Raw genomic sequence first — 55,097 nt, 5'->3', positions numbered from 1 at the left:
CGCCAAACAGTGGGACCACCGCCCGCTGCTCGCCGGCGTGAACCTGCGCGTGGCCGCCGGTGAGACGGTGGCCTTGCTCGGCGCGTCTGGCAGCGGCAAGAGCACCTTGCTGAAAATCGTGGCCGGGCTGGAAGCACCGGAGGCGGGTAGCGTGTGGTTCGAAGGCCAGGACATCACCGACCTGCCGCCCGAGCGGCGTGGCTTTGCGCTCATGTTTCAAGACTTCGCCCTGTTTCCCCACCTGAATGTGCGGGACAACGTGGCCTTTGGCCTGATTGAGCAGGGAGTGCCTCGGCGCACCGCGCGGGAACAGGCGACGGTGATGCTGGAGCGCCTGGGCCTGGGGCAGCACACCGAAGCGCGTGTGTGGACGCTCTCGGGCGGTGAGCAGCAGCGCGTGGCGCTGGCGCGCGCCCTCATCACCCGGCCGCGCGCACTGCTGCTGGACGAGCCGTTTTCTGCGCTGGACGCGGCCTTGCGCGAGCAGTTGCGATCCGAGTTTCGCGATCGCATCCAGGCCGCCGGCATGGCGGCGATCCTCGTCACCCACGATGAGCAGGAAGCTCGCGCCATGGCGCAGCACGCCTGGGGCCTGCAAGGCACCCGGCTGGTGTCGCTCTGGTGAGGTGGCGGGCGCGCGTTGCCCGCTGGCACAATGGATCCGCCTCGATCTGACGGCGCATCGCCATCATGGGAGTTGTCACATGGGCTGGTTTTCCAAAAGCACCGACGGGTTTTTCCTCAGCACCACCACGCCGGCTGGCATCGAGCTGAGCCAGTATCTGGGCGTGGTCAACGGCGAGGCCATCATCGGCGCCAACATCTTTCGCGACATGTTCTCTTCGGTCCGCGATGTGGTCGGTGGCCGCGCTGGCGGCTATGAACGTGCGCTATCGGGTGCTCGTGATGCAGCGCTTGAGGACCTGATCGAAACGGCCAAGGGGCTGGGCGCCAACGGCGTGATTGGCATCGACTTCGACTACGAGGTGCTGGGGGAAACCAACGGCATGATGATGGTCGCAGTGAGCGGCACGGCGATCAAAATCGGCTGATCCCGCACGCATTCCTACCTGCTTTTTTTTCCCTTCCATGGACGCCTACATCCTCATTGGCAACGCCAACACCCGCAAGACCTCTGTCGTGCGCAGCCTCACCGGCTGCTTCAATCGCAGCGTGCGCGACATCCAGCTGCAGTCCGACAAGCGACCCGTGCGCTTTTACGCCCGCGTCGGCGCGCTGCAAAACACGCGCACCACGCTGGACGAATTTGTGCAAGAGGTGGTGCGCGCTCGTTGTGATGCGGTGCTGTTCTGCCTGTCACCCAACGCCAACGCTACCGACCTGGTCGAATATCCCGATGCGCAAACCTATGTGAACGGTTTGCGCGAACGTGGCTGGCGCATCAAGGCGGTGGCAGTGCTGGGCCAGGATGGCGGTGGCGTGCGCGCCACCAACCTGCGCCAGCACACCCAGGCCCCGACGGCGCCGATCAACGCAACGGCACGGGATGTGCGCGCGCAGTTTGGTTGGGTCTGAGGGCCAGCGCAGCCGCTCAGCCGCTCACCAGTTGCTGGCCCAGCAAGGCTAGACCAAAGCCGCACACCGCACCCAAGGGCGGGAACCAGTGGTTGCGCATGTGGGACATGGGCGCGATGTCCTGAAAGATTAGGTAGAGGATGGCGCCCGCCGCGGCGATCATGATCGCGCCCAGCACCTCGGTCTGTGCCGACAGGAAATGCCAGCCGAGTGCCGCTAGTGCCGGTCCGAGTGCGACGAGCAGCAGCATCTGCAACAGCACCGTGCGGGGCTTGTGCTCACCAGACGTCACCCGCTCCAGATAGGCGTTGAAACCCTCGGGCAGGTTCTGCAGGCCAATGAGCACGGCCAGCAGCGGCGCGGAGGCCGCACCCGCTGCAAACATACCGCCCAGCGCCAGCGACTCGGGCACGTAGTCGAGCAAGGTCGCCGCTAGCTGAGGAGACTCGCGGCGGCTGGCGCCCAAGTGGCGCTCCAGCGCAAAGCAGGCTGCGCCACCGGCCACAAAAAGTGCAGCAACCGTCAGCGGCTCCTGCACACGTTGCATGCCCTCGGGCAGCAGCACCAGCGAGACCGCGGCGATCAGGATGCCGCCGCCCAAGGCCACCACGAAGTGACGCACCTCCCCGTTCAACCATTTCCTGCGCCGGTGAGCCAGCAGCGCCAGCAAGCCCCCGAAGGGGATGCAAGCCGCTGCTGCAGCAGTCGCCAGCAAGGCCTGGGTCAGCGGATTCATTACCATGCGGTGGTCAGCCGCCGCTGCGCAGTGACTTGAGCAGCTTCAGACCCCCGCGGCCATTGACCTCCTGCCCCAGCTTCTGTTGCTCGACGCGGATCGCGGCACGGCTGCGCTCGCCCAGCATGCCGTCGACCTCGCCGATGTCGTGGCCGCGCAGGATCAACAGGCCCTGCAGCTCTCGGCGTTCGGCGCGCGAAATGCCGGGGTCGTCGGTCGGCCAGGGGGTGACAAACGGGCCGCCACCGCGCAGGCGGTCGCTGAGGTGGGCGATGGCCAGTCCGTAGCTCTCAGCTGCGTTGTAGCTGTAGAGCGCGTCAAAATTTCGAAAGACCAGGAAGGCCGGTCCTGTGGCGCCCGCGGGCGTGAGCAGGCCCGCGGAGCCGGCGTCGGCTGGCAGGGCTGAGCCGTCCACCTGCTTCAAGCCTCGCGCGTTCCATTCGCTGATGGCGCGTTTGCTGCGCCGGCCTTCACCGCTGGTGTTGAACCCTTCAGGCAGCTTCACCTCCACGCCCCAGGCCTGTCCTGTTCGCCAGCCGGCCTTGGCCAGGAAGTTGGCGGTGGACGCCAATGCGTCGGTGGCGTTGTCCATCAGGTCGGCGCGGCCGTCACCGTCAAAATCCACCGCCAGCCGCTCGAAGGTGCTGGGCATGAACTGTGTGTGGCCAAATGCGCCGGCCCAGGAGCCAACCAAGCGCTCGGGCGCGATGTCGCCCTTTTGCAGGATGCGCATGGCCGCAAACAGCTCACCCCGGAAATAGGCCTGGCGGCGCCCGAAGCACGACAGCGTGCCCAGAGCCTGCATCAGCGGGTACTTGCCAAAGGTCTGACCAAAGTTACTCTCCACGCCCCAGACCGCGACCACTGTGGCCGGATCCACGCCAAAGCGCTGCTCCACTCGCTGGAGCGTGTCGGCGTGTCGGGCCAGCAAGGCCTGGCCTTCCTGCACACGCTCCTCGTCTACCAGGCCGGCGAGGTAGTCCCAGATGGCGGTGCGGAACTCGGGCTGAAAATTGAGCTTTTCGATCACGCTCATGTCGGGCGCCAGATCCTGGGTGAGGCGTTCGTAGGTGGCCGTCGAAACGCCCGCACTGCGCGCAGCGCCCTGAAGACCCGCGATGCATTGGGTGAATTCGGGGGATTCGGGCGCAGTGGTCTGCGCAAAGGCAGGCAGACAAGCAAGGGCGGCGGTCAGGAAGAGAGTGTGTTTTGACATCGGCATCGGAAAAAATCGATCAAGGTCGCGACGCGGCTGATGCCTGAGCGCGTGATTGAACCCAGCACACACCATGGAGCTGGCTTGGCCAGGCCCCAGGTGCTTCCCATATGGGGCGAGGACGTGAAGCGGCGCAGGGGGATCAAACCTTCCATGTGCTTCCATGCTCTGGCACCAGTGCCTGCCAGTGCAACTCGTGCTCGATGCGGTACCGCAGGCGGTCAGCCGCTTCCAGGTCACCATGCGTCACGAACACGCGGTGCGGCGCAGATGGCATGGCCTGCAGCCAGGCCATGAGCTGGTTGCTGTCTGCGTGAGCCGAGGCTGAGGTCAGTTGCACGACCTCAGCACGCACTGGCACGTCCTGCCCAAAAATGCGCAACTGCGTGGCCCCGCCCGCCAGCGACGCGCCACGCGTGCCGGGCGCCTGGTAGCCCGTCAGCACGATCAGGTTGCGGTGGTCGCCGAGATATTGAATCAGGTGGTGCAAGATGCGCCCGCCCGTGGCCATGCCGCTGGCTGAAAGGATGACCTTGGGGCCGTGCTGCAAGGCGATGGCCTTGGATTCGTCGACCGTGCGGGTCATCTTCGCCACGCTGTCCATGGCATGGCATTGCGAAGCATTGAGGCGGTGCTCGCCCATGTGTTTCAGATACAGCTCAGTGGTGTTGATGGCCATGGGGCTGTCCAGATACACGGGCAAGTCGCGCGGCAGGTCGCCATGTGACTTGAGCTCCGCAATGGCATGCAGCAATGCCTGAGCACGGCCGACCGCAAACGCCGGCACCACAGCGGCACCGCCACGTGCGGCGCAGGCTTTGAGCGCCGGGCCGAGTTCGGCGAAGACATCCTCATCCGGATGCACACGATCACCGTACGTGGATTCGCAAATCACAGCATCCGCCGCCGGCGGTGCGTCGGGGGCTTTCATCACGGCGTCGTCTGGTCTGCCGAGGTCGCCTGAGAACAGGATGCGCCGTCCACCCACTTCCAGCAGCAGGCTGGCCGCACCCAGGATGTGACCTGCGCCACTGAAATGCGCGATCCAGCCAGGAATGGGCTCGAAGGCCTGACCGATGTCGGCGGTGCGAAACAGCTTGAGGCTCTTCACCGCATCGGCCTCGGTGTAGAGCGGCAGCGCCGGCGCATGTTTGGAGGAGCCGTGGCGGTTGGCGAAATCGGCGTCGGCCTCCTGGATGTGCCCGCTGTCGGGCAGGAGGATCTGCGCCAGGTCGCGCGTGGCCGGTGTGGCCCAGACCTTGCCCCGGAAGCCTTCCTTGGCCAACAGGGGCAGGTAGCCACTGTGGTCGAGGTGGGCGTGCGTCAGGAGCACGGCGTGAATCTGTTTCGGTATGACTGGCAGGGGGTCGCGGTTGCGCAAGCGCAGCTGCTTGTAGCCCTGGAACAGCCCGCAGTCGACCAGCAGGCTGTGGCCGTCGTGTTCGACCAGGTACTTGGAGCCGGTGACGGTGCCCGCAGCACCGAGGAAACGAAGGGTGACACTCATACAATTTATCTTACTCGCGACCTCTGCCTCGGAAGCTGATATGCCGCAAGGTGTGTGCTAGCCTCCGGAACGCAGCAGCAGCGCCGGATTGAGCTGCATCTGGCGCAGCAGGTAGCGCGCCCCCAGGCCCAGGCTGATCGCGCTGACCAGCAGCGCGGTGAGTGCGCCGCTCCAGTACAGACCGATCGGGTCCATTTCCAGGCGCCAGCGCAGCAGGCCGGTGGCCAATGCGCTGCCGGCCACAATGGCAAACAGCGAAGTCACCGCCGCGAGCAGCGCGTATTCCCAAACCAGCACCCGCTGCAACAGCGAGTGGCGCGCGCCCAGCGCGTGCATCACGGTGGCGTCGAACACCTGGCGGCTGCGGCTGGCGGCCACCACGCTGCCCAGCACCAGCAAGCTGGCCGCCAGACAGACCAGTGCCACGACCGCCAGCCCGCTGCTGGCGCGCGTCATCAAGGCGCGTGTTTCGCGCAGCAGCGACTCGGTGCGCACGGTGGCGATATTGGGTGCCACCGCCGCCAGCCGGTCTTGCGCCGCGAGTGTCTCGGCTGCGGGAAGGTAGGCCGCACCCACGTGGCGGGTGATGAAGGGCTCCAGCACACCTTCGCTGAAGATGGCCTCCAGCCACAGGCGCGACTGCATGCGGCGCTGGCTGTAGATGGCGGCGAGCGTGGCTTCCACTGGCGTGCCCAAAATGTCGAATCGCAGGCGATCGCCCACCTGTAGGCCAAGCTGGTCGGCTTCGCGGTCTTCCATCGCCACCAGCGGCTCGCCGCTGTAGTTTTCGGGCCACCAGGCACCGCGGTCGATGATCACGTCGTCAAAATTGCCGGCCCGGTTGCTCAGCTTGTGCTCGTCGCGGGCTTCGCGCGCACGCTCACCATCCCCGCTTTCGCGCAGCGCCTCGCCATTCACCGCCGCCAGGCGACCCAGCACCAGCGGCGCGGTGCGCACCTGCTGCAAGCCGGGCGAGGCGGCCAGGGTGTCTTTCAGCAGCGTGATCTGCTCGGTCTGCACGTCGTAGAACACCAGCGCTGGCGCATTGGCGGGCACGGTGTCGTTGACCGTGCGCAGCAAGGTCGTCACCACCAGCGTGCACGCCACCAGCAGGGTCAGCGCCGAGCCCAGCGAGAGCAGGGCCGGGCGCAGCGGCGATGCGGGTTGCTGCAGATTGGCCAGCGCGAGTTGCAGCGCCAGCGGTGGCGACCAGCTGTTGCCCGCTTGCAGCCGCCGCGCCAACAAACGCAGGCCGCGCGTGACGAGGTCGAGCAGACCCAGCAGCAGCGCGGTGGCGAGCACAAAGGCGAGGCCGAAGCGCGGATCGGGCAGCGTGATCACCAGCAGGCTCACCACAAGTCCTGCCACCGCCGCGGTGAGCCACCAGGCGCGACGCGGTATGTGCAGCGCCTCGGCATCCACACCACGAAACAGCGCGGCCGGGGTGACCGACAGCGCCCGCCCCAGCGCGGGCAGGGCAAACGCCACGGCGGTCAGCACGCCAAAGGCCAGGGCGACCAGCGATGACTGCCACAGCCCGCTTAGCAGCAGGCCGATGGGCAGGCGTTCCGCGGTGGCCAGTGCGCCAGCAAGGGCCAGCGCGTTGCCCAGCAACACCCCAGCGCCGCTGGCCAGCAGCGCCAGCATCACGATTTGCAGCAGCACCATGGCGGCCAGCCGGCGGTCTCGCATGCCCAGCGCGCGCAAGGTGGCCAGCGAGGTCAGCTTGCCTTGCAGGTAGGCCTGCACGCTGTTGAACACACCCAGCCCACCAATGAACAAGGCCGAGAAACCGATCAGCAGCAGACCCGAGCCGATCTGCCCCAGCACCTCGGCCATGCGCTCACTGCGCTCGTCAAAGGTGTCGACCTCGGTATCCAGCGCGGGAAAGGCGGCGGTGAACGCGTCGCGCCAGGCGCTCGCAGGCTGGTCGGTGCGCACCCGGTAGCGGTAGTCGATGCGGCTCAGCGGCTGCACCAGGCCGGTGGCCATCAGCGCACCCTCGGCCACCAGCACCGGGGCACCGCCCCAGTCGGCGCGCAGGCTGCGGTCGGGTTGCCGGGTGATGAGGGCGCGCACGGTCAGGCTCAGGTCGCCCACGTCCACCACGTCGTTCACGGCGATGCCCATGCGCTCGGCCAGGGTCGCGTCCAGCGCGACGCCCCAGGTGTCGTCTTGCAGGGCCAGCATGGTGTCCAGCGAGCCCGCTGGCGCCAGCGTGACCTCGCCATAAAGCGGGTAGGCCGCATCGGTGCTTTGCAGCTCGATGAGCTGGGCGCGACCGTCTGCACTGCGCAACATGGTGCGCAGCTCGATCAGCCGCGAGACGGTGGCGGCGCCCTGGTCTGGCGCCTGCATCCAGGCCAGCACCCCGGGCGCCAGCGGCTGCGCGGACTCCACCTCCACATCACCACCAAACAGCAGTCGCGCGTCGGCCCGTAACGCGTCGGCCACCTGACGGTAGAGGCCGCCGCCAGCGGCGACCAGCGACACGCCCAGCACCAGGCAGGCAACAAAAATCCACAGGTGGCGGCCGCTGGCGCGCAGATCGCGCCAGGCCAGGCTAAGCAGGAAGCGCATCGCGGGTCACCGTTGCAGGCGTTGCGGGCGTTTCGTGCAGTTGTCCGTCGTGCAGGCGCAGCACGCGGTCGCAGCGGGCGGCGAAGTCAAGGTCGTGCGTGACCAGCACCAAGGTGGTGCCGAGCTCGCGGTTGAGTTCAAACAACAGCTCGCGCACCGACTCGGCTGTGTGGTCGTCGAGGTTGCCGGTGGGCTCGTCGGCCAGCAGCAGGCGCGGCCGGTGCACCAGCGCGCGCGCAATGGCCACCCGCTGTTGCTCGCCGCCGGAGAGCTGGCTGGGCAGGTGATCGAGCCGCCCCCCCAAGCCCACGCGATCCAGCATGGCGGTGGCCAGCGTGCGCGCATCGCGCCGCCCCGCCATCTGCAGCGGCAAGGCCGCGTTGTCCAGCGCACTCAGCGAGGGCAGCAGGTGAAAGCTCTGAAACACGATGCCGATACGCTCGCGACGAAGATCGGCCAGGCCATCGGCATCCAGCTTGCCCAGGTCCACGCCATCCACCAGCACCTGGCCGCTGCTCGGCCGCTCCAGGCCGGAGAGCAACAACAGCAACGAGGTCTTGCCAGAGCCCGATGGGCCGGCGATGGCCACGCGCGTGCCGGCGGCGATGGTGATGTTCACCTCGCGCAGCACCTCCACCCGGCTGTTCGCCAGGGGGTAGGACATGCTGAGCTGGCGGGTTTCGATGAAGTTGGAAGCTGCTGGGGGCATCGGGTGGGGAGGGGAGAGGTGAAAGGACTCGGATGTCGGAGGGCTGACGGGCGTCAAGGTTCCCATCATGTCGGGAGTGTCCATACACGGCCACCGCCCACGGCGTGCAGCGACTGCCCGGCGCGTGGCGTCACCACGTGGCCGCCGGTGAACGCACCGAAGGCGGGTAGGGTGGCCTGCTGGCCATCGTTCACGAAGCAGGGCAGCCTCAGCCGGTCGCGCCCCGGGCCGCTCACGTGCACCACGGGATGGTCATGGCCGGCGAGTACGAAGTGTGTCGGGTGGGCCTGCGGGTGGTGGCAGCAGGCGAACGGGCCGAGCAACCAGGGTTGGTCGACCACCTCGATGCAGGCTTCGGCTGGCGGGTCACCTGCTCGGTCATCGTGGTTGCCGCGCACCAGGGTCATGGCGACTTGGGCGTGGTGTGCGCGCCAGGCTGTGACCGCGTGCAGCAGGTGTGATGTGCGGCCTGAGGCGGCGTGCAGAAAATCACCAAGTAACACGATGTGTTTCGCCTGGTGCCGCGCAATCAGGTCGGTGAGGCGCGAGAGGTTGTCTTGTGTGCTGCCGCTGGGGACGGGCTGACCCAAGGCGCGGTAGCTGGCGGCTTTGCCGAGGTGCAGGTCGGCGATGAAGAGGGTCTCTTCTGCCGGCCACCAGAGCGCTGGGTCTGGGAGGAGATGCAGGGTTTGCTTGGCCCATTCGGCTACTGCGTGAGTCTTGGTTGGTTGGTCCATGCGATTGGAGCTTAGTTTTTTTGCTTTGGCCTTGTGGGTTTGGTGTTGTCGCCCGCCGGGGCGAGACCCGACCTGCCCAGCAAGAGCAGCCCCAACGTCAAAGAAATCAAAGCCGCGGCAAGGGCCGAGCACCCCGCTGCCTGCGACGCGAACCAGACCCATCCGCCAACGCACCCCTTCCGTGCCCCAAGGTGAGCCGAACGCCCTCAGCATCCATAGCATCAGACGCGCCACCACCCGCCGCCTTCTCCAACTGCGCCAGCATGCGCGCAATGCGATCCGCCACCTGTTCGTTGCTGAGCTTCTCGCGCAGCCGCTCGATCATGAGCGGAAATGCAAACGGGGTGGGGCGCACCAGGGGCTTGAGCACCATGGTCTGCGCAGCCATGCGCGCCAGGCTTTGCCGCAGGCGGCCGATTTCGAGCTCTTGTGACAGCAGCTCGGCCTTGGCCTGCAGCAGCAGGCGATTGGCAGGGTCGTACTGGCGAAACACTTCCCAATAGAGCGACGACGAAGCCTGCAGTTGTTTGCTGCTGCGTTGCTCACCCGGGTGACTTTGGAAGATGAGGCCGGCCACGCGCGCGATTTCGCGAAAGCGCCGCTGCGCGAGTTCGCTGGCGTTGAGGCTGTCCAGCACCTCCTGCAGCAGCGTGGCTTCGTCGGACGCGGGCGCGAGAACCGTCTGCAACAAGTTGGGCCAGTCGACGGCGTCGGCGCACAGCAGCTCAAAGCCGTAGTCGTTGACCGCCATGGAAAAGGTCTTGGGTGAATGTCGCGCCACGCGCCAGGCCAGCAGGCTGGCCAGGCCCAGGTGCACATGGCGGCCGGCGAAGGGGTAAAGAAACAGATGCGTGCCCTCGCGCGAGCTCAGCAACTCGGCCACCAGGGTCTGGGTGGAGGGCAGAGACGACCATTCGCGTTGCACATTTAGTATGGCTTGCGCCGCCTGCAGCTCCGGGCTGCTGGTGTCGCCCAGGGCCGCGCGCTCGAGCTGCATGACCACGGCGTCGGCCAGCGTGGTGGACAGCGGCATGCGGCCGCCGTTCCAGCGCGGGACCGCCGGGCGCCGGCCGCTGGCGCGCTTGACCCACGCCGTCATGTCCTGCACGCGCACCAGTTCCAGCAAGCGCCCGCCAAACAGGAAACAGTCTTTCGGCTTGAGCCGCGCGGCAAAACTTTCTTCCACCGTGCCCAGTTTGGCGCCGCCCAGGTATTGCACGATCATGCTGGCGTCGCTCACGATGGTGCCGATGTTGGCGCGGTGGCGCCTCGCCAGCCGCACATCGGGCACGCGCCAGACGCCTTGCTCATCGGGGCGCACGCGGTGGTAGTCGGGGTAGGCGGTGAGCGAACTGCCACCGTGCGACACAAAGTCCAGGCACCACTGCCAGGCTTCAGTGGACAGACCGGCGTAGGCGGCGGTGCTGCGTACCTCTTGGTACAGCTCGTCGGGCACAAAGCCACCGCCGAGCGCCACCGTCACCAGGTGTTGCACCAGCACATCCAGCGGTTGATCGGGTACTTCGCGCGCTTCGATCTGACCCGCCTGTACGGCAGCGCGCGCGGCGGCACCCTCGATCAACTCCAGGCTGTGCGTGGGCACGATGCTCACGCGCGAGGGTCGGCCCGGCGCATGGCCAGACCGCCCGGCGCGCTGCAACAGACGCGCCACGCCTTTGGGCGATCCGATCTGCAGCACCCGCTCGACCGGTAAAAAGTCAACACCCAGGTCCAAGCTGCTGGTGCAGACCACCGCGCGCAGGGCGCCCCCCTTCAGGCTGGTCTCCACCCATTCCCGCGCTGCGCGGTCCAGCGAGCCGTGGTGCAGCGCGATCTCGCCGGCCCAGTCGGGACGCGCGTCCAGCAGCGCCTGGTACCAGAGCTCGGCCTGTGCGCGCGTGTTGGTGAAGACCAGAGTGCTGCCGCTGCGGGCCAGCTCGTCGACCACCTGCGGCAGCATCGCCAGGCCCAGGTGACCGGCCCAGGGAAAGCGCTCGGCGCGTGGCGGCAGCAGGGTGTCGATCACCAGCTGCTTCTCCGTTTTGCCTTGCACGAGCTCACCCGCGTTGCCAGGGCCGAGCAGCGTGTGCAGGGCCTGGTCCAGGTTACCGAGCGTGGCCGACATACCCCAGACCACGAGGTTCGGATTCCAGCGCTTCAGGCGCGCCACCGCGAGCTGCACCTGCACGCCGCGCTTGTTACCCATGAGCTCGTGCCACTCGTCCACCACCACCAGAGCGACGCGCCCCAGCGTTGCGGGCGAGTCGGCGCGCGAGAGCAGCAGACTCAGGCTCTCGGGCGTGGTCACCAGCACGCTGGGCAGGCGCCGGGTTTGCGCCGCGCGCTCGCTGCTGCTGGTGTCGCCGCTGCGAGCGCCAGCCGTCCAGCTGGGCGCCAGATCCGGCAAGGGCTCTTGGAGCGCCCGCAAGGTGTCGGCGGCAAGCGCGCGCATGGGCGTGAGCCAGATGACGGTGAGGCCTTGGGGGCTTGTCGCCTTGCCGCTTCTGGGTGCGCTGGCCAAGGCCTGCAGCGCACCAAGCCACACCGCGTAGGTCTTGCCGCTGCCGGTGCTGGCGTGCAGCAGACCGCTCTGACCGCGCTGCATCGCGCGCCAGACCTGGCGCTGAAATGCAAACGGCTTCCAGCCGCGCTGCGCCATCCAGACGGGGGCGTTGGGACGGGTCATGCGGATGAACCCGGTAGCAGCGCCGCCAGCGTCTGCAGCGTGTCGGCTTCTTCCACCGGCTTGTCTTCGCGCCAGCGCAGCATGCGCGGAAATCGGACCGCGATGCCGCTCTTGTGGCGCGGGCTGCGCGAGATGCCTTCGAAGCCCAGTTCAAACACCAGCGTGGGCCGCACGCTGCGCACCGGACCAAAGCTCTCCACTGTGGTCTGGCGGATCACCGCGTCCACCTTGGCCATCTCGGCGTCGGTCAGGCCCGAGTAGGCCTTGGCGAAGGGCACCAGCTTGCGATCAGCTGCATCGGCAGGCGCGTCCCAGACCGCAAAGGTGTAGTCGCTGTAGACGCTGGCCCGACGGCCATGGCCGCGCTGCGCGTAGATCAGCACTGCGTCCGCGCTCATCGGGTCGATCTTCCATTTCCACCAGGTGCCCGCCGCCTTGGTGCGGCCCACGCCGTAGCGGCTGTCGCGCTGCTTGAGCATGAAGCCTTCGGTGCCGCGCTCGCGCGCCTGCTCGCGCAAGCTGGCGAGCTCGCGCCAGCCAGTGCCACTGACCGATGCGCTGATGGGCAGCTGCGGGTGGTTCAGCGAGGACAGCAGCGCGTCCAGTGCCGTGCGGCGCTCGTGCAGCGGGTGTTCCCGCCAGTCCTGGCCGCCGTGTTCGAGCAGGTCGTAGCTGAGCAGGACCACCGGCAGCTCGCGCAGCAGTTTGGGCCCGGTGGTTTTGCGGCCGATGCGCTTTTGCAGATCGGCAAAGGGCTGAGGCTGATCGTCGCGCCACACCAGGATTTCGCCGTCGAGCACCGTGCCGTCGGGCAGCGCCTCGCCGGCGGAGACCAGCTCGGGAAAACGATCGGTCACCAGCTCTTCGCCGCGCGACCACAGCCACACCTGGCCTGCGCGCTTGACCAGCTGGGCGCGGATGCCGTCCCATTTCCACTCGATCTGCCAGTCAGCCGGCGGCCCCAGCAGTTGATCAAACCGCTCCACGGATTCGTTGAAGGGATGGGCCAGGAAAAACGGATAGGGCTGTCCGCTTTGGGCGGGTGATGATTCGGCGGCGGACTCTGGCGCAATCAGCGTGCGGAAATCGTCAGCCGTGGGATGCCGGCCAGTGGCGGTGTAGCCCATGAGGCGCTGCGCCACGCGCTTGGCATCAACGCCGGCCACCGCGGCCAGCGCCTGCGTCACCTGCAGCCGCGACACGCCCACGCGAAAGCCGCCGGTGATAAGCTTGAAATACACAAAGCGCTGGTCATCGGGCAACACGGCCCACTGCGCGCGCAGGGTTTGGGCCTGTGTCTCGGGTGGTTGGCCCCGCAGAGGCAGCAGGTGTTGCACCAGCCACTCGGCCAGGCCCCGCTCCACCGGGTTGCGGGCCGGCGGCAGCAGCAGCGAGACCGTCTCAGCCAGGTCACCCACGGTCTGGTAACTCTCTTCGAACAGCCACTCTGGCAGCCCCGTCAGTTCACGCGCCAGCTCGCGCAGCTGGCGCGTGGGCACGGTCTGGCGTGGCTTGCCACCCGCCAGAAAATACACCGCCCAGGCCGCGTCCACCGCGGGGGCATCCTGCAGGTAGCGTTGCAGCGCAGCCTGCTTTTCGCGCGTGGCGGTGGACGCGTCGAGCCCTCGGTAGAGCAGGGCGAAGCGCTTCATGCAGGCGGTTCCTCGCCCACGTCTTGGGGGAGCTGGTCCGCCGCGTCTTCATTGCCGTACTCGGTCTCGAAGGCCTGCGCGTCCAACCCCTGTTCGGTGAGGTAGCGCACCAGCACCGGCACGCTGCCGTGCGTGACGCGGATGTGCTCGGCGCCGGTGCCGGCGATGGCGCTCATGAGGCCCGGCCAGTCGGCATGGTCGGACATGACGAAGCCTCGGTCCACGCCGCGCCGGCGCCGCGTGCCGCGCACCTGCATCCAGCCGCTGGCAAACGCGTCCACCGCATCGGCACCGAAGCGCTTTATCCACGGCGTGCCCTGGGTCGAGGGCGGTGCGATTACCAGCGCGCGTTGCAGTTGCCCCTTGTCGAGCTCGGTCACGCGGTGGGTGGCGGGCAGGCGCACACCAGCGGCTGCGTACACCGCGTTCAGCGGCTCGACCGCGCCGTGCACCACGATGGGCCCGATGCGCGCGTCCACGCCGTGCAGCAGGCGCTGCGCCTTGCCAAAGGCATAGGCCAGCAGGACCGAGGCGCGGCCCTCATCGGCGTTGCGCTGCCACCAGGCGTTGATCTCGGCGAACAGCACCGGCTGTGTGGGCCAGCGGTAGATTGGCAGGCCGAAGGTGGATTCGGTGATGAAGGTGTCGCAACGCACCGGCTCAAACGGCGCACAAGTGCCGTCGGCCTCGGTCTTGTAGTCACCCGAGGCGACCCAGACCCGACCGCCGTGTTCCAGCCGCACCTGCGCCGAGCCCAGCACATGGCCGGCCGGGTACAGCGAGAGTCGCACACCGTGGTGCTCGACTACCTCGCCGTAGTCCAGCGTCTGCAGCGCGATGTCGGCGCTCAGACGCTGGCGCAGCGTGCCCTCGCTGAGCGTGTGCGCTAGGTAGTGCGCATGGCCCCAGCGCGCGTGGTCGGAATGGCCGTGCGTGATAACGGCGCGGTCCACCGGCCGCCAGGGGTCGATGTAGAAGTCGCCCGCCGGGCAGTAGAGGCCTTCGGGGCGGGCGACGATGAGGTCTTGGCTGGGCGTGGCCATGAATGCCATGAGTGTGCCGCAGCGTGGCGGCCGCTCAGGCGCGCAGGGTCTTGCGCGCGGGCGACAACATCTCCGCGGTGAGGCCGCAAGCCGCGATGTGCGCAGGCAGCGGCCAACCACGCGCTAGCGCCGCGCAGGCTTCGCCCATGGCCGCGCTGGTCTGGATGCCGTAGCCGCCTTGCGCCGCGCACCAGAAGAAGCCCGGCGCGTGGGCATCGAAGCCGCCCACCAGATCGCCATCGGCCACGAAGGAGCGCAGGCCCGCCCAGGTGTGGCTGGGCCGAACGGGCAGTGTGGTCCAGGTTTCCAGCGCGTGCATCGCCAGCGCAATGTCCAGCTCTTCGGGTTGCACGTCTTGCGGGTGGGTCACGTCTTCGTTCACGGGCGAGGCCAGCAGCGCGCCCGCGTCGGGCTTGAAATACACGCTCTCGTCCGCCGTCAACACCAGCGGCCAGCCGCGCGTGTCCATGCCCGACGGCGCCGCAAAGGTGAGGGCGCTGCGCCGTTTGGGCACCAGGCCAATGGGCGCAACACCCGCGAGCCCCGCCACCACGTCGCACCAGGCACCTGCGGCGTTGATCAGCACCGGCGCCTGGTAAATCTCTCCGCTGGCGGTGCGCACTTGCCATTGGTCGCCAACACGCTCGATGGCCACCACGTCGGCGTGGGTCACCAGTTCGCCACCCGCCCGCTTGTAGCCGCGGAGATAGCCCTGGTGGATGGCGTTCACGTCCATGTCGAAACTCTCAGGCTCCAGAATGGCCGCGCGCACCTCTTCCGACCGTAGCGCAGGCACCAGCGAGCAGGCCTGCTCGCTGGTCAGCCACTGGCCGCTGTGCGAGGTTTGCTGCAGCACCGCCCAGGCTTCTTCCAACGCCGGCAACTCATCCTGTCCCGCCACGGTGAGCAGACCGCGCGGCTGCAACAAGGGCGCGTCGGCAAAACCTGCAGGCGGCTGTAGGAAAAACGGCTCGCTGGCGCGCGACAGCGCACGCACCTGTGGCGGGCCATAGCTGGCAATGAACTGTGCGGCGGACCGGCCAGTGCTGTGGTAACCCGGCTGGGACTCGCGCTCCAGCATCAGACAGCGGCCGTGGGAGCTCAGGAAATAGCCGGTGGAGGCGCCGGCGATGCCGGCACCGAGGATGAGGAAGTCGAGATGTGAGGTAACCATGCGAGCGATGGTACGGCCACCGTCAGCGTCGTCGAGTTGGCCAAGCGCCTGAAAAAAGGGCGGCCCATCGAGGCGCCCTGATCAGCGGTGGCTGCATGTGCGGCGGGGCTTGGCGCTGGTCCTGCAGCGCAGAGTGCAGGACGCAGCGATCACCGCGATCTCAGGAGAAAAAGCTCTTCGCCTTCTCGAACCACCCTTGGTCGTTCGGGCTGTGCTTGTTGCCGCCCTTCTTGAACGAGTCGTCAAGCTCCTTCAACAGCTTGCGCTGGTGTTCGGTGAGCTTGACCGGGGTCTCCACAGCGACGTGGCAATACAGGTCGCCGGGGTAACTGCTGCGCACGCCTTTGATGCCCTTGCCACGCAACCGGAACGTCTTACCGCTTTGGGTGCCTTCGGGCAGGTCGATAGTGGCCTTGCCTTGCAGCGTGGGCACGTCGATCTCGCCGCCGAGCGAGGCGGTGGTCATGGGCACGGGCACCTGGCAGTGCAGGTCATCACCCTCGCGCTCAAAGATGTCGTGCTTGCGCAGGCGGATCTCAATGTAGAGATCGCCGGATGGCCCGCCGTTCTGGCCTGGCTCGCCGTTGCCGCTGGAGCGGATGCGCTGGCCATCGTCGATACCGGCGGGGATCTTGATTTCCAGCGTTTTCTGCTTCTTGATCTTGCCCTGGCCGGCACAGGCGATGCAAGGCTCGGGCACGATCTTGCCGCTGCCGTGGCAGTGGGGGCAGTTTTGCTGCACGCTGAAGAAGCCCTGGCGCATCTGCACCACGCCCTGGCCATGGCAGGTCGAGCAGGTCTTGACGCTGGTGCCGGGTTTGGCGCCGGTACCCTTGCAGATGTCGCAGTTGTCCCAGGAGGGGATCCGGATCTGGCTTTCTTTGCCGGCAGCCGCTTCCTCAAGGTCGATCTCCATCGCATAGGACAGGTCGGCGCCCCGGAAGACCTGGCGCCCGCCGCGCTGTCCGCCCCGCTGACCACCAAAGATGTCACCAAAGATGTCGCCGAACGCGCCCGAGAAGCCCTCGAAGCCTTCGGGCCCGCCAGCGCCGCCGCGCATGTTGGGATCGACACCGGCGTGGCCGTACTGGTCGTAGGCCGCCTTTTTCTGCGGATCCGACAGCATCTCGTAGGCCTCTTTGGCCTCTTTGAACCGTTCTTCGGCGGCCCTGGCGGCATCACCCTGGTTGCGGTCCGGGTGGTGCTTCATCGCGAGTTTGCGATACGCCTTTTTGACCTCTTCGTCCGATGCGTTCTTGGGAACGCCCAACACTTCATAAAAATCGCGTTTTGCCATGGTCTCTAGCGGGTGTGTGGGAGCACAAACGCCGCGTCAGGTTGCCCGGACGCGGCGGTGGAGGTGAATCGGGCGCGGGACGCTCAACCCTTCTTCACTTCTTTCACTTCGGCGTCGACGATGTCGTCGTCCGCAGCGGCCTTGTTGTCGGCGCCGGAGTCGGCTTGGCCGCCCTCGGTCGAGGCGCCCCCAGCAGCGGCAGCGGCTTCGGCCTGCGAGGCTGCGTAGACCTTCTCGCCCAGCTTCTGACTGGCGGTCATGAGCGCTTCGGTCTTGCTCTCGATCGCGGCTTTGTCTTCGCCGGTGAGCGCATCTTCCACGTCCTTGATCGCGGCCTCGATCGCTTCCTTCTCGCCGCCGTCGAGCTTGTCGCCGTGCTCGCCCAGGCTCTTCTTCACGCTGTGCACCATGGCCTCGCCCTGGTTGCGCGCCTGAACCAGCTCGACTTTTTTCTTGTCGTCGGCGGCGTTGAGCTCGGCGTCTTTCACCATCTGCTGGATCTCGTCTTCCGACAGACCGGAGTTGGCTTTGATGGTGATCTTGTTTTCCTTGCCGGTGCCCTTGTCCTTGGCGCCCACGTGCAGGATACCGTTGGCGTCGATGTCAAACGACACCTCGATCTGCGGCATGCCGCGAGGCGAGTTGGGGATACCTTCCAGGTTGAACTCGCCCAGCAGCTTGTTGCCCGAGGCAATCTCGCGCTCGCCCTGGAACACCTTGATGGTCACGGCCGGCTGGTTGTCTTCAGCGGTCGAGAAGGTCTGTGCGAACTTGGTCGGGATGGTCGTATTCTTCTGGATCATCTTGGTCATGACGCCGCCCATGGTCTCGATACCGAGGCTCAGCGGGGTCACGTCGAGCAGCAGCACGTCTTTGCGGTCACCCGAGAGCACCTGGCCCTGGATGGCGGCGCCCACGGCCACGGCCTCGTCCGGGTTCACGTCCTTGCGCGGCTCCTTGCCGAAGAAGGCCTTGACCTTTTCCTGCACCTTGGGCATGCGGGTCATGCCGCCGACCAAGATCACGTCGTTGATGTCGCCTACGCTCACACCCGCGTCTTTGATGGCGGTGCGGCAAGGCGCGATGGTGCGCTCGATCAGCTCTTCCACCAAAGATTCCAGCTTGGCGCGGGAGAGCTTGATGTTCAGGTGCTTGGGACCCGAGGCGTCGGCCGTGATGTAAGGCAGGTTGATGTCGGTCGCGGCGGAAGAGGACAGCTCGATCTTGGCTTTCTCGGCTGCTTCTTTCAGACGCTGCAGGGCCAGCACGTCTTTCGTCAGGTCGACGCCTTGCTCTTTCTTGAACTCGGTGACGATGAAGTCAATGATGCGCTGGTCGAAGTCTTCACCGCCCAGGAAGGTGTCACCGTTGGTGGAGAGCACCTCAAACTGCTTCTCACCATCGACATCGGCGATCTCGATGATGGACACGTCAAACGTGCCGCCACCCAGGTCGTACACCGCGATCTTGCGGTCGCCCTTGTCCTGCTTGTCCAGGCCAAAGGCCAGGGCCGCGGCGGTGGGCTCGTTGATGATCCGCTTCACATCCAGGCCGGCAATGCGGCCAGCGTCTTTGGTGGCTTGGCGCTGGGCGTCGTTGAAGTAGGCCGGCACCGTGATCACGGCTTCGGTCACCGGCTCGCCCAGGTAGTCCTCGGCAGTCTTCTTCATCTTGCGCAGGATATCGGCGCTGACCTGCTGGGCCGAAATCTTGTTACCGCGCACTTCCACCCAGGCGTCACCGTTGTCGGCCGCCACGATGGCGTAGGGCATGAGATCGATGTCTTTCTGGACTTCTTTCTCGGTGAACTTGCGACCGATCAGGCGCTTGATCGCGTAGAGCGTGTTCTTGGGGTTGGTCACGGCCTGGCGCTTGGCAGACGCGCCGACCAGCACCTCACCGTCTTCCTGGTAGGCGACGATGGACGGCGTGGTGCGCGCACCTTCGCTGTTCTCGATCACCTTGGTGGTGTTGCCCTCCATGATGGACACGCACGAGTTGGTGGTGCCCAGGTCGATGCCGATGATTTTTCCCATTTTTATGCTCCGGTTCGAAAAGTTGAAAAGTGTGGGGATGGGCTGTGGGCCCGATGTGGAGGAGGTGTGGATAACTCAGTAAGATTTCAAGGGGCTGGCGCCAGAAAAATGCCTATTTCGGCGCTGCTACCGTCACCAGGGCCGGGCGCAGCACGCGCTCGGCGATCAGATAGCCCTTTTGCAGCACCGTCACCACGGTGTTGGGCTCCTGCTCGGCAGGCACCATGCTGATGGCCTGGTGCTGATGCGGGTCGAATTTGGTGCCTGCAGGCGGGTCAATCTGGATCACCTTGTGGCGTTCCAGCGCGCTTCTCAGCTGCTTGAGCGTGGCTTCCGAGCCTTCGCGCAACTGTTCGCGGGTGGCCTCCTGAACGGCCAGACCGGCTTCCAGACTATCGGCCACGGCCAAAAGGCTTTCCGCAAAGCTCTCCACTGCAAACTTGCGCGCCTTGCTGATCTCTTCTTCAGCACGGCGGCGGGTGTTTTCGGCCTCGGCCTTGGCGCGCAGGAACTGCTCGGCCAAGTCAGCGTTTTGCACCTTGAGTGCGCTGGCCTCGTTGGTCAGGGCGGCGAGCGCATCCACTTCGGCAGACGCCGCACCGGCCAGATTTTCTTCCAGCGAAAACGATTTTTCTTCAGCGGATTCGGGCTCGAAGGCTGAGGGATGCTTGGGGGGGGTCTGGCTCATGGGGTCGTTGTCCTGATCGAAAAAGCAATGCCATCAAAGGCTATTTGTGATTCATTTGGGTTCGCCGGCCAGGTTTTCAAGGGATCGACCGGCGCAAAGGCAGCCAGCGGGGTCAGAATGTGCTCTTTTGCACAGGAATCACCCATGAAACTGTTCCGCCACGGACCATTCGGCGCGGAAAAACCCGGTCTGGTCGACGCAGACGGCGGGCTGCGCGATCTGACAGGGCTGGTGGCTGACATCGGACTGGCCACGCTGGAGCCTGATTCTATGGCGCGACTGATGGCGCTCGACCCGACCGCCCTGCCGCGGGTGCAGGATGGGGCGCGCCTGGGTGCCTGTGTGGGCGGGGTGGGCAACGTGATCGGCATCGGTTTGAACTACGCCGACCATGCCGCCGAAGCGGGCCTGAAGCCGCCCGGCCAGCCCATCGTATTCAACAAGCACCGCGGCTCGATCAGCGGCCCGAACGACGACATCTGGTTGCCGCCCGGAGCGCTGAAGCTGGACTGGGAGGTGGAGCTGGGCATCGTGATTGGCCAGCGCACGTTTCATGTGAGCGAGGGCGAGGCGCTGGCCCATGTGGCGGGGTTCTGCCTGGTCAACGACGTGTCCGAGCGCGCCTATCAGATGGAATACGAAGGCCAGTGGGTCAAGGGTAAGAGCTACCCCACCCATTGCCCGCTCGGTCCCTGGCTGGTCACGCCTGACGAGCTGGGTGATCCGCAGGCAGTGGATCTGTGGCTGGACGTGAACGGCGCGCCCAGGCAACGTGGCAACACCCGCACCATGATCTTTTGTGCGGCCTACATCGTGAGCTATCTGAGCCGTTTCATGGCGCTGGAGCCCGGCGACGTGATTGCCACCGGCACGCCGCCCGGTGTGGGCATGGGCATGAAGCAGCCGAGCTACCTGAAGGCGGGGGACGTGGTCACCCTGGGCGGCAGCGGTCTGGGTGAGCAGCGCCAGGTGGTGGTGGAGAGTCCTGTGCGCTAGCGCGCCAGCGCCTCAGGGTGAGGCGGGGTGCGCTGCAGCCGCGCCGTTGCCGCTGACAGCCGCGGTGCGAGCCTGCTGCTGAGCCCAGCGCCCTGCAAACAGCTGCACGTCGGTCATGCGGCGCGCCAGGTCTGCACCCTGGTGGGTCAGCCGGTAGCCGTCACCGCCGTGCTCGACCAGCCTGGCCGCGCGCAGCTGCTTCAGGCGGGTGTTGAGCGTGTTCGGGGTGACGCCGCCCACGCTGTCCTGCAGCAGGCGGAACGTCTGCGGGTGACCGTCCGATAGGGCCCAGATCACGCGCATCGCGTAACGCGACTCCAGCAGGTCGAACAGTTGAATCACGGCGGCGTTGTCTTTGGCACCCATGTTCTTGACTCCTTGAACAGCCCTTGAGGGTGTGTCCAGCGCCACCCTGGGCAGCGAAACGCTGAGGGAGTATCCGGGCACCGCTAGCACTTTGCTAGCTCGAATTCATCATGCCCCTGGCCTGGAAGCCCGTTGCTCCGGATTTACCCGGGGTCGGTGCCGGTATCCTGGGCCGGTGTGCGAAGGTAGACCTTCCTCAGCAGTCCCTTCAGGGTCTTCAGTTCCTCGGCGCAGAGCGCCGACGATGCATCCTGCTCCAGGGCTGTGGCCTCGGCCTGGGCTTCGCGTTGCAGCCGCTTGCCCGCCGCAGAAAGGTGCAGCCCCTGAGCGCGCCGGTCGGTGGGATGGGGTTTGCGTTGCACGAGGCCTCGCGCCTCCATCTGCCGGATCAGCCCGACCAGGTTGGGTGGTTGTATATCGAGCGCGGCGCAAATTTGCCGGGAGGTGGCGCCGGGGTTGTGCGCAATCAGGGTCAGCACCGAGAAGTCCACCGGGCGCAGCTCAAATGGCGCCATGCGGCGCAGAAAAACGCCAATCACCGCCAGCGCCGTGCGGCGGGCGTTATAGCCGAGCAGGGATTCCAGATAGCTGGTGTCCAGCCCGTCAGCGTTGTCCGCCGCGGAGTCTGCCGCAGCTGTCACTGTTTCAAGGGCCCGCGCCTTGCGAGATGGTCGAGGGCAAGCCTTGCTGCTGCGATCGGTTGGAGCGGGCATGGGGTCGAGCATAGCGTCAAGCCGTCCGGCCTCCGCTTCAGTCCTGCGCCAGCGTGGCCCGCATCAAGCCCAGGCGCAGCCCGAATTCGGGCCAGACCCAGCGCCAGAAGGCCTGCTCCGCCACCGTCCAGCGGGCGCTCTTGGCGGCCGGTTCGGAGCCGATGCGTGCCCATGCCCAGGCCATCAGCAGCATAGCCATGGCGCGGAGAAAATCGTCTGCCAGCCAGTGCGCGCGATCGGCCGGGGCGCCGGGTGCCTGGGTGCCTGGCAGCAGCTCATCGCGCACGAAGCGCTCGAACTCCTGAATGGCCTTCATCGCGCGCGGGTCGTCCGAGCAGTCGGAGAGACTAGCGCGCAATTCGCCCAGCAGGGCGGTAAGGGCACGAGCGCCATCGGGCAGTACCTTGCGAAGCAGCAGGTCGATCGCCTGTATTTCGTTGGTGCCTTCGTAAATCATGGCCACGCGTGCGTCGCGCACATGCTGCTCGATACCCCATTCCCGAACATACCCGTGGCCGCCAAACACCTGCAGGCAGGCGCTGGCGCCGCTGAATGCCTGGTCGGTCCATGCCGCTTTCAGCACAGGCGTGACCAAGCCACACCATTGGCTGGCCGCTTCGCGACGCGACGCGTCCGGGTGGTGCTTGACCGCGTCGAGCTCCAGCGCGGTGCGGTAGGCCAACACACGACCGGCGTCCACCCAGGCGCGCTGGGAGCCGAGGATGCGTTGCATGGCCGGGTGGAGTGCAATCAGATCGGCCTCGCCCGCTCGGGTGGAACTGCCCGGCGCGCGCATTTGACGCCGCTCCTGCGCATAGGCATGAGCCTTCTGCCACGCGGCTTCCAGCAGGCCGATGCCTTGCAAGGACACGTGCAGGCGCGCGGCGTTCATCATCACGAACATGGCATTGAGCCCCTTGCCTGGATCACCAACGATCCACGCGGCGGCTTCGTCAAAGCGCATCACGCAGGTGGGGCTGCCGTGAAGCCCCATTTTTTCCTCGATGCGCTCGCACGTCACGGCGCTGCGACTGCCGTCCTCGTAGAACTTGGGCACCAGGAACAGCGACAGGCCTTTGGGTCCGGGTGGACTGTCGGGCAGGCGGGCGAGAACAAGGTGCACGATGTTGTCGCTCAGGTCGTGCTCGCCCCCCGAGATGAAGATCTTGGTGCCCGACAGTGCGTAGCGTCCGTCTGGCAGTGGAAGGGCCTTGGTTCGGGTCAGTCCCAGGTCGGACCCGGCCTGGGGTTCGGTCAGGCACATGGTCGCCAGCCACTCGCCGCTGGCGACCTTGTTCAAGAAACGCGCCTTGAGCTCGTCCGAGGCGTGGTGCTTGATGCACTCGTAGGCGCCGTGCAGCAAGCCAGGCGCCATGGTCCAGCCATGGTTGGCGGCGCTCAGCATTTCATACAGCATGGCCTCGAGCACAGTGGGCAGGCCCTGGCCGCCGTCGTCTTGCGCAGCCGAAAGGGCTGGCCAGCCCGCCTGCCAGAAGGCCTGATAAGCGTCGCGAAAGCCTGGCGGCGTGGTGACCACGCCAGCCTTGAACTGAGCGCCAATCTCGTCCCCCTCGCGATTCAGCGGGGCGATGACTTCGCCCACGAACTTGCCGGCTTCTTCAAGCACCTGGCGCATCAGGTCGGCATCGACCTCGCTGTGGACCGGCAAGGCCCGCCATTGCTCGGGTGCACACAGCACCTGGTGAAGGATGAACTGCATGTCCTCGGTGGGCGGCCGGAAGTGGTTCATGTGTGTTCGAGGTGGGGGAGGCGGTCGAAAAAAATGGGGCGTTCCATGGCTCACCGCCCTGGCGTTTCTTGTGCGGCCTTGTCAGGCGACCCTTCGAGGCCGGCCAGCAAGGCTTTGCTGTTGCCGGGGATCACCATCTGAAACTGGTTGTCGACATAGGTGTAGTCGTAATAGCCCATGCGGGCCAACGGCTGGATTTTGAGCACGTCCACCAGGCCCTGTGCGTTGATCACCTCATCGTCGATGTGAATGGCCACTACCCGGCCGAACACCACATCGACCGTGCCCATCGGGGGGGTGCCTGGGAAGCGCAGGGTGTTGAGATATTCGCATTCGAACTGAATCGGCGAACCCTTGACGCGCATCGGCTTCACGAGCCGGCTGGGCAGCTTGCCCAACCCGGCGCGCTCGAACTCGTCGACCCCAGGGGGCAGCTCTTCGGCAGTGATGTTGACCGCTTCGCGCAACGCGTAGGTGGCCATGTTCCAGACAAACTGGCCCATCTGCTCAGCGTTGCGCACCGAGTCCTTGCGCTCGCCCTGGGTGGTCTGGTTGGCGCTGAACATGACGATGGGTGGATCGAAGGTCACGTTCTGGAACTGGCTGTACGGTGCGAGGTTGTGCTGCCCCTGGGCATCCACCGTGGAGATCCAGCCGATGGGGCGTGGAATCACGCAGGACTTGAATGGATCGTGCGGCAGACCGTGTGGTGTCTTGCCAGGTTCGTAGTACATAGGGGCTCCTCTCAGGGGCGCGCTCAGGTGCAAAGGGCCTGGATGTCCTTCGGCACCGGAATGGCCTTGATGCGGTCGGGCTCGTCCGGAAGGCGCATGCAGAAGGCGCGCGTTTCGGTGCCTTCGCACAACAGGGTGTCGCCCCGCATCACCCGATGCTGGTGGATGAACACTTTGTCGCGCCATTCGATCACGCTGGTGTGGATCTGCAGCCGCTCGCCGTAGGTGGCGGGCTTTATGAATCGGGTGTTGATCTCCAGCAGCGGCGTGCCGATGATGCCGGTGGTCTTGACCAGCTCGCGCCAGGGCGGCACACCGCATTTCACGAAGAAATTCAATGAGGACGCGTCCATCCACTTGCTGAAATTGGGAAAGAAGACAATGCCGGCGGGATCGCAATCGCCGAACATCACATCCACTTCGTAGACAACGGTTTTGGTCACGTGTGTCTTTCAGCGCGGGGCCATGCGCAGCGCACCATCGAGACGGATCACCTCGCCATTGAGGTGACCGTTGCTGACGATGTGCACGGCCAGCTGGGCAAACTCTTCGGGCTTGCCCAGGCGCGGTGGAAACGGAATGCTGGCGGCTAGCGAGGCTTGCACCGGCTCCGGCAGCTGGCGCATGAGCGGCGTGGCGAACAGGCCGGGTGCGATGGTGCAGACGCGAATGCCATGTTGTGCCAGGTCGCGGGCCATGGGGAGGGTCATGCCTGCGACGCCGGCCTTGGATGCGCTGTAGGCTTGTTGACCCACCTGGCCATCAAATGCTGCCACGCTGGCGGTGAACACCATCACGCCGCGCTCGCCATCTTCCATGGGGTCCAGCTTGGCGCAGGCGGCGGCGAACAGGCGTGCTGCGTTGTAGGTGCCGATCAGATTGACGTTGATCACGCGGGCAAAGTCTTCCAGCGGTGCGGCATGGCCGTCTTTGCCGACCACGCGCTTGGCGCTGCCGATCCCAGCGATGTGCATGAGGATGCGGGCAGGGCCGTGCGCAGCAGCGGCGGCGTCCATGGCAGCCTGCAGACTCTCGCTGTTGGTGATGTCGCAAGCGCATGCAATGCCGCCGATCTCGTCAGCAACGCGTTGTGCGTTCTCAAGATGGAGGTCGAGCACGGCGACCTTGGCGCCGAGGCGGGCGAGTTCGCGGGCTGTGGCTTCACCGAGGCCAGAGCCTCCGCCGGTTACGAGAGCCGAATGTCCTTGGATCTTCATGGTGGGTCTTTCGTGTGGTGTCTGGGGTCAGGAGGCGGCTTCTGGGTTTTCGATCAGCAACGCGATGCCTTGTCCGCCACCGACGCAGGCACTGGAGATGCCGAAGCGTTGGCCCGATCGCTTCAGCTCGCGCGCCAGCGTGAGCGTGAGGCGAACGCCAGTCGCGGCGAGCGGATGGCCGAGTGCGATTGCGCCGCCGTTGACGTTGAGCTTGTCGAGGTCGAGCCCGAGCTCGCGGCCCACGGCCAGCGTCTGCGCGCCTTGCGCCTCGTTGATCTCGAAGCGGGCAATGTCGCCGAGCTTCAAGCCTGCGAGCTCAAGCAGCAGGCGAATGGCCGGCGCCGGTCCAATGCCCATGATGTGGGGCGGCACGCCCACGGCGGCGGCGGCCACGACCCGAGCCAGCGGCTGCTTGCCCTGTGCTTTGGCATAGGCGCCCGAGCTCACCACACAAGCCGCCGCGGCATCCACCAGCGCAGAGCTGTTGCCCCCGGTCTGAACGCCGCCTTCGAACACCGAGCGCAGCTTGGCGAGCACCTCCTTGGGCGACACGCGCGGGTGGGTGTCGCTGGCCACCTCGGTGAGCTTGCCTTGCAGCCTGATGCCGCGGGGCTGGTAGCCCTCGACCTCAAATTTCTCAGTGATCACGGGCACGATCTCGCCGGCGAAGAAGCCGCTTGCCTGTGCTGCCACCGCTTTGGCGAACGATGAAGACGCAAAGGCGTCGACATCGTCTCGGCTGATGCCGTATTGCCTCGCCAGGTTCTCGGCGGTCTGGATCATGTTGATGCCAACCGCCGGGTCCTTCAGCGCTTCCCACATGAAGTCCTTGAAGCCGACCGGCGCGCCGAGCTTGAACCCGGTGCGGTGATCGAATGCGGCGATCGGGTTGCGCGTCATGTTTTCTGTGCCGACCACGAGCGCCGCCTCACATGTGCCGCCCTGGATGTGTTCACCCGCCTGGCGGAACAGCTCAAACCCGGTGCCGCAGATGCGTTGCACCATGATGGCAGGCACTTCAACCGGTACGCCGGCGTACAGGCCGATGTGGCGCGGCAGGAAGAACTGGTCGAAGTCGCCCGGCGCCATGTTGCCGGCCACGACCGAGCCGATGTGATCGGCCGGCACGCCCGCGCGTTCCAGCGCCGAGCGCGCGACTTTGATCCCGAGGTCGGTGGGCGAGATGTGGCCGAGCTCGCCGCAGTAGTCGACCATGGGCGTGCGCACACCGTCCAGGATGAAGACGTCATCAAAGGAATTGAAGAATCCGCGTGTGGTCATGCTGTGTCAGCCCTCTGTAGGTTTCAATATGAAATACAGTTCGTCCGCATGAAGCTTCGCAACCGTTTCGGCGCGGTGGGTGAGCACGGCGCGCTGGTTGATGGAGCCTTTGTCGGTGACCTCACCGCGGTCGATGGTGGGTGGGTCAGCCAGCAGGCACATGCGCGCGACGCGGTTGGCGCTGCCGGTGGCTGTCTTGGCCAGTTTGTTCACCACGGACTGGAATTGGGCGAGCACGGCGGGGTGGTCCAGTACCTCGTGCAGCGAGACCTCCGCGTGCAGTCCGCTCAAGGCCCGTACCGCTGGTGTGGGGAACACCATAGCCCCTACTTCCTTCGAGTTGAGGCCCGTGATCACCACGTCCTGGATGTAGGGCGCTCCGGCTGCGATGATCCTGGCGCGCAGCGGTCCGACGTTGACAAACGTGCCGGTCGCGAGTTTGAAGTCCTCGGCCATGCGGCCATCAAAGGCCAGGCCCTGGTGGATGTCGGTCTCGTCGATCCATTTCACCGCGTCGCCGGTTTTGAAGAAGCCTTCCTCGTCATAGGCATCGGCGGTGTCCGCAGGCGAGCGCCAGTAGCCGACCGTGATGTTGGGGCCTTTGTACCGCAACTCGGTTTTGCCTTCGGTGTCCACGAGCTTGAGTGTCAGGCCAGGGGTGGGCAAGCCCAAGTCGCCAGCCTTCACATTCGGGCTGGCCACGAACAGCCCAAACGGGCTTGATTCGGTCATGCCCATGCCCGCTGTCATCACAATGCGTTCGCCGATTTCGCGCTCAGCGCTGCGAAACAGGCTGTCCCAGACTGGCTGCGCCAGGGCGGCGCCCGCGTAGAAAAACATCTGAAGCCGTGACAACAGCGTCTTGCGCAACGTGTCGTCGGTCTCCATCGCCTGTGCAATCGCATCAAAGCCTGTGGGCACGTTGAAGTAGACGGTGGGCGCGATCTCGCGCAGGTTGCGCAGTGTCTCGGCCATCAGGGCCGGCGTGGGCTTGCCTTCGTCGATGTACATCGTGCCGCCATTGAAGAGCACCATGCCGAAATTGTGGTTGCCCCCAAATGTGTGGTTCCACGGCAGCCAGTCCACCAGCACCAGTGGGCTTTCGGTCAGGATGGGCATGGACTGCGTCATTTGCTGCTGGTTGGCGCACCACATGCGTTGGGTGTTGATGACAGCCTTGGGCATCTTGGTCGAACCCGAGGTGAAGAGAAACTTGGCAATCGTATCTGGCCCATTGGCTGCCATGGCTGCATCGACCGCCGGCGTGACCTCGGTGGACATCAGATCGGCAAACGGGGTGGTGGATCGGCCGGGCACGCTGCCGCTGGTGGTGACCAGTTCCACGCTGTCTTCCACCGTGGCCAGCATGGCGCGGCCGTAGCGTTGCCCATCGCTGGCGAAGACCAGGCCCGGTGTCAGCGTCTTGACGACATGCCTGAGTTTGTCGAAGTCCTGGCTGATCAGCGAATAGGCGGGTGACGTGGGGCAGTAGGCGATGCCTGCGATCAGGCAGCCCAGCGCCAGCAGCGCATGTTCCAGGTCGTTCTCGCTCAGGATCAGCACCGGTCGGTCGGCACTGAGGCCTCGGTTCAGCAAGCCTTGCGCGATGCGGCGCCCCGCGTCAAGGGCCTGCGAAAAGCTGATGTGCCGCCAGTCGCCCTTGCTTCCGTCGGCCAGTTTGACGCGCTGAGCAAACAGCGTTTGATCGGGGCGCTCGCGCGCCCAGTGCACCAGTCGGTCGGTGATGCGATCGGGGTAGGGCAGCAATTCCTGATCGGCGCTGAGGTAGTGCACGCCAGGCGGGCCGTCGCGCAATACAGCGCGCGTGACGCCAAAGCGCAGTTTGCGGTAGTTGGCAGAGGGGGTGGCTGCGTTCATGTCTCTCTCTCTCTCTCTCTCTCTCTCTCCGGTATCGGGGGGGCTGGTCGGTATCCGGTCTTCTGCCGGATTGCGAAAAGGGCAGGGTCAGTCTTTGCTGACTTTGGCTGCCTTGCCGTCAAGAAAGGCGCGCACCCGCGCCTTGGCTTCAGGCGCAGATTGCGCAATGGCTGCAACGAGTGACTCGGTGAACAGGCCATGGTCGGCCGGTTGCTCGGCGATGCGCGGCAAGGCATGTATCAGCGCGTAGTTGGTCAGGGGTGCGTTGCTGGCGATGCGCGTGGCGAGTTCGAAGGCTTTGTCAAAGGCGCTGCCGGCGGGCACGAGGTATTGGGTCAGACCGACGCGCTCGGCTTCGGCCGCCTTGTAGACACGGCCGGTGAACATCATGTCGGCCATGCGCGCGGCGCCGATCAGCTTGGGCACGCGCACTGAACCGCCACCGCCCACGAAGATGCCGCGGGTGCCCTCGGGCAAGGCGAAGAAGGTCGTTTCGTCTGCCACCCGGATGTGGCAGGCGCTGGCAAGCTCCAGGCCGCCGCCCACCACCGCACCATGCAGCGCAGCCACCACCGGCACACGGCCTTTCTCCAGCGCATCCAGCGCCGTGTGCCACATGCGCGAATGCATCACGCCTTGTCCTGCATCCCGCTCGCTCAGTTCGGACAGGTCGAGCCCAGCACAGAAGTGATCGCCCTCCCCGTGAACCACTGCTGCGCGGACGGTGTCCGGCAGGTTCTGAAACGTGTCGCGCAGGGCCATCACGAGTGCATCGTTGAGCGCATTTCGCTTGGTAGGCCGGGTCAGCGTGATCACAGCGATCTCGCTGTGATCACCTCGGATCTGAAGGTGCAGGTGTTTGTGGTCTTGGGTCATCTGGTGGGGGTTTTGGAGCTTGCAGTGGGTTTGAATTATGGTTATAAACAATAACCAATGCAAGCGGTTCCAGGTTTTGGCCTTCCGAAAAGTGAAACCGACAGAGAGGTGGAACTTGAGCGAGCTTGCAGGGTGACGCTATGAGTTCGAAGAGAATCCCTGGCGTGCGATGTTCCCTTTTGGCATATCACCTGGAAGCCAATTGCACTTGCCCATGTTCTGGCCAAGAAACACAGTCCTGCAGGCAAACTCGAAAACGACGCTGCCTGCAAGACTGCCGCACTATCGCTTCCTTATTTTTGGAGACAAACCATGCTTTCATTGAAAAAAACGGCGTTCTGCCTGACCCTGTCGCTGCTGGCCAGCGGCGCGGCGCTGGCGCAAGAGGTCACGTTGCGGCTGCACCAGTTTCTGCCGCCGCAGGCCACCATTCCCGCCAAGGCTATTGCCCCCTGGGCCAAGAAGATCGAGACCGAGTCCAACGGCCGCATCAAGATCGAGCTCTACAGCTCAATGCAGCTGGGTGGCACACCACCACAGCTGTTCGACCAGGCGCGCGACGGCATCGCCGACATCACCTGGACGGTACTGGGCTACACGCCAGGTCGCTTCAACAAGACCGAGGTGTTTGAGTTGCCGTTCATCACGGGAATGTCCTCTGAATCTTCGTCCAAGGCGCTGTGGGACTACGTGCAGGCGAATGCGCAAGACGAATTCAAGGATGTTCATCTCCTCACGGTGCACACTCATGGCCCCGGGATGATTCACACCAAGGCGCCGGTGACCGGGCTGGAGAGCCTGCGTGGCATGAAGATCCGCGGCGGCACGCGCATTGTCAACAACATGCTGGTCAAGCTCGGTGCCACGCCGGTCGGTATGCCGGTTCCGGCTGTGACCGAAGCGTTGTCCAAGGGCGTGCTGGACGGCACCACCGTGCCCTGGGAAGTCACCCCGGCGCTCAAAATCGCGGAACTGGTCAAGAACCACACTAGCTTTGCTGGCAACAATGGCTTGTACGTGACCACCTTTGCCCTCTCGATGAACAAGGCGGCCTACAACAAGCTGCCAGCCGACCTGAAGAAGGTGATTGACAACAACTCTGGCCTGGAGACGGCGGCTCTGTTCGGGCGCGCCATGGATGAGGGCGACAAGACGGGGCGCGCGATCGCCGAAAAGGCGGGCAACAACATCGTGGTGCTCGATCTGGCCGAAACGCAGCGGTGGCGCCGTACTGCCGCCGCGGTCGAGACCGACTGGGTCAACGACGTGAAGGCCAAGGGCATCGATGGCGCCAAGCTGGCCGCTGATGCTCGCGCTGCGATCGCCAAGTACGCAAAGTGAGTGTGGGCGCGCTGCCTTCTGTCTCGAGGCGCAGCCGCCTGCCAATGGGCCTTCTTCAGGCTGGTGAGTGGAGGTGTCCACGATCAATGGCCTGGCGCAGGGTGGTCTCGGCATGTGGGCGACCTGCTTTGCGCCAGTTAAGCATTGGCGTGGACAATCCACGCTTCAGATGAGTCTGCCAAGGAACCGTACATGATTGCCTGGATATACCGCCTCTCCCACTGGGCTGCACTGCTCGGTGGGCTGGTGTTGATGGCGCTGGTTTTGCTGGTGGTGGCCAGCGTGGCGGGGCGTGCGCTGATCGATATCGGCCTGGGTCCGGTGCCAGGTGACTTTGAGCTGGTCGAGATCGGGGTCGGTATCGCGGTGTTTTTCTTCATGCCCTGGTGCTACCTGCGCGGTGGTCACGCCACGGTGGACCTGCTCTACATGCACACGCCTCGCTGGGCGCAGCGGGCGGTCGACATCGTGAGCGACGTGCTGATGCTGCTGGTCTGGCTGATCATGACCTGGAAGCTGTGGGAAGGCATGCTGGAGAAGAAGGAGTACCTGGAAACCACCTTCATCCTGCAGATGCCGGTGTGGTGGGCCTATGCATTCTGCCTGGTCGGCGCCGTGATCGGATGCCTGGCTTACGCTGCACGCACGCTGGCCCAGATCGGGCTGGTGTCCGAGCCCAAGGGCTGGACGCTGGACTCCCATGCCGGTCATTGAACTCTGCGGCATTGCCTGGCGATCCATGTTCTGTTCCCTGATATTCCCGCGGCGCGGCGGGTCCTCTTTTTGCTCGGGCGAAACCTCGTCCCGCACACCATCATGAGCAACGTCGAACTCGCCCTCTGGTCATTTCCGCTGCTCCTGCTGATGATCTTCATCCGCATCCCCATCGGCCTGTCCATGCTGGTGTGCGGTCTGGGTGGCGCGTGGATGGTTTACGGCTCCTACATGCCGATCCTGAGCCAGCTCAAGCAGATGACGTACAGCACGTTTTCCAGCTATTCGCTCTCGGTGATCCCGCTCTTCCTTCTGATGGGGCAGTTTGCCGCGCTGGGGGGGTTGTCGCAGGCGCTGTTCAAGGCGGCCGAGGCGTGGATTGGCCACCGCAAGGGTGGCGTGGCGATGGCGGCGGTGGGCGCCTGCGCCGGCTTTGGCGCCATTTGCGGCTCCTCGCTGGCCACCGCCGCCACCATGGGCCAGGTCGCGCTGCCCGAGCTCAAGCGCGCCGGTTACGCCGGTGGCATTTCCACCGCCTGTCTGGCCGCAGGCGGCACGCTGGGCATTCTGATTCCGCCTTCGGTGGTGCTGGTGATCTATGCCATCCTGACCGAGCAGAACATCGCCAAGCTGTTCCTGGCTGCGTTTGTGCCCGGACTGCTGGCGGCCCTGGGCTACATGATCGTGATTGCGGTGTACGCCCGGCTCAGGCCGCAAGACGTGGGCAGCTTGCCCCCCATGCCCATGAAAGAGCGCATCGCCGCCACCATCAAGGTGTGGCCGGTGCTGGTGATCTTTATCGCGGTGGTCGGCGGCATCTACACCGGTTTGTTCACGCCCACCGAGGGTGCAGCCATCGGGGCCTTTGGCACTGGGTTGTCGGCCTGGTTCAGCGGCGGCCTCAATCGCAAGACACTGTTGGCTGCCGTGCTCGGCACGGCCGTGGCCACCGGCATGATTTTCATGATCGTGCTGGGTGCAGGGGTCTACAACACCTTTCTGGCGCTCTCGCAGCTGCCGCAGGAGGCGGCCAACGCGGTAGGGGGCTGGGGCGTGAGCCCGATGCTGGTGCTGGTGTTCATTCTGGTTCTCTACGTCATCCTGGGCTGCTTCATGGATTCGCTGTCCATGATCCTGCTCACCATCCCGGTTTTTTTCCCCATCGTCACGGCGCTGGACTTCGGCCTGCCACCAGAAGAGTTTGCGATCTGGTTCGGCATCCTGGTGCTGATCGTGGTGGAGGTGGGCCTGATCACACCGCCGGTGGGCATGAATTTGTTCGTGATCAACTCGCTGGCGAGAGATACACCCATTACCCAGACCTACCGCGCCATCCTGCCGTTTGTGGCGAGCGATTTCATCCGCACCGGGGTGCTGCTGGCCTTCCCGTCGATCACGCTGTTTGTCCTGCGCCTCTGAGCACCGCAGGTCTTCCTCCGGCCATCGCCTTCTGGAGCGACCCATGATGTTTCATCACTCGACCACCCGCCGGGGTACGCTGCTGAGGCTGGCCTCGGTCGCCGCCTTGGTGGCCGGTCTGTCTCCTTCGGCCTGGGCGCTGGCGTTTCCGACCAAGCCGCTGCGCATCGTGGTCCCGTTTGGTCCCGGCGGCGTGGGCGATCTCACCGCGCGGGCGGTGGCACATTCGCTGACCGAACCGCTGGGCCAGCCAGTGACGGTCGAGAACCGGCCGGGTGCGGGTGGTGTGGTGGCAGCCGAGGCGGTGGCGCGCGCAGAGCCCGATGGCCACACCCTGTTTCTCATGTCGAACGGCTCGGCCGTCACGGCCAGGCTGTTCAAGCGCTTGCCGTTTGACATGGTGCGTGACTTCATTCCGGTTTCCACGCTGGGCTACTTCGATATCGCGGTGATCGCCAGCAGCGAATCGGCCTTCAAGACGCTGGGCGATATGGTGGCCTATGCGCGGGCCAACCCGCGCCAGCTCACCCTGGGTAGCATCAACATAGGCAGCACACAGCACCTGTCGGCCGAGTTGTTCAAGAGCGCCGCCGGCATCGAAGCGCAGGTGGTGCCGTTCAACGGCACACCGGCACTGATCGGAGCGCTGCGCGGCCGGCAGGTGGAGGTGGGGGTCGAGATCCTGGGGCCGGCCCTGCCGCAGATTCGAGCGGCCGCCTTGCGCGCCCTGGCCGTCACAGGTGAGCGGCGCTCCGCGGTGCTGCCCGAGGTGCCCACCGCGATCGAGGCCGGAATAGCCGGTCTGGTTGCTTCGTCGTGGAATGCGCTCGCCGTGCCCGGCAGGACACCGCGCGAGGTGGTCATGCGGCTGAACAAGGCGATCGAGGGCGTGCTGGCCACACCCGAGTTGCGCAAGAAGCTGCTGGAGCTCAACATCGACCCGCGTGCCAGCACGCCGGAGCAAGCGGCCGAGCTGCTGGCCAGCGACATCCGGCGCTGGGGCGGGGTGATCGAGCGCGCCGGCATTCCGAAGCAATGACACGGGAGGAGGGCATGACGCGCATCGGCTTGGTGGGCTATGGCGAGGTGGGGCGCATCTTCAGCGCCGCCTTGCGGTCAGTGGTCCCGCAGGTGGCCGCCTGGGATCTGGCTTTTGCCGATCCTGCTGTGCGCGAGCCAGCCCTGGCCCATGCCGCCGGCCAGGGTGTGCAAGCCTGCTCAGGCGTGGCTGAGCTGTGCGGCCGTGCCGACCTGATCATTTCCGCGGTGACCGCGTCCAGTACGTTGGCGGTGGCCGAAGCGGTGGCGGACCACGTCGCAGCGGGTACTTTTTTTCTTGATCTGAACTCTGCATCTCCCGGTACCAAGCAGGCCGCATCTGCCTGTATCGATGCGGCTGGCGGGCGCTATGTGGAAGCGGGCGTGATGACCTCGGTGCCGCCATACGGCATCCGCGTGCCTATGTTGCTCGGCGGGCCGCACGCGGCGACGCTGCTGCCCACGCTGCTCGCCTGGGACATGCAGGCGCAGGTGGTGAGTGATCTCGTGGGCGTGGCGTCGGCGACCAAGATGTGTCGCAGCGTCATGATCAAGGGTCTGGAGGCGCTGGTGATCGAGAGCTATGCCACGGCGCGCCACTATGGCGTGGAAGCCGCAATGGTCGCCACCCTGCAGGAGACCTTCCCCGGTATCGACTGGTCCCGCCAGGGCAGTTATTTTTTTAGCCGCGTGGCTTTGCACGGGCGCCGCCGCGCCGAGGAGATGCGCGAAGCGGCGAACACGGTGCGCGAAGCCGGCTTCGAGCCCTTTATGGCCGAGGCCATTGCCCGCAAGCACGACTGGATGGCGGATCAGGCGCGCGATGGCGCGTTTGAGCACCTGCCCAGCGAAGCGGACTGGTCGCTGCTGGCCGATGCCTTGCTCCAGGCGCGCCAGCCCGACTGATCACACCGCGTCCATCACGGCGCGCAGAAACTGCTGGGTGCGTTCGTTCTGCGGGTTTTCGAACAGCGCTTGCGCCGGGCCTTGTTCTTCGATGCGCCCGGCGTGGAAGAAGCACACGCGATCGGCAAACTCGCGCGCAAACCCCATCTGGTGCGTGACCATGAGCATGGTGAGCTGGTGTTCCTGGCCCAGGCTGCGGATCACGGCCAGCACCTCGCCGCACAGCTCCGGGTCCAGGGCGGAAGTCACCTCGTCGAACAGCATCACCTTGGGCCGCATGGCCAGCGCGCGCGCAATCGCCACGCGCTGCTGCTGGCCACCCGAGAGTTGCGAAGGATAGTGATCCAGCTTGTCGGCCAGACCCACCTGGGCCAGCAGATCGCCTGCGCGCTCGCGCGCTTCGTCTTTGCTCAGCCCCAGCACCGTCACCGGCGCTTCCATGCAGTTCTTCAGCGCGCTCATGTGCGGGAACAGGTTGAAGTGCTGAAACACCATGCCGATGTGGCCGCGCATGCGGCGCAGGTGGGCCGCGTTGGCGCGCACGAGTCGGTCGCCTTGCGTCATGTGGGTCAGTGGCTCGCCATCAACCGAGATCAGACCCTCGTCAATCGTCTCCAGCGTCATCAGCATGCGCAGCACGGTGGTCTTACCCGAGCCCGAAGGGCCGATGATGGCCACTTTCTCGTGGGCCGCCACGTCCAGATCCAGCTGGTCCAGCACGGTGAGCGGACCGTAGCGCTTGGTCACCTTGTCGAATCGGACCATCGGTTGCTGCGCAGCCAGGTTGGGGTTGGTGTTCATGTGCGGCGGCCCATGCGGCTGTTGAGGTGCAGCTCCACGCGCCGGATCAAGGCGGCCGAAATCAGGCTGAACACCAGGAAAAAGGCGCCGACCAGCGTGATCGGCTCGACGTAGCGAAAGGTCTCCGAACCGATGATCTTCGCGGTCTGCATCAGCTCCAGCACCGCTATCACCGACAGCAGCGGCGTTTCCTTGAACAGCGCGACCAGGTAGTTGCCCAGTGCCGGCACCACGGGAGGAATCGCCTGCGGCAGGATCACGTCCTTGAAGGTGGTCCAGGGCGAGAGGTTGAGCGCGACGCTGGCCTCCCACTGGCCTTTGGGCACATTGGCCAGACCGGCGCGGTAGACCTCGGAGCAGTAGGCGCCGTAGTGCAGGCCAAGCGCCAGCACGCCGGTGGGCATGGCGTCGAGCGTGAGGCCGAACTCGGGCATCACGTAGTAGAGAAAAAAGATCTGGATCAGCAGCGGCGTGGATCGGATGAACTCCACCACCCCACCCACCGCCAGGCGCAGCCAGGTCGGCCCGGCCATGCGGCCGATGGCAAACATCAGGCCCACGATCAGCGCCATCAGAAAACCCAGCACCGTGGCCTGCAAGGTGATGATCGAGGCTTCGGCCAGCAGCGGCATCGCCTCGGCGGCAGACGACCAGTCCCAGATCTGCACCGCCATCAGCTCACCCGCCCGCGTCGCAGCCCGAGCGCAGCCCGCGCCTCCAGCGCCCGCATGCCGACCGTGATCAGCACCGACAGCGCCAGGTACATCAGCAGCACGGTAGAAAAAACCTCGGCGGTGCGCAGCGTGTTCTGGTTGAGCTGCTGCGCCTTGAAGGCCAGATCAGACAAGGTGATGAGCGACACCAGTGAAGTGGCCTTGAGCAGTTCGATGAACAGGTTGCCCCAGGGCGGGATCATGGCCACAAAGGCCTGCGGCAACACGATGCGTCGCAGCGTTTGCGCCCGGGTGAGATTCAGGGCGGTGCACGCTTCCCACTGGCCGCGCGCCACCGAACCGATGGCGCCACGCACCACCTCGGCGCCATAGGCGCCCACGTTCAGACCGAGCGCCGCGATGCCCACCACCATGGGCGAGAGCGTGACCCCAAAGTGCGGCAGCACGAAAAACAGCCAGAACAGCTGCACCAGCGCCGAGGTGCCGCGAAACAGCTCCACGTAGGCGGTGGCCAGCCAGCGCAACGGTCGCGGACCGTAGAGGCGCGTCAGCGCTGCGCTGAGCGCAGCGATCACCGCGACCACCGCACCGCCGGCTGTCACCTGCAGCGTGATCACGCCGCCGCGCAGCAGCTCGGGCAGAAAGTCGCGCAGCTCGGTGAAGGTGGCCACCACCAACCCGGCACCGAAGCACAGGATGGCGACGACCAGCCCGTTCGCGCGCAATCAGTCGCCCGCGCAGTGCTGTGCCGCGGTTTTCTCCGGCAGGTTCGAGGCGTCAAAGCCAAAGGCACTCACCATCTTCAGGTGTTCCGGTGTGCCCAGGAATTTGGCGAGCTCGACGTTGACCGCGTCGCGCAGGCTGGTGTCGGCCAGGCGAAAGCCGAACGAGCCTTCCCCTTTGTATCTCTTGCCCTCGTGTTCAAACGTGAATGGCTGGGCGCGCTCGATGGCCGGGTCTTTGCCGGCGAGATCCTGGGCGGTCAGCGAGGTGAAGGCGGCGGCCGAGGCGCGGCCCGACTTCACCGTGGCCACGGCGGCTGCGAAGTTGGGCACGGTGACCTCCTGCGTGCGCTTCATGCCGGCCAGGCGGCCGTGCTCGATCTCGGCCGTACCGGCGACAAACGCGATCTTCAGGTTGTTCTTCACCGCGTCGGCGTAGGTGTTGATCTTGTCGGGGTTGCCCGCCTTCACGACGAAGGCCTCGCCGATGCCGTAGGTCGGATTGGCAAACAGGATCTGCTCGCAGCGCTTGGGCGTGATGTACATCGAGGCCACGATGGCATCAAACCGGCCGGCCTTCAGGCCGGGGATCAGTGCGCCCCACTCGGTCAGCACACCGTCGACCTCTTTCACACCCAGCTGGGCCATGACATGGCGAAACACGCTGGGCGACTCGCCGCTGAGCTTGCCATCGGCGGTGGCGAAAGCATAGGGCGCCTCGTTGGCAAAGCCGACGCGAATGTAGCCCTGCTTCTGGATGCGCTCCAGCGTGGTTTCGGCGGCGGCCAGGCCGCTGCCGAGCAAGGCACTGGCACCAACGACGGCAGCGAGGGCGCGGCGGGTGAGGCTGAGGTTGAGATGGCGTTGTTGCATGGGTTCTCCAAATCGGTGAGGGTGGACGCCCCAGGCGCTGGCACGCCGGGGCTGGGAAGGTGAGCGGTCCGAGGTGCAGCGGACTTGCGTCGCTCAGTCGGTAGGGTTGAGCGACAGCGGACGGAAGTCTTTCCGCTCGGCGATGAAGTTGGGGCGCGGTGCCAGCCCGCAGAACGGATTCACTGGCGTGTTGTGCACGCTGTTGTAGACCACGAACACATTGCTGCGTGGCATCGGCGTGATGTTGGAGTTGGAGCCGTGCATGGTGTTGCAGTCGAAAAACGTGACCGAACCGGCCAGGCCTTTGGGCGAGGCGATGCCAAACTCGTGCGCCAGCTGCCTGAGGCCTTCGTCGTCGGGCACCCCCACTTCCTGGCGTCTGAGCGATTCGCGGTAGTGGTTGTCGGGCGTCGCGCCGACGCAAGACACGAAGCGGTGGTGGGAGCCTGGCATCAGCATCAGCGGACCGTTGTGTTCGGTGTTGGGTGTGAGGCTGATCGAGCAGCTGAGCGCGCGCATGGCGGGCATGCCGTCCTCCACATGCCAGGTCTCGAAGTCGGAGTGCCAGAAGAACTCTTTGCCGCGAAAGCCGTTCTTGTAGTTGATGCGTGACTGGTGGATGTAGACCTCGCTGCCTAGAAGCTGGCGGGCGATGGCGACCAGGCGCGGGTGGTGGCAGAGCTGGCGCAATACGTCGCTGCTGCGGTGGACCGCAAAGAGCGAGCGCAGCTCCAGACTCTGCGGTTCGATCACCGCTTCGGCGGCGGTCTTGACCTGTGGGTCGGATCGCAAGCGTTGCAGCTCGGTCTGGTAGCCAACCAGTTCGGCTTCGCTGAACAGGGTGTGATCGTTCAGGTAGCCGTTGTCTTCAAAATAGCGCAGCTGGCTGGCGGAGAGTGGACCAGCGTCGGCGTTGCCATGGACCACCGGGTCCAGGCGGTCGCTGATGCGCGGTTCAGGCGCGATCCGCGAGGGGTAGCGGTCGGCTGCGGTGGGTGGGGTGGAGCGGGGTTGGGTGGTGGTGGCAGACATGGTCTCAGCTGCCTCCCTCAATCGCACAGCGCGTAGGCGCCGGATTCGTCGTGCACTTCCTGGCCGGTAATGGGCGGGTTGAAGACGCAGACCATGCGCATGTGCGTTCCCTGATTGGCTTTGAGCAGGTGGTGATCGTGCTGGTTTAGGGCGTAGATCGAGCCCACGCGCAAGGCGTGGGTCTCGCCAGTGGCCAGATCCACCAGCTCGCCGGCGCCTTCGGTGAGGTACACGGTTTCGAGGTGGTTGCGGTAGTGCATGTCCAGCTCGGCGCCTGGCTTGATCACGGTGTCGTGCACCGAGTAGCCCATGCCGGCGTCTTTGAGAATCAGGCGCCGGCTGGTCCAGCCGGCGGTGTCAACATCGGCATCCGTGCCGACGATCTGGTCGAGGTGTTTGACGATCATGTTTTTCTCCTGTGTTCGCTTGTTGGGGACTGGGGCCATCAGGCCGAAATGAGTGCGTCCTCAACGGTCTCGGCCATCTCGGCTGTCTCGGTGGTGTGGCGGGCGTTGCGATGAAGCACCATGGCCAGGCATTTTTCGATCGTGTCGAGGCCGAGCGTCAGGCCTTCGTCGCTGATGGTCAGGCTGGGCAGCAGCTTGAGCACCTGGTCTTCCATGCCCGCCGTCTCGATGATCAGCTTGTCTTTGAAGCAGGCCTGTGACACCTGGCTGGCGAGCGTCGGGTCATCGAAGGCCACGCCCCAGATCAGCCCGCGGCCGCGGATGCTGGCGGTCACGTCCAGGCGCTTGACCATCGCCTGCAGGCGGTCGTGCACGATCTTGCTTTTGTGGGCAACCGCCTTCTCCAGCCAGTCGTTTTCCCAGTAGTCGAGCGCCTTGGTGGCGGTCACGAAACCCGGGTTGTGGCCGCGGAAGGTGCCGTTGTGTTCGCCCGGTGCCCACTGGTCGTGTTCGGGTTTGATCAGCACCAGGGCCATCGGAATGCCGTAGCCCGAGAGCGACTTGGACAGCGTCACGATGTCGGGCACGATGCCGGCTTCCTCAAAGCTGAAGAACTTGCCGGTGCGCCCGCAGCCGACCTGGATGTCGTCGACGATGAGCAGGATGCCGTGTGCCGCGGTGATGTCGCGCAACCGCTGGAGCCAGTCGATGGCGGCAACGTTGACGCCGCCCTCGGCCTGCACCGTCTCCACGATCACGGCGGCGGGCTTCTCCAGGCCGCTGCCGTTGTCTTGCAGCATGGCTTCGAAAAAGCCCAGGGTATCGGGGTCGTCGCCCATGAAGCCGCAGAACGGGATCGAGGTCGTGTTCTGCAGCGGCACGCCCGCGCCTGCGCGCTTGAAGCCGTTGCCGGTGACCGCCAGCGCGCCCAGGGTCATGCCGTGGAAGGCGTTGGTGAAGCCCACCACCTGCTCGCGACCGGTGACCTTGCGTGCCAGCTTGAGTGCGGCTTCCACGGCGTTGGTGCCGGTCGGGCCGGGGAACTGGAGTTTGTAGGACAGGCCGCGCGGGCGCAGGATGACCTGCTCAAAGCGCTGAATGAAGTCGCGCTTGGCCTGGGTGTACATGTCCAGCGAATGGGTGATGCCGTCGCGCGTGATGTAGTCCAGCAGCGCTTCTTTCAGTTTGTCGGGGTTGTGGCCGTAGTTCATGACACCGGCGCCGGCAAAGAAGTCCAGGTAGCGCTCACCGTTTTCGTCGGTCATCCAGGCGCCTTTGGCGCTGACGAACACCGCCGGGAAGTTGCGGCAGTAGCCGCGGACTTCGGATTCGTGCTGTTCAAAGATGTTGTTCATGGGAAGACTCCTTCATTGCAAAAAAACGGGTTGGGCACAGACGCCTGCGATCAGGCAATGGCGGTGGCCACGCGATCGGTCTCTGGCGCGAGCGCGCGCTCGAGCGGGCCGATGCGCAGCAGCGGCTCAGGCGGGTGCTCGCCGGGAAACAGGTCGGCGGTGAAATGGGGTGTCGCCTCGCAGGCGGCCTGGTGCGTGGCCGCAAAGCGTCGAAACAAGGCTTGGGAGGCGAGGTTGCCTTCGGCCACCGTGGCCGTGACCCAGCGGCAGTCGCGGTTGGCCGGCAGTGCCCGCCATTGACCGAGCAACTGCGCGCCCAGGCCCTTGCCGCGCAGCCGGGGCAACACAGCCACCTGCCAGACGAATGCCGTCTGCGGCTGCTGGGGCGGGTGATAGCCGATCACGGCGCCCACCGTCTCGCCATCCTGCTCGGCCACCAGGCAGGTGCTGCCGAAATCGGTGGCGAACAGCAGGTAGCAATAGGCAGAATTCAGTTCCAGCGTGCCGGCGGCTTGCACCAGACGCCAGAGCGCTGTGCCGTCGGTCGGGACGGCGCTGCGAAAACGCAAGGGGGATGAAGGGGCGTGGGAGGTGTCTGAAGTCCTGTCGGAACGGGTCATGCCGGTGGGATGTCCTGATCTGCATCAGGTTGATCCCCCGCAGTGGCAAGGTCCAACCCGATATCCAAAAAACCCTACGAAGGCAACAGCAGATGCCCGGGTAAATTGGCCGACCATCCCTGGTGGATGGCCTACAAAGAAACTCAAGGACCCTGCTCGGGTCCTTGAACGAAAAAAACGCGCTCGCGATCAGAGATCGTGTGCGCTGGTCCAAGCTGCGGCATATCCGATGTTGTCATCCGGTTTTGGCGAAACGGCCAAACCGGTCATCGGAATCCATGAAGATGGCAGCAAAAGACAGCCGATATCATAGCGTTGCTGAAAATTGCTGTCAACCCATCGGCGGCCATCCCCCTGTAGCCCGCATGAACCCTGGCGTTCAGGCCGATGCGAGGACTTGCTCGGCGGTGGTTTTCAAGAGGGCCATGGCGGCCTGCTGGGTCAGCGTGGTGGGGCGCTGGGCGCTGACCGCCAGGCTCAGGCGTGTGCGCAACGGAGGGTCGACGATGGCGCTCACCTGGAACGCCGAGGGGCGGATCGAGCTGCTGACTGCGTTGCGCGAGAGCAGGGCGGCACCAGCGCCATCGGCGACCAGGTCGAGGATGGCCGCGACACCGTCGATCTCCAGCGCCACCGTGGGCAGCAGTCCGAGGTGGGCCAGGGCGGCCTCGACCTGCATGCGGATCGCGTTCGGCCGGCTGGGGATCACGAGCGGCAGCGCGGCGATCTCGCTGAGCGAGATCGTCTCCGGCGGCGGGTCCTGTGGCAAGCCCGAGGGCCGCGCCTGCACCAGCACCAGATCTTCCTCCAGCAGCGGCGTCAGCTCCAGTTCGGCGGCGGGCTGGGCGTTGTAGAGCGCGGCGATGTCCAGCCGCCCGGTGGCCAGCCATTCCTGCATGTTGACCGACAGGCCTTCGCAGATCGACACACTGGCCTGGGGCAGCTGCTGCCGGAAAGCGCGCATCAGCGGCACGGCCAGCACACGCGAGAGGCTGGGCGGCAGGCCGATGGCCACGCGCCCGGCCAGCGCACCGCGCACCCGGCCCAGCTCCTCGCGCGCGCGCTCCACCTGGTGCAGGATGCCGCGCGCATGCGCCAGCAGCAAGTTGCCTGCTTCGGTGGGGTTCGCGCCGCGCCCGTTGCGCACCAGCAGGTTCTGCCGCAGCTCGACTTCCAGCAGCCGCACCTGGCGCGACAGCGCGGGCTGGGCCACATCCAGCGCCTGCGCGGCCCGGGTGAAACTGCCCAGCTCGGCCACCCGGACGAAGTACTCGAGTTGCTTGAGATCCATGCGCTGTTACCTGTTTTTCGGCATGACGCCATCATAGGTATCCTTTTCCGTTCTAGCTGCTATCGGGCGTGAGGTCTGGTGACCTGGCGTCGAGCGGGCCAGAATGGCATGTACCCAACCTCCGCGCTGCCGATGCCCCGTGTCGGCAATCACCCCCACTCAGGCCCCATGACCCAGACCCAACCCCTCGTCATCGACTGCCACGGCCACTACACCACCGCGCCCAAAGCGCTGGAGACCTGGCGCAACGCACAGATCGCCGGCATCAAAGACCCGGCCTCCATGCCCAGGGTGTCCGATCTGAAGATCAGCGACGACGAGCTGCGCGAATCCATCCAGAGCAACCAGCTGCGCCTGATGAAAGAGCGCGGCAGCGACATCACGCTGTTCAGCCCACGCGCGAGCTTCATGGCGCACCACATCGGCGATTTCCAGATCTCCAGCACCTGGGCGTCGATCTGCAACGAGCTCTGCTTTCGCGTGAGTGAGCTGTTTCCCGATCACTTTGTACCAGTGGCCATGCTGCCGCAGAGCCCGGGCGTGGACCCGGCGACCTGCGTGCCGGAGCTGGAGAAGTGCGTGCGCGAATATGGCGCGGTGGGTATCAACCTCAACCCGGACCCATCGGGCGGCCACTGGACCAGTCCGCCCCTGACCGACCGGCACTGGTACCCGATCTACGAAAAGATGGTCGAGCACGATCTGCCGGCCATGATCCACGTGAGCACCAGCTGCAACCCTTGCTTTCACACCACCGGCGCGCACTACCTCAACGCCGACACCACCGCCTTCATGCAGCTGATCCAGGGCGACCTGTTCAAGGACTTCCCGACGCTGAAGTTCCTCATCCCCCACGGTGGCGGCGCCGTGCCCTACCACTGGGGCCGCTTCCGCGGTCTGGCGCAAGAGATGAAAAAGCCGCTGCTGGCCGAGCACCTGATGAACAACGTGTTTTTCGACACCTGCGTGTACCACCAGCCCGGCATCGACCTGCTCAACACGGTGATCCCGGTAAAAAACGTGCTGTTCGCCTCTGAGATGATCGGCGCGGTGCGCGGCATCGATCCGGAGTCGGGCCACTACTACGACGACACGCGGCGCTACATCGAAGCCTCGACCATCCTGAGCGCAGACGACAAGCGCCAGATTTTCGAGGCCAATGTGCGCCGTGTTTTTCCGCGCCTGGATGCGCGCCTTCAAGCACAAGGACGCTGAACATGACCACACTCGGTATCGTCCAATGCAACATCGTGCGCGCCAACGCAGCGGCGGTGGACAAGCTCTCTCGCTTTGGTGTGGCCACGGTGCACGAGGCCCTGGGCCGCGTCGGTCTCATGAAGCCCTACCTGCGGCCCATCTACAAAGGCGCCCGCATGTGCGGCACGGCCGTCACTGTGCTGCTGCAGCCCGGTGACAACTGGATGCTGCACGTGGCCGCCGAGCAGCTGCAGCCCGGTGATGTGGTGGTGGCCGCCTGCACCACCGACAGCACCGATGGTTTTTTTGGTGACCTGCTCGCCACCTCGTTCAAGGCGCGTGGCGCGCGCGGCTTGATCATCGACGGCGGTGTGCGCGATGTGGACGAGCTGGAGAAGATAGGATTTCCCGTGTTCAGCAAGGCCATCCACGCCAAGGGCACGATCAAGGCCACGCTGGGCTCGGTCAACATCCCCGTGGTCTGTGCGGGCGCCCTGGTGAATCCCGGCGATGTCATCGTGGCCGACACCGATGGCGTGGTCGTGGTGCCCGCCGCGATGGCCCAGGCGGTGGCCGACGCGGCCGAGAAACGAGAGAGCTTCGAGGGCGAAAAGCGAGCGAAATTCGAAGCCGGCGTGCTGGGGCTGGACATGTACCAGATGCGCGAGCCACTGGCCAAGGCAGGTCTGAAATACATCGACTAGCCATGGATCACCCCCGCCCCGCTGTGCGCGACCCCTTGGTCGGGGGCCGCGCTGGCGGCCCGGCAAAGCCGGCTCTTATGAGCCACCGTATGTATGTGCGAACCCATGATCTGACATGACCCAAGCCAACGACAAGCCCACATCCGGTGACTTCACCAAAACGCCTGGCTGGCTCGACTGGTTTGACGGCCCGAGCCAGCCACGCTTCCAGGTGCCTGCTGGCAGTGTGGACGCGCACTGCCACGTGTTTGGCCCCGGCACCGAGTTTCCCTACGCGTCCGAACGCAAATACACGCCATGCGACGCCTCCAGGCAGCAGCTGTTCGCCCTGCGAGACCACCTGGGTTTCGCCCGCAACGTGATCGTGCAGGCCACCTGCCACGGGGCCGACAACCGCGCGCTGGTCGATGCGCTGGTGCATTCGCAAGGCATGGCGCGTGGTGTGGCCACCGTCAAGCGCAGCGTGAGCGACGCTGAACTGCAGGCGTTGCACCAGGCCGGCGTGCGCGGTGTGCGCTTCAACTTCGTCAAACGCCTGGTCGACTTCACACCCAAGGACGAGCTGCTCGAGATCGCGAACCGCATCAAGGCCCTGGGCTGGCACGTGGTCATCTACTTTGAGGCGGTGGACCTGCCCGAGCTGTGGGACTTCTTCACCACACTGCCAACCATGGTGGTGGTGGACCACATGGGCCGCCCCGATGTGTCGCTGCCGGTGGATGGCCCTCAGTTCGCCCTGTTCGAGCGCTTCATGCGCGAGCATCCGAATGTGTGGAGCAAGGTGAGCTGCCCGGAACGCCTCTCGCTCACCGGCCCGAAAGCGCTGGCAGGTGAACAGAACGCCTACCGCGACGTGGTGCCGTTCGCGCGCCGCATCGTTGAGCATTTCCCCGACCGCGTGCTCTGGGGCACCGACTGGCCACACCCCAACCTCAAAGATCACATGCCTGACGACGGCCTGCTGGTGGACTTCATCCCGCACATCGCGCCGACGCCTGAGCTGCAGCAGAAGTTGCTGGTGACGAACCCCATGAAGCTTTACTGGCCCGAGGAGGTCTGAAATGTCTCTTGAAAAACCTTATCTCGACGTGCCTGGCACCATCATTTTTGATGCCGAGCAATCTCGCAAAGGCTACTGGCTCAACCAGTTCTGCATGTCCTTGATGAAGGCCGAGAATCGCGAGCGCTTCAAGGCCGACGAGCGCGCCTACCTGGACGAATGGGCGATGACCGAGGAGCAGAAGCAGGCGGTGCTGGCGCGCGACCTCAACTGGTGCATGCGCACCGGCGGCAACATCTATTTCCTGGCCAAGATCGGTGCCACCGACGGCAAGAGCTTCCAGCAGATGGCGGGCTCCATGACCGGCATGACCGAGACCGAGTACCGCGACATGATGATCCGCGGTGGCCGCAGCGTAGAGGGCAACCGCCACCTCGGAGAGAGCGGCGACGCGCAGCCCCAGCACCAACCCCAAGGGAAACACTGACATGGCCGCCCGCATCACCGCATCCGTCTACACCTCTCATGTGCCCGCCATCGGCGCGGCGCTGGACCTGGGCAAAAGCCAGGAGGATTACTGGAAGCCCGTGTTCGCGGGCTACGACTTCTCCAAACAGTGGATGAGGGACAACCCGCCCGATGTGATCTTCCTCGTCTACAACGATCACGCCACCGCCTTCAGCCTGGAGATGATCCCCACCTTTGCGATCGGCACCGCGGCCGAGTACCAGCCGGCCGACGAGGGCTGGGGTCCGCGCCCGGTGCCCAAGGTCATTGGTCATCCGGAGCTCGCCTCCCACATCGCGCAGAGCGTGATCCAACAGGACTTTGACCTCACCATTGTCAACAAGATGGATGTGGACCACGGTCTCACCGTGCCGCTGTCGCTGATGTGCGGCGAGCAAGATCCCTTGAAGGGCGCATGGCCTTGCCCGGTGATCCCGTTCGCGGTGAACGTGGTGCAGTACCCGGTGCCCAGCGGGCGCCGGTGTTTCATGCTGGGGCAGGCCATCCGCAAAGCGGTGGAAAGCTTCGACGAGGACCTGAATGTGCACATCTGGGGCACCGGCGGCATGAGCCACCAGCTGCAGGGCGCGCGCGCCGGTCTCATCAACCGCGAGTGGGACAACGCCTGGCTCGACCAGATGATTGCCGACCCTTCCGCCTGTGCCCAGCGGAACCACATCGACTACGTGCGCGAAGCCGGCAGCGAAGGCATCGAGCTGGTGATGTGGCTGATCGCCCGTGGCGCTATGACCGACGTGGCCGGTGGCCCACCGCCCCGCGTGGCGCACCGCTTCTACCATGTGCCAGCCTCCAACACGGCGGTGGGCCACCTCATCCTGGAAAATAGATGAAAACCCCACGTTCTTCAATTCGTTCAATCACTGCCCCCCGAGGGGGCCTTCGCCTCCTCGAGGCGGCTCTGCGGAGATTCACATGACCATTCGTGTCGCACTCGCCGGCGCTGGCGCTTTCGGTATCAAGCACCTGGACGGCATCAGGAACATCGACGGCGTTGAAGTCGTGTCCCTGATCAGCCGCGACCTGGACAAGACGAAAGAAGTGGCCTCGAAGTACGGCATCGGCCATGTCACCACCGATCTGGCCGACAGCCTGGCCATGAAAGAGGTTGACGCCGTCATCCTGTGCACGCCTACGCAAATGCACGCCGAGCAAACCCTGGCCTGCCTGAAGGCCGGCAAACACGTGCAGGTGGAAATTCCCCTGGCCGACAGCCTCAAGGGTACTGAAGACGTGGTGGCGCTGCAGAAGCAGACCGGACTGGTCGCCATGTGCGGCCACACCCGCCGCTTCAACCCCAGCCATCAGTACGTTCACAACAAGATCAAAGCGGGCGAATTCAACATCCAGCAAATGGATGTGCAGACCTATTTCTTCCGCCGCACCAACACCAATGCCCTCGGCCAACCCCGCAGCTGGACCGACCACCTGCTTTGGCACCACGCCGCCCACACGGTGGATCTGTTCGCCTTCCAGGCGGGCAGCCCCATCGTGCAGGCCAACGCGATCCAGGGCCCGATCCATCCCAAGCTCGGTATCGCCATGGACATGAGCATCCAACTCAAGACAGCCAGCGGCGCCATCTGCACGCTCAGCCTCAGCTTCAACAATGACGGGCCCCTGGGCACCTACTTCCGCTACATCGGCGACACCGCCACCTACCTCGCGCGATACGACGATCTGTTCACCGGCAAGGAAGAACAGATCGATGTCAGCCAGGTGGCGGTCAGCATGAACGGCATCGAGCTGCAGGACCGCGAATTCTTTGCCGCCATCCGCGAAGGGCGCGAGCCCAACAGCAGCGTCGCCCAGGTGTTCAACTGCTACCAGGTGCTGCACCAGTTGGAGCAGCAGTTGAAGGCCTGAGCTGAGCGGCCGTTTGCCATCCCGAAGCAAAATGAGCCAATGTGGGTCAGAGCACACCACCGCGCAGCGGCGGGTGATCCGACCCCCATTGGCTTACGCCATTTGCGCGTCATTAAGAAACCAGAGAGCCCCCGATGCAACAACGCCAACTAGGCCCCTTCACCGTCTCCGCCATTGGTCTGGGCTGCATGAACGTTTGCCACGCCTACGGTGAACCGGTGTCAGAAGCCGAAGCCGCCAAGCTGCTACACGCCGCGCTGGACGCCGGCGTGACCCATTTCGATACCGCCGCGCTGTATGGCTTTGGCGCCAGCGAGACGCTGGTGGGCAAGTACCTCTCAAAACACCGTTCCAGGTTCACCCTGGCCAGCAAGTGCGGCATGCAGGGCGTGGACGTGAATGGCGACGGCAAGCTGGTGCGCGTGATCGACGGCCGGCCCGAGACGCTGCGCGCCACCTGCGAAGCCGCACTCAAGCGCTTGCAGACCGACGTGATCGACCTGTACTACCTGCACCGCTGGGACAAAAAGGTGCCCATCGAGGAGAGCGTGGGGGGACTGGCCGATCTGGTGCGTGCGGGCAAGATCCGCTCCATCGGGCTCTCGGAAGTGTCCGCCAGCACCCTGCGCAAGGCGCATGCCGAACACCCCATTGCCGCCGTGCAAACCGAGTATTCCCTCTGGACCCGCAACCCCGAAATCGCGGTGCTCGATACCTGCCTCGAGCTCGGCATCACCTTTGTGGCCTTCAGCCCGGTGGCGCGGGGTTTTCTGTGCGGCCCTATGGATGTGAGCGACCTGCACGCCAAGGACATCCGCCGCACCATGCCGCGCTTCTCGCCAGAGAACTACGCCGCCAACGCCAAACTGCTGCCGGGCTACCTGGCGATCGCGCAAGCGCTGGGCTGCACGCCTTCGCAGTTGGCCATCGCCTGGTTGCTGCACCGTGGCGAACACATCCTACCGATTCCCGGCACCCGCAGCGTGGACCACCTGCACGACGATCTGGGCTCGGTGCACGTGAAGCTGGACGCAGGCGTCATGGCCCAGCTCGATGCGCTCATCAACCAGCGCACCGTGGTCGGCAGCCGCTACAACGCCCAGGGCAACAGCGAGGTCGATACCGAGGAGTTCTGATGCTCGGCAGACCCTAGCGCACGCAGCTCAGGTCACCTTCTTCGCAGTCCAGGAAACGTTGCAATTCAGCGGTGCGCTCGCGTGTCATGCGCGCCAGGCACTGCGAGCGAATCATGGGCGCGACGCTGCCGCCTTCGACGCCGCTCTTCTCGAATTCACAAGCTTTCTCGCGGTACCGGGTCCACGCCGTCTGTGCCTTTCGCAACAACCGGCGCTGCGGATCGCTCACACCCTGCAACAGGGTCTGGTAGGCCTCAAGGTTGGCCGCGGTGGCGCGCTCGAAGTCTTGATGGACGCAGGCATTGAGATCCACTTGCGTGCCGGTCACCCGCGAGCAGTTGTCGGCGGCGGCTGGGATGGTGCTCCTGCTGGCCAGTGCGCATGCGCACAAAAGCGGGCAGCACATGGCGATGAAGAGTGGTCTGAACAAAGAAAACATGGGTGGCTTCACGGCGCTTGTGCGCACAGCTTCAATTGTGCGCAAAAAACCCAGGTGCGTGAGCGTCTTGGATCGCCAGCACCGCGCACCGCCTGTAGCCCCGGCAGCAGCGGGTGGCCAGGCGCTTCCAGCAGTTGTATGGCGGCATTTCTATTCTGATTGGTGTCTGGCTGCCGCCGCGCGGCTGAGCGCGCTGAAACAAAACGAGAAGAAGTGAGACCTGGCTGACACCCAAGTCCTGCGCGTGGCCGGCACCATGGCGTTCATGTTCAACCCGTTCTGAAAGGAACACCGTCATGAAACCCTGGATCAAGAAAACCCTCATCGGCTTCGCCGGCGCCACCCTGCTCGTGGGCGGCCTCACGGCTTGCGGCTCCCGCGGCCACCACGATCACGCCGGCATGAGCCCCGAGCGTGTGATGGAGATGCGCGGCAAGGTGATCGAGCGCGTGAGCGACAAGCTCGACCTCAACGAAGCCCAGAAACTCAAGCTCGGCGTGTTGGCCGACGAGATGATCGCGCAGCGCCAGGCCATGCGGGGCGACAGCGCTGATCCTCGCACCGAGCTCAAGGCCCTTATCGCAGGCGACAAGTTCGACCGCAGCCGTGCCCAGACCCTGCTGACGCAGAAAACCGAGGTGGTGCAGGCCGGTGGCCCCAAGGTGATCGCTGCCATGGCCGACTTCTATGACAGCCTCAACCCGGCGCAACAGGCCGAGGTCCGCGAGCGCCTGGACAAGCGCCGCGGCTTGTGGGGCCGAGGCTGACACCTCCGCTGCTCAGCCGCCGCGCGGTGCCCGGAATCCTGGGCCTGAGCGGCGGTGTGAGAATGCGCCATGAACCGCATCTTGCTCATCGACGACGACGAACACCTCGGCCCGCCGCTGGCCACCTATTTCCAGCGCTTCGAGCTCAGCCTCACCCACGCCTTCAAGCCCAGCGATGGGCTGGCGCTGTTGCGGCGCCAGCCGTTTGACGCCGCCATTCTCGACGTGATGCTGCCCGAGATGGACGGCTTCGAGCTGTGTCGCACCATCCGCAAGGAAAGCGACATCCCCATCGTCATGCTCACCGCGCGTGGCGATGTGATGGACCGCGTGGTCGGTCTGGAACTGGGCGCGGACGATTACCTGCCCAAGCCCTTTGAGCCGCGCGAGCTGGTGGCGCGCATCCAGACCCTGCTGCGTCGGCGAACGGGTGCCGTGAAGGCCGCGGTGCGCGCGCCGGGTGAGCTGGTGTTTGAAGGCCTGGTGATCGACCCGGTGCGCCGCGAAGTGTCGCGCCAGGGCGAAGCGGTCGACCTCACGGGAACCGAGTACGAACTGCTGCTTTTGCTGGCCCGAGAGCCGGGCAAGGTCTACAGCCGCGACGACATCCTGAACCACCTGCGCGGTCACGAGGCCGAGCTGCTGACGCGCGCGGTCGATATCGTCATCAGCCGGCTGCGCAAGAAGCTGGAGCCGCTGGACTGCATCAAGACCCTGCGCAACGCCGGCTACGCGCTGGCCCTGCGCCGAGCCACATGAGCGAGTCAACTACCGCCGCCCAGGCGCTGACGCCCTGGCATCGCAGCGCGCGCCAGGCGCTCGGCACCTCCATCAAGCTGCGCCTGGTGCTGGTGTTTCTGCTGCTCGCCGCTGCCATGACCAGCGTGTTTTTCAGCGGGGCGCAGAAGGCGTTTTCGCTCGGCTGGCGCGAAGCCGCGCGCCCGCTGCTGATGGACTATGTGGACCACCTCACCGCCGACATCACCGCCAGCGGCACGCCCAGCGAAGCGGCCGCACTGGCGCTCACTCAGCGACTGCCGCTCACTGTGCGCATCACCGGGCCGCAGATTAACTGGTCCTCTCACCCCGAACAGCAGCGCCCCGACTGGCAGCGTGAGCGCTGGGGCCAGACCGATGGCCGCGGCTGGGACGGCGAGCGCGGGAATGGTGATCGGGAGTGGCAGCGGATCCTGCAGCGAACCACGGCCGACGGCCACCGCATCGAGTTCGGCATCAACGAGGCTGTGTTCGAGCGCCGCCCGCGGCTGGTGGGCTTCGCCATCACCGCGCTGCTGGTGCTCACGCTGCTCGCCTGGCTGTATGTGCGCCGCCTGCTGCGCCCGCTGGATGCCATCCGCGCCGGTGCCCAGCGCTTTGGCGCTGGTGAGTTCGGCCAGCCCATTCCCGTGCAGCGCCCGACCCGGCCCGACGAGCTGGGGCAGCTTGCCGCCACCATCAACACCATGGGGCAGGACATCCACCAGATGCTGGAGGCCAAGCGCGCGCTGCTGCTGGCCATCAGCCACGAATTGCGCAGCCCGCTCACCCGCGCCCGGCTCAACACCGAGCTGCTGCCCGAAACCGCCGACGTCAACCCGCAGCGCCTGGCGCTGCTGCGCGACCTGCAAGAGATGGGCACGCTGATCACCGACCTGCTGGAGAGCGAACGCCTGTCGGGCAACCACGCCGCGCTGCAGCGCGAGCCAGTCGACCTGGCTGCGCTGGCGGGTGAAGTGGTGGCCGAGGTGCTGGCGCGCCAGCCCGAGCGCGCCGGCGCACGGCCCGAGATCACGTTGCACATCGATCCCGCGTTGCCCCGCCTGCGCCTGGACTCCACCCGCATGCGCCTGCTGCTGCGCAACCTGCTCGACAACGCCGTGCGCCACAGCGCCAGCGCACAACAAGCGCCCGAACTCAGCCTGCGCCAAGCGGAGCAGGGCCTGCAGATCGAGGTGCGCGACCACGGCCCCGGCGTGCCCGACGACCAGCTGCCCCACCTGGCCCAGGCCTTTTACCGTCCCGAAAGCGCCCGCAGCCGCAGCACCGGCGGCGTCGGCCTGGGCCTCTACCTGTGCAAGCTGGTGGCGCAGGCGCACGGCGGCACATTTGCCGTGCGCAATGCGCAGCCGGGTCTGGCTGTCACGGTGACACTGCCAGGCTGAGCGACCGGCTTGTCCATTGGTCAGTATGCGCATATCATGCGCATGTCTGCATTTGTCCAGGAGCCGCCCCATGCCCAGCATTGCCCACGCGCGCAAACGCCCGGTCAATCTCACGCTCAACGAGGCCCTGGTGGACCAGGCCCGCGCCTACACCAGCAACCTGTCCGCCACCATGGAAGGCCTGTTGGCCGATTTCGTGGCCCAGCAGCAGCAAGCCGGCCGCACGCGCCAGCAACAGGCCGACGCCTGCGCTGCCGACTGGAACGCCCTGCACGATTGCCTGGGCTCCTTTGCCGACGAGCACAGCACCCTATAAACCGGCTGCCATGGCCCAGTTCGACGTTCACCGCAACAAAGGTGCGTTGCGCGACAGCATCCCCTTCGTGGTACTCGTCCAGTCGGCCCAATTTGACCGCTACCGACGCCGTGTCGTGGTGCCGCTGGTGCGCCGCAGCGCGTTGCCAGCGCACATGCCCACCGCGGGCACGCGCATGAATCCACTGCTGCGCATCTTGGATATCGAGCTGGTTCTGCATCCACTGGACATGGTGTCTGTGGCCGTCGATCAATTGGGCGAACATGTCGGGTCGCTGGCCGAGCAGGGCCAGACCATCACCGATGCGCTGGACGAGCTGCTGACCCGCTCCTGGGGTTGATTCGCATCAGCCTTCGCGCGCGCTGGGTGTGTCATGCTGCTTCGATGGTCACCCCCACGCTCCCCGGTTTCGCCGCCGCAGCCACCCGCTTCCTGTTCTTCACGGGCAAAGGCGGCGTCGGCAAAACCTCGCTTTCCACCGCCACCGCCATCGCTCTGGCTGACGCCGGGCAGCGCGTGCTGCTGGTCAGCACCGACGCAGCTTCCAATCTCGACGAAATGCTGGGTGTGCCGCTGTCCAACCAGCCGGTGGCCGTGCCCGGCGTGAGCGGGTTGCACATGCTCAACATCGACCCTTGCACCGCCGCCGAGGCCTACCGCCAGCGCGTACTGGCGCAGCTTGCGGCAGACGCGAGCGACGAAGAGCGTCAGACCGTGCGCGAGCAGCTCTCGGGCGCGTGCACCACCGAAATCGCCGCTTTCGACGAGTTTGCCGCGCTGCTGGCGGGCGAGGGCGGGGAAAGCCGCTACGACCATGTGGTGTTCGACACCGCGCCCACCGGCCACACGCTGCGTCTCTTGAGCCTGCCCAAAGCCTGGACCGGTTTCCTTGCCGGCAACGACCGCGGTGCCTCCTGCCTGGGGCCGCACTCAGGCCTGAAGATGCAGGAAGCGCGATTCAACGCTGCGCTCAAAGCCTTGAGCGATCCGGCGTTGACCACGGTCGTGCTGGTCACCCGACCCGACCCGCGCCCGATGCAGGAGGCCGCCCGCACCGCCGAAGAACTGCGGCACCTCGGCCTGGCCAACCAGCGCCTGGCCATCAACGGCGTTTTCCACGCCAGCACCGCGAGCGACCCGATTGCGACTGCCATCGAGGCACTCGGCCAGCAGGCCCTCGCCACCATGCCTGACAGCCTGGCCCGATTGCCCCGCGACGAAGTGCCCCTGCGCGCCTTCGACACCGTGGGCCTGCCGGCGCTGCGCGCGCTGCTCGGTGGCGCGGCGCCCGATGCAATCCCGTCCCGCGAACCCGCAGCGGTACCCGCGCTGCCCGCCGAGCCACTGACCCGCCTGGCCGACGAGCTGGCCGCAGTGGGCCGCGGCCTCATCATGGTCATGGGCAAGGGCGGCGTGGGCAAGACCACCATCGCCGCCGCGCTTGCGGTGGGCCTCGTGCAGCGCGGCCACAGCGTGCACCTCACCACCACCGACCCCGCCGCCCACGTGGCCGACGCGCTCAACGGCAGCCTTGACGGGCTCAAGGTCGGCCGCATCGACCCCAAAGCCGAAACCGAGGCCTACATCAGCAAGATCATGGCCACGCGTGGCCAGGCGCTCGACGAGCAAGGCAAAGCCCTGCTGCTCGAAGACCTGCAATCGCCGTGCACCGAAGAAGTGGCCGTGTTCCACGCCTTCAGCCGCGTCGTCAACGAAGCGCGCACCGCCTTCGTCGTGCTCGACACCGCGCCCACCGGTCACAGCCTGCTGCTCATGGACGCCACCGGCGCCTACCACCGCCAGATGGTGCAGCAGTATGAAGGCCAGGCGGAAAGTAAAGGCCTGCACATCATCACGCCGCTGATGCGCCTGCAAGACGCCAGCATGACCCGCGTGATCATCGTCACCCTGCCCGAAATGACCCCGGTCAGCCAGGCCGCTGCGCTGCAAGACGATCTGAAGCGCGCCCAGATCGAACCCTGGGCCTGGGTCATCAATAAAAGCATCTCCGCCTCGGGCACCACCGACCCGCTGCTGCAGGCCCGCCTGGCCGGCGAGCGCCGCCAGACCGAGCGCATCGCCAGCGGCCTGGCCAAGCGCACCTTCGTGTTGCCCTGGCTGCCCGAGCCGCCGGTGGGGGTGGTGGCGCTGGGGGCGCTGGTGACGTCAGACCCTGATCCGGTGACAGTGGGCTGATCGCGGTCTGGGTGACGGTCGCAAGGGGATGCGCCGTCCATCTTCGGATCACAGGCCTCTCTTGGCTCGCGCAGAGCAACAAGGAATCTTCAAGGCCGTCGGACCGGTTCCGGCCGAGGCTGTGTGAAAACGCTTCACGGCATGCCTGTTCAAAAATAAAATCATGGCACCCGTTTTGAGCGAGGTGC

At 65.5% G+C, this 55,097-nt stretch carries 56 protein-coding genes (1 of these 56 running past the window's edge); 23 read left to right on the top strand and 33 right to left on the bottom strand.

What is annotated here, in order from left to right:
* The 3 genes from GPT34_RS14065 to GPT34_RS14055 all read left to right on the top strand — a co-directional run.
* Positions 1-625, top strand: partial view of an ABC transporter ATP-binding protein gene (locus GPT34_RS14065; protein WP_291013652.1) — the 3' portion only. The gene continues 20 nt to the left of window position 1, outside the view; 625 of the gene's 645 nt are visible here — the last part of the coding sequence; the start codon falls outside the window, past its left edge; its stop codon occupies positions 623-625.
* Between the two features lie 79 nt (positions 626-704).
* Positions 705-1,052 (top strand): heavy metal-binding domain-containing protein, encoded by a 348-nt coding sequence (locus tag GPT34_RS14060; protein WP_291013650.1) that lies wholly within the window; start codon positions 705-707, stop codon positions 1,050-1,052.
* Positions 1,053-1,089: 37 nt separating this feature from the next.
* The gene (locus GPT34_RS14055; protein ID WP_291013648.1) at positions 1,090-1,536 is read left to right on the top strand and encodes a hypothetical protein; all 447 of its coding nucleotides are present in this window, start codon (positions 1,090-1,092) and stop codon (positions 1,534-1,536) included.
* A gap of 16 nt (positions 1,537-1,552) precedes the next feature.
* On the opposite strand, the gene GPT34_RS14050 is transcribed toward GPT34_RS14055, so the two are convergent.
* The 14 genes from GPT34_RS14050 to GPT34_RS13985 form a co-directional block, all read right to left on the bottom strand.
* Positions 1,553-2,272: a hypothetical protein gene (locus GPT34_RS14050; protein ID WP_291013646.1), complete on the bottom strand. Its 720-nt coding sequence runs from the start codon at positions 2,270-2,272 to the stop codon at positions 1,553-1,555.
* A gap of 13 nt (positions 2,273-2,285) precedes the next feature.
* Positions 2,286-3,488, bottom strand: coding sequence for a lytic murein transglycosylase (locus GPT34_RS14045; RefSeq protein WP_291013644.1), 1,203 nt, complete (start codon positions 3,486-3,488; stop codon positions 2,286-2,288).
* A gap of 142 nt (positions 3,489-3,630) precedes the next feature.
* Positions 3,631-4,995, bottom strand: a complete 1,365-nt coding sequence (locus GPT34_RS14040; RefSeq protein ID WP_291013642.1) for an MBL fold metallo-hydrolase — start codon at positions 4,993-4,995, stop codon at positions 3,631-3,633.
* 57 nt (positions 4,996-5,052) lie between these two features.
* Positions 5,053-7,575, bottom strand: coding sequence for an FtsX-like permease family protein (locus GPT34_RS14035; protein ID WP_291013640.1), 2,523 nt, complete (start codon positions 7,573-7,575; stop codon positions 5,053-5,055).
* The gene (locus GPT34_RS14030) at positions 7,559-8,284 is read right to left on the bottom strand and encodes an ABC transporter ATP-binding protein (protein WP_291013638.1); all 726 of its coding nucleotides are present in this window, start codon (positions 8,282-8,284) and stop codon (positions 7,559-7,561) included. Before GPT34_RS14030 ends, GPT34_RS14035 begins: the two co-directional genes overlap by 17 nt.
* 65 nt (positions 8,285-8,349) lie before the next feature.
* The gene (pdeM, locus tag GPT34_RS14025; protein ID WP_291013635.1) at positions 8,350-9,021 is read right to left on the bottom strand and encodes a ligase-associated DNA damage response endonuclease PdeM; all 672 of its coding nucleotides are present in this window, start codon (positions 9,019-9,021) and stop codon (positions 8,350-8,352) included.
* Between the two features lie 106 nt (positions 9,022-9,127).
* A complete protein-coding gene (locus tag GPT34_RS14020) occupies positions 9,128-11,707 on the bottom strand; it encodes a ligase-associated DNA damage response DEXH box helicase (protein WP_291013632.1) in 2,580 nt (859 codons plus the stop codon).
* Positions 11,704-13,359, bottom strand: coding sequence for an ATP-dependent DNA ligase (locus GPT34_RS14015; RefSeq protein ID WP_291013629.1), 1,656 nt, complete (start codon positions 13,357-13,359; stop codon positions 11,704-11,706). Before GPT34_RS14015 ends, GPT34_RS14020 begins: the two co-directional genes overlap by 4 nt.
* A complete protein-coding gene (locus GPT34_RS14010; protein ID WP_291013626.1) occupies positions 13,356-14,402 on the bottom strand; it encodes a ligase-associated DNA damage response exonuclease in 1,047 nt (348 codons plus the stop codon). Before GPT34_RS14010 ends, GPT34_RS14015 begins: the two co-directional genes overlap by 4 nt.
* A 34-nt stretch (positions 14,403-14,436) precedes the next feature.
* Complete coding sequence (locus tag GPT34_RS14005) at positions 14,437-15,576, bottom strand: FAD-dependent oxidoreductase (RefSeq protein ID WP_291013623.1); 1,140 nt, start codon at positions 15,574-15,576, stop codon at positions 14,437-14,439.
* Between the two features lie 160 nt (positions 15,577-15,736).
* Positions 15,737-16,873 (bottom strand): molecular chaperone DnaJ, encoded by a 1,137-nt coding sequence (dnaJ, locus tag GPT34_RS14000; protein WP_291013620.1) that lies wholly within the window; start codon positions 16,871-16,873, stop codon positions 15,737-15,739.
* A gap of 83 nt (positions 16,874-16,956) precedes the next feature.
* The gene (gene dnaK / locus GPT34_RS13995; protein WP_291013617.1) at positions 16,957-18,909 is read right to left on the bottom strand and encodes a molecular chaperone DnaK; all 1,953 of its coding nucleotides are present in this window, start codon (positions 18,907-18,909) and stop codon (positions 16,957-16,959) included.
* Between the two features lie 112 nt (positions 18,910-19,021).
* Positions 19,022-19,597 (bottom strand): nucleotide exchange factor GrpE, encoded by a 576-nt coding sequence (gene grpE / locus GPT34_RS13990; protein ID WP_291013614.1) that lies wholly within the window; start codon positions 19,595-19,597, stop codon positions 19,022-19,024.
* A complete protein-coding gene (locus GPT34_RS13985) occupies positions 19,594-19,743 on the bottom strand; it encodes a hypothetical protein (protein ID WP_291013611.1) in 150 nt (49 codons plus the stop codon). Before GPT34_RS13985 ends, grpE begins: the two co-directional genes overlap by 4 nt.
* On the opposite strand from GPT34_RS13985, the gene GPT34_RS13980 reads away from it, so the two are divergent.
* Positions 19,742-20,593, top strand: a complete 852-nt coding sequence (locus tag GPT34_RS13980) for a fumarylacetoacetate hydrolase family protein (RefSeq protein WP_291013608.1) — start codon at positions 19,742-19,744, stop codon at positions 20,591-20,593. The genes GPT34_RS13985 and GPT34_RS13980 overlap by 2 nt on opposite strands.
* A gap of 12 nt (positions 20,594-20,605) precedes the next feature.
* On the opposite strand, the gene GPT34_RS13975 is transcribed toward GPT34_RS13980, so the two are convergent.
* From GPT34_RS13975 to GPT34_RS13935, 9 genes are all read right to left on the bottom strand, one after another.
* Positions 20,606-20,959 carry a winged helix-turn-helix transcriptional regulator gene (locus GPT34_RS13975; RefSeq protein ID WP_291013606.1) on the bottom strand — a complete coding sequence of 118 codons (354 nt, stop codon included), beginning with the start codon at positions 20,957-20,959 and terminating at the stop codon, positions 20,606-20,608.
* A gap of 143 nt (positions 20,960-21,102) precedes the next feature.
* Positions 21,103-21,684: a MarR family transcriptional regulator gene (locus tag GPT34_RS13970; protein WP_291013603.1), complete on the bottom strand. Its 582-nt coding sequence runs from the start codon at positions 21,682-21,684 to the stop codon at positions 21,103-21,105.
* Positions 21,685-21,709: 25 nt separating this feature from the next.
* Positions 21,710-23,422, bottom strand: coding sequence for an acyl-CoA dehydrogenase family protein (locus GPT34_RS13965; protein ID WP_291013601.1), 1,713 nt, complete (start codon positions 23,420-23,422; stop codon positions 21,710-21,712).
* Positions 23,423-23,472: 50 nt separating this feature from the next.
* Complete coding sequence (locus GPT34_RS13960; RefSeq protein WP_291013599.1) at positions 23,473-24,156, bottom strand: flavin reductase family protein; 684 nt, start codon at positions 24,154-24,156, stop codon at positions 23,473-23,475.
* A gap of 23 nt (positions 24,157-24,179) precedes the next feature.
* Entirely contained in the window at positions 24,180-24,599 is a 420-nt protein-coding gene (locus GPT34_RS13955; RefSeq protein WP_291013597.1) for an acyl-CoA thioesterase, read from the bottom strand.
* A 9-nt stretch (positions 24,600-24,608) separates the two neighbouring features.
* Entirely contained in the window at positions 24,609-25,373 is a 765-nt protein-coding gene (locus GPT34_RS13950; protein ID WP_291013594.1) for an SDR family NAD(P)-dependent oxidoreductase, read from the bottom strand.
* 27 nt (positions 25,374-25,400) lie between these two features.
* Positions 25,401-26,654, bottom strand: a complete 1,254-nt coding sequence (locus GPT34_RS13945) for a thiolase family protein (RefSeq protein WP_291013592.1) — start codon at positions 26,652-26,654, stop codon at positions 25,401-25,403.
* Between the two features lie 6 nt (positions 26,655-26,660).
* On the bottom strand, positions 26,661-28,532 hold the full coding sequence (locus GPT34_RS13940; protein WP_291013590.1) for a feruloyl-CoA synthase: 1,872 nt from the start codon (positions 28,530-28,532) through the stop codon (positions 26,661-26,663).
* Between the two features lie 87 nt (positions 28,533-28,619).
* Entirely contained in the window at positions 28,620-29,408 is a 789-nt protein-coding gene (locus GPT34_RS13935) for a crotonase/enoyl-CoA hydratase family protein (protein WP_291013587.1), read from the bottom strand.
* 312 nt (positions 29,409-29,720) lie between these two features.
* Between GPT34_RS13935 and GPT34_RS13930 the strand changes: the two genes are divergently transcribed.
* From GPT34_RS13930 to GPT34_RS13910, 5 genes are all read left to right on the top strand, one after another.
* Positions 29,721-30,749, top strand: coding sequence for a TRAP transporter substrate-binding protein (locus GPT34_RS13930; protein ID WP_291013585.1), 1,029 nt, complete (start codon positions 29,721-29,723; stop codon positions 30,747-30,749).
* A 192-nt stretch (positions 30,750-30,941) separates the two neighbouring features.
* Positions 30,942-31,463 (top strand): TRAP transporter small permease, encoded by a 522-nt coding sequence (locus tag GPT34_RS13925; RefSeq protein WP_291013582.1) that lies wholly within the window; start codon positions 30,942-30,944, stop codon positions 31,461-31,463.
* A gap of 102 nt (positions 31,464-31,565) precedes the next feature.
* A complete protein-coding gene (locus tag GPT34_RS13920; RefSeq protein WP_291013579.1) occupies positions 31,566-32,882 on the top strand; it encodes a TRAP transporter large permease in 1,317 nt (438 codons plus the stop codon).
* A 46-nt stretch (positions 32,883-32,928) separates the two neighbouring features.
* Positions 32,929-33,921 carry a tripartite tricarboxylate transporter substrate-binding protein gene (locus GPT34_RS13915; protein WP_291013658.1) on the top strand — a complete coding sequence of 331 codons (993 nt, stop codon included), beginning with the start codon at positions 32,929-32,931 and terminating at the stop codon, positions 33,919-33,921.
* Between the two features lie 14 nt (positions 33,922-33,935).
* The gene (locus GPT34_RS13910; protein WP_291013576.1) at positions 33,936-34,826 is read left to right on the top strand and encodes a DUF1932 domain-containing protein; all 891 of its coding nucleotides are present in this window, start codon (positions 33,936-33,938) and stop codon (positions 34,824-34,826) included.
* Here the strand turns inward: GPT34_RS13910 and ehuA are convergent, their stop codons facing one another.
* The 9 genes from ehuA to GPT34_RS13865 all read right to left on the bottom strand — a co-directional run bounded on the left by ehuA (position 34,827) and on the right by GPT34_RS13865 (position 42,601).
* A complete protein-coding gene (ehuA, locus tag GPT34_RS13905; RefSeq protein ID WP_291013573.1) occupies positions 34,827-35,627 on the bottom strand; it encodes an ectoine/hydroxyectoine ABC transporter ATP-binding protein EhuA in 801 nt (266 codons plus the stop codon). It lies immediately after the preceding gene.
* On the bottom strand, positions 35,624-36,301 hold the full coding sequence (gene ehuD / locus GPT34_RS13900; RefSeq protein WP_291013571.1) for an ectoine/hydroxyectoine ABC transporter permease subunit EhuD: 678 nt from the start codon (positions 36,299-36,301) through the stop codon (positions 35,624-35,626). The genes ehuA and ehuD overlap by 4 nt, the downstream gene beginning before the upstream one ends.
* Positions 36,301-36,954 (bottom strand): ectoine/hydroxyectoine ABC transporter permease subunit EhuC, encoded by a 654-nt coding sequence (ehuC, locus tag GPT34_RS13895; protein WP_291013656.1) that lies wholly within the window; start codon positions 36,952-36,954, stop codon positions 36,301-36,303. Before ehuC ends, ehuD begins: the two co-directional genes overlap by 1 nt.
* A 72-nt stretch (positions 36,955-37,026) precedes the next feature.
* A complete protein-coding gene (gene ehuB, locus GPT34_RS13890; RefSeq protein WP_291013568.1) occupies positions 37,027-37,896 on the bottom strand; it encodes an ectoine/hydroxyectoine ABC transporter substrate-binding protein EhuB in 870 nt (289 codons plus the stop codon).
* Positions 37,897-37,989: 93 nt separating this feature from the next.
* The gene (gene thpD / locus GPT34_RS13885; protein WP_291013565.1) at positions 37,990-38,928 is read right to left on the bottom strand and encodes an ectoine hydroxylase; all 939 of its coding nucleotides are present in this window, start codon (positions 38,926-38,928) and stop codon (positions 37,990-37,992) included.
* Between the two features lie 17 nt (positions 38,929-38,945).
* Positions 38,946-39,335: an ectoine synthase gene (locus tag GPT34_RS13880; protein WP_291013562.1), complete on the bottom strand. Its 390-nt coding sequence runs from the start codon at positions 39,333-39,335 to the stop codon at positions 38,946-38,948.
* Between the two features lie 38 nt (positions 39,336-39,373).
* On the bottom strand, positions 39,374-40,690 hold the full coding sequence (gene ectB / locus GPT34_RS13875) for a diaminobutyrate--2-oxoglutarate transaminase (RefSeq protein ID WP_291013560.1): 1,317 nt from the start codon (positions 40,688-40,690) through the stop codon (positions 39,374-39,376).
* Between the two features lie 50 nt (positions 40,691-40,740).
* Entirely contained in the window at positions 40,741-41,310 is a 570-nt protein-coding gene (ectA, locus tag GPT34_RS13870; protein WP_291013558.1) for a diaminobutyrate acetyltransferase, read from the bottom strand.
* Positions 41,311-41,689: 379 nt separating this feature from the next.
* Positions 41,690-42,601, bottom strand: coding sequence for a LysR substrate-binding domain-containing protein (locus GPT34_RS13865; protein WP_291013556.1), 912 nt, complete (start codon positions 42,599-42,601; stop codon positions 41,690-41,692).
* Between the two features lie 168 nt (positions 42,602-42,769).
* Between GPT34_RS13865 and GPT34_RS13860 the strand changes: the two genes are divergently transcribed.
* The 7 genes from GPT34_RS13860 (at position 42,770) to GPT34_RS13830 (ending at position 49,029) form a co-directional block, all read left to right on the top strand.
* Entirely contained in the window at positions 42,770-43,816 is a 1,047-nt protein-coding gene (locus GPT34_RS13860; protein WP_291013554.1) for an amidohydrolase family protein, read from the top strand.
* Between the two features lie 2 nt (positions 43,817-43,818).
* Positions 43,819-44,502 carry a 4-carboxy-4-hydroxy-2-oxoadipate aldolase/oxaloacetate decarboxylase gene (gene ligK / locus GPT34_RS13855; protein WP_291013551.1) on the top strand — a complete coding sequence of 228 codons (684 nt, stop codon included), beginning with the start codon at positions 43,819-43,821 and terminating at the stop codon, positions 44,500-44,502.
* A gap of 115 nt (positions 44,503-44,617) precedes the next feature.
* Positions 44,618-45,562 carry an amidohydrolase family protein gene (locus GPT34_RS13850; RefSeq protein WP_291013548.1) on the top strand — a complete coding sequence of 315 codons (945 nt, stop codon included), beginning with the start codon at positions 44,618-44,620 and terminating at the stop codon, positions 45,560-45,562.
* A 1-nt stretch (position 45,563) separates the two neighbouring features.
* On the top strand, positions 45,564-45,989 hold the full coding sequence (gene ligA, locus GPT34_RS13845) for a protocatechuate 4,5-dioxygenase subunit alpha (protein ID WP_291013546.1): 426 nt from the start codon (positions 45,564-45,566) through the stop codon (positions 45,987-45,989).
* A gap of 1 nt (position 45,990) precedes the next feature.
* Positions 45,991-46,860 carry a class III extradiol dioxygenase subunit beta gene (locus GPT34_RS13840; protein WP_291013543.1) on the top strand — a complete coding sequence of 290 codons (870 nt, stop codon included), beginning with the start codon at positions 45,991-45,993 and terminating at the stop codon, positions 46,858-46,860.
* A gap of 82 nt (positions 46,861-46,942) precedes the next feature.
* Complete coding sequence (locus tag GPT34_RS13835) at positions 46,943-47,893, top strand: Gfo/Idh/MocA family oxidoreductase (protein WP_291013541.1); 951 nt, start codon at positions 46,943-46,945, stop codon at positions 47,891-47,893.
* Between the two features lie 134 nt (positions 47,894-48,027).
* Positions 48,028-49,029 (top strand): aldo/keto reductase, encoded by a 1,002-nt coding sequence (locus GPT34_RS13830; protein ID WP_291013539.1) that lies wholly within the window; start codon positions 48,028-48,030, stop codon positions 49,027-49,029.
* Positions 49,030-49,042: 13 nt separating this feature from the next.
* Here the strand turns inward: GPT34_RS13830 and GPT34_RS13825 are convergent, their stop codons facing one another.
* A complete protein-coding gene (locus tag GPT34_RS13825; RefSeq protein ID WP_291013537.1) occupies positions 49,043-49,357 on the bottom strand; it encodes a lysozyme inhibitor LprI family protein in 315 nt (104 codons plus the stop codon).
* On the opposite strand from GPT34_RS13825, the gene GPT34_RS13820 reads away from it, so the two are divergent.
* From GPT34_RS13820 to arsA, 7 genes are all read left to right on the top strand, one after another.
* Positions 49,347-49,685 (top strand): hypothetical protein, encoded by a 339-nt coding sequence (locus GPT34_RS13820; protein WP_291013535.1) that lies wholly within the window; start codon positions 49,347-49,349, stop codon positions 49,683-49,685. The genes GPT34_RS13825 and GPT34_RS13820 overlap by 11 nt on opposite strands.
* A 79-nt stretch (positions 49,686-49,764) precedes the next feature.
* Positions 49,765-50,235 (top strand): Spy/CpxP family protein refolding chaperone, encoded by a 471-nt coding sequence (locus GPT34_RS13815; protein WP_291013533.1) that lies wholly within the window; start codon positions 49,765-49,767, stop codon positions 50,233-50,235.
* A 69-nt stretch (positions 50,236-50,304) separates the two neighbouring features.
* Positions 50,305-50,994, top strand: a complete 690-nt coding sequence (locus GPT34_RS13810) for a response regulator transcription factor (protein ID WP_291013531.1) — start codon at positions 50,305-50,307, stop codon at positions 50,992-50,994.
* A complete protein-coding gene (locus tag GPT34_RS13805; protein ID WP_291013529.1) occupies positions 50,991-52,397 on the top strand; it encodes a HAMP domain-containing sensor histidine kinase in 1,407 nt (468 codons plus the stop codon). The genes GPT34_RS13810 and GPT34_RS13805 overlap by 4 nt, the downstream gene beginning before the upstream one ends.
* Positions 52,398-52,467: 70 nt before the next feature.
* Entirely contained in the window at positions 52,468-52,713 is a 246-nt protein-coding gene (locus GPT34_RS13800) for a type II toxin-antitoxin system CcdA family antitoxin (protein ID WP_291013527.1), read from the top strand.
* Between the two features lie 10 nt (positions 52,714-52,723).
* Positions 52,724-53,053, top strand: a complete 330-nt coding sequence (locus GPT34_RS13795) for a CcdB family protein (RefSeq protein WP_291013525.1) — start codon at positions 52,724-52,726, stop codon at positions 53,051-53,053.
* Positions 53,054-53,097: 44 nt separating this feature from the next.
* Positions 53,098-54,909, top strand: a complete 1,812-nt coding sequence (gene arsA / locus GPT34_RS13790) for an arsenical pump-driving ATPase (protein ID WP_291013523.1) — start codon at positions 53,098-53,100, stop codon at positions 54,907-54,909.
* The last annotated feature ends 188 nt before the right edge of the window (positions 54,910-55,097 follow it).

The organism is Hydrogenophaga sp., from assembly GCF_011390835.1.
Classification (GTDB): Bacteria; Pseudomonadota; Gammaproteobacteria; order Burkholderiales; family Burkholderiaceae_C; genus Hydrogenophaga.
Note: the sequence above shows the minus strand (reverse complement) of the source record. Positions and strands in the feature narration are given on the sequence as shown.

Bases quoted from the DNA above. Each gene is read 5' to 3' on its own strand.
- GPT34_RS14060 (WP_291013650.1), top strand. From the start codon at position 705: ATGGGCTGGTTTTCCAAAAGCACCGACGGGTTTTTCCTCAGCACCACC.
- GPT34_RS14055 (WP_291013648.1), top strand. From the start codon at position 1,090: ATGGACGCCTACATCCTCATTGGCAACGCCAACACCCGCAAGACCTCT.
- GPT34_RS14050 (WP_291013646.1), bottom strand. From the start codon at position 2,272: ATGAATCCGCTGACCCAGGCCTTGCTGGCGACTGCTGCAGCAGCGGCT.
- GPT34_RS14045 (WP_291013644.1), bottom strand. From the start codon at position 3,488: ATGTCAAAACACACTCTCTTCCTGACCGCCGCCCTTGCTTGTCTGCCT.
- GPT34_RS14040 (WP_291013642.1), bottom strand. From the start codon at position 4,995: ATGAGTGTCACCCTTCGTTTCCTCGGTGCTGCGGGCACCGTCACCGGC.
- GPT34_RS14035 (WP_291013640.1), bottom strand. From the start codon at position 7,575: ATGCGCTTCCTGCTTAGCCTGGCCTGGCGCGATCTGCGCGCCAGCGGC.
- GPT34_RS14030 (WP_291013638.1), bottom strand. From the start codon at position 8,284: ATGCCCCCAGCAGCTTCCAACTTCATCGAAACCCGCCAGCTCAGCATG.
- pdeM (WP_291013635.1), bottom strand. From the start codon at position 9,021: ATGGACCAACCAACCAAGACTCACGCAGTAGCCGAATGGGCCAAGCAA.
- GPT34_RS14020 (WP_291013632.1), bottom strand. From the start codon at position 11,707: ATGACCCGTCCCAACGCCCCCGTCTGGATGGCGCAGCGCGGCTGGAAG.
- GPT34_RS14015 (WP_291013629.1), bottom strand. From the start codon at position 13,359: ATGAAGCGCTTCGCCCTGCTCTACCGAGGGCTCGACGCGTCCACCGCC.
- GPT34_RS14010 (WP_291013626.1), bottom strand. From the start codon at position 14,402: ATGGCCACGCCCAGCCAAGACCTCATCGTCGCCCGCCCCGAAGGCCTC.
- GPT34_RS14005 (WP_291013623.1), bottom strand. From the start codon at position 15,576: ATGGTTACCTCACATCTCGACTTCCTCATCCTCGGTGCCGGCATCGCC.
- dnaJ (WP_291013620.1), bottom strand. From the start codon at position 16,873: ATGGCAAAACGCGATTTTTATGAAGTGTTGGGCGTTCCCAAGAACGCA.
- dnaK (WP_291013617.1), bottom strand. From the start codon at position 18,909: ATGGGAAAAATCATCGGCATCGACCTGGGCACCACCAACTCGTGCGTG.
- grpE (WP_291013614.1), bottom strand. From the start codon at position 19,597: ATGAGCCAGACCCCCCCCAAGCATCCCTCAGCCTTCGAGCCCGAATCC.
- GPT34_RS13980 (WP_291013608.1), top strand. From the start codon at position 19,742: ATGAAACTGTTCCGCCACGGACCATTCGGCGCGGAAAAACCCGGTCTG.
- GPT34_RS13985 (WP_291013611.1), bottom strand. From the start codon at position 19,743: ATGGGTGATTCCTGTGCAAAAGAGCACATTCTGACCCCGCTGGCTGCC.
- GPT34_RS13975 (WP_291013606.1), bottom strand. From the start codon at position 20,959: ATGGGTGCCAAAGACAACGCCGCCGTGATTCAACTGTTCGACCTGCTG.
- GPT34_RS13970 (WP_291013603.1), bottom strand. From the start codon at position 21,684: ATGCTCGACCCCATGCCCGCTCCAACCGATCGCAGCAGCAAGGCTTGC.
- GPT34_RS13965 (WP_291013601.1), bottom strand. From the start codon at position 23,422: ATGAACCACTTCCGGCCGCCCACCGAGGACATGCAGTTCATCCTTCAC.
- GPT34_RS13960 (WP_291013599.1), bottom strand. From the start codon at position 24,156: ATGTACTACGAACCTGGCAAGACACCACACGGTCTGCCGCACGATCCA.
- GPT34_RS13950 (WP_291013594.1), bottom strand. From the start codon at position 25,373: ATGAAGATCCAAGGACATTCGGCTCTCGTAACCGGCGGAGGCTCTGGC.
- GPT34_RS13945 (WP_291013592.1), bottom strand. From the start codon at position 26,654: ATGACCACACGCGGATTCTTCAATTCCTTTGATGACGTCTTCATCCTG.
- GPT34_RS13940 (WP_291013590.1), bottom strand. From the start codon at position 28,532: ATGAACGCAGCCACCCCCTCTGCCAACTACCGCAAACTGCGCTTTGGC.
- GPT34_RS13935 (WP_291013587.1), bottom strand. From the start codon at position 29,408: ATGACCCAAGACCACAAACACCTGCACCTTCAGATCCGAGGTGATCAC.
- GPT34_RS13930 (WP_291013585.1), top strand. From the start codon at position 29,721: ATGCTTTCATTGAAAAAAACGGCGTTCTGCCTGACCCTGTCGCTGCTG.
- GPT34_RS13925 (WP_291013582.1), top strand. From the start codon at position 30,942: ATGATTGCCTGGATATACCGCCTCTCCCACTGGGCTGCACTGCTCGGT.
- GPT34_RS13920 (WP_291013579.1), top strand. From the start codon at position 31,566: ATGAGCAACGTCGAACTCGCCCTCTGGTCATTTCCGCTGCTCCTGCTG.
- GPT34_RS13915 (WP_291013658.1), top strand. From the start codon at position 32,929: ATGTTTCATCACTCGACCACCCGCCGGGGTACGCTGCTGAGGCTGGCC.
- GPT34_RS13910 (WP_291013576.1), top strand. From the start codon at position 33,936: ATGACGCGCATCGGCTTGGTGGGCTATGGCGAGGTGGGGCGCATCTTC.
- ehuA (WP_291013573.1), bottom strand. From the start codon at position 35,627: ATGAACACCAACCCCAACCTGGCTGCGCAGCAACCGATGGTCCGATTC.
- ehuD (WP_291013571.1), bottom strand. From the start codon at position 36,301: ATGGCGGTGCAGATCTGGGACTGGTCGTCTGCCGCCGAGGCGATGCCG.
- ehuB (WP_291013568.1), bottom strand. From the start codon at position 37,896: ATGCAACAACGCCATCTCAACCTCAGCCTCACCCGCCGCGCCCTCGCT.
- thpD (WP_291013565.1), bottom strand. From the start codon at position 38,928: ATGTCTGCCACCACCACCCAACCCCGCTCCACCCCACCCACCGCAGCC.
- GPT34_RS13880 (WP_291013562.1), bottom strand. From the start codon at position 39,335: ATGATCGTCAAACACCTCGACCAGATCGTCGGCACGGATGCCGATGTT.
- ectB (WP_291013560.1), bottom strand. From the start codon at position 40,690: ATGAACAACATCTTTGAACAGCACGAATCCGAAGTCCGCGGCTACTGC.
- ectA (WP_291013558.1), bottom strand. From the start codon at position 41,310: ATGACCCGTTCCGACAGGACTTCAGACACCTCCCACGCCCCTTCATCC.
- GPT34_RS13865 (WP_291013556.1), bottom strand. From the start codon at position 42,601: ATGGATCTCAAGCAACTCGAGTACTTCGTCCGGGTGGCCGAGCTGGGC.
- GPT34_RS13860 (WP_291013554.1), top strand. From the start codon at position 42,770: ATGACCCAGACCCAACCCCTCGTCATCGACTGCCACGGCCACTACACC.
- ligK (WP_291013551.1), top strand. From the start codon at position 43,819: ATGACCACACTCGGTATCGTCCAATGCAACATCGTGCGCGCCAACGCA.
- GPT34_RS13850 (WP_291013548.1), top strand. From the start codon at position 44,618: ATGACCCAAGCCAACGACAAGCCCACATCCGGTGACTTCACCAAAACG.
- ligA (WP_291013546.1), top strand. From the start codon at position 45,564: ATGTCTCTTGAAAAACCTTATCTCGACGTGCCTGGCACCATCATTTTT.
- GPT34_RS13840 (WP_291013543.1), top strand. From the start codon at position 45,991: ATGGCCGCCCGCATCACCGCATCCGTCTACACCTCTCATGTGCCCGCC.
- GPT34_RS13835 (WP_291013541.1), top strand. From the start codon at position 46,943: ATGACCATTCGTGTCGCACTCGCCGGCGCTGGCGCTTTCGGTATCAAG.
- GPT34_RS13830 (WP_291013539.1), top strand. From the start codon at position 48,028: ATGCAACAACGCCAACTAGGCCCCTTCACCGTCTCCGCCATTGGTCTG.
- GPT34_RS13815 (WP_291013533.1), top strand. From the start codon at position 49,765: ATGAAACCCTGGATCAAGAAAACCCTCATCGGCTTCGCCGGCGCCACC.
- GPT34_RS13810 (WP_291013531.1), top strand. From the start codon at position 50,305: ATGAACCGCATCTTGCTCATCGACGACGACGAACACCTCGGCCCGCCG.
- GPT34_RS13805 (WP_291013529.1), top strand. From the start codon at position 50,991: ATGAGCGAGTCAACTACCGCCGCCCAGGCGCTGACGCCCTGGCATCGC.
- GPT34_RS13800 (WP_291013527.1), top strand. From the start codon at position 52,468: ATGCCCAGCATTGCCCACGCGCGCAAACGCCCGGTCAATCTCACGCTC.
- GPT34_RS13795 (WP_291013525.1), top strand. From the start codon at position 52,724: ATGGCCCAGTTCGACGTTCACCGCAACAAAGGTGCGTTGCGCGACAGC.
- arsA (WP_291013523.1), top strand. From the start codon at position 53,098: ATGGTCACCCCCACGCTCCCCGGTTTCGCCGCCGCAGCCACCCGCTTC.